At 38.8% G+C, this 55,911-nt stretch carries 64 protein-coding genes, 1 other RNA gene and 1 pseudogene (1 of these 66 cut by a window edge); 43 read left to right on the forward strand and 23 right to left on the reverse strand.

The annotated features are described in order from the left end of the window. Window positions 1-49: 49 nt before the first annotated feature. The 3 genes from DV417_RS05570 to DV417_RS05580 all read right to left on the reverse strand — a co-directional run bounded on the left by DV417_RS05570 (window position 50) and on the right by DV417_RS05580 (window position 3,806). Window positions 50-481 (reverse strand): hypothetical protein, encoded by a 432-nt coding sequence (locus DV417_RS05570; protein ID WP_118811420.1) that lies wholly within the window; start codon window positions 479-481, stop codon window positions 50-52. An 8-nt stretch (window positions 482-489) separates the two neighbouring features. Then, entirely contained in the window at window positions 490-1,047 is a 558-nt protein-coding gene (locus tag DV417_RS05575) for a hypothetical protein (RefSeq protein ID WP_118879020.1), read from the reverse strand. A 101-nt stretch (window positions 1,048-1,148) separates the two neighbouring features. After that, window positions 1,149-3,806, reverse strand: coding sequence for a tape measure protein (locus tag DV417_RS05580; protein ID WP_118879021.1), 2,658 nt, complete (start codon window positions 3,804-3,806; stop codon window positions 1,149-1,151). A gap of 73 nt (window positions 3,807-3,879) precedes the next feature. On the opposite strand from DV417_RS05580, the gene DV417_RS05585 reads away from it, so the two are divergent. Beyond that, entirely contained in the window at window positions 3,880-4,227 is a 348-nt protein-coding gene (locus tag DV417_RS05585; RefSeq protein ID WP_118879022.1) for a hypothetical protein, read from the forward strand. Here the strand turns inward: DV417_RS05585 and DV417_RS05590 are convergent, their stop codons facing one another. The 12 genes from DV417_RS05590 to DV417_RS05645 form a co-directional block, all read right to left on the reverse strand. Next, entirely contained in the window at window positions 4,228-4,689 is a 462-nt protein-coding gene (locus DV417_RS05590; protein WP_118879023.1) for a phage virion morphogenesis protein, read from the reverse strand. Continuing rightward, window positions 4,689-5,159, reverse strand: coding sequence for a phage tail protein (locus tag DV417_RS05595; protein ID WP_118811416.1), 471 nt, complete (start codon window positions 5,157-5,159; stop codon window positions 4,689-4,691). The genes DV417_RS05590 and DV417_RS05595 overlap by 1 nt, the downstream gene beginning before the upstream one ends. Further along, window positions 5,156-5,371 (reverse strand): TraR/DksA family transcriptional regulator, encoded by a 216-nt coding sequence (locus DV417_RS05600; RefSeq protein WP_005633796.1) that lies wholly within the window; start codon window positions 5,369-5,371, stop codon window positions 5,156-5,158. Before DV417_RS05600 ends, DV417_RS05595 begins: the two co-directional genes overlap by 4 nt. Then, entirely contained in the window at window positions 5,368-5,631 is a 264-nt protein-coding gene (gene lysC / locus DV417_RS09565; RefSeq protein WP_005672206.1) for an Rz1-like lysis system protein LysC, read from the reverse strand. Before lysC ends, DV417_RS05600 begins: the two co-directional genes overlap by 4 nt. Next, a complete protein-coding gene (locus DV417_RS05610) occupies window positions 5,546-5,896 on the reverse strand; it encodes a chemotaxis protein (RefSeq protein WP_114908576.1) in 351 nt (116 codons plus the stop codon). Before DV417_RS05610 ends, lysC begins: the two co-directional genes overlap by 86 nt. Then, window positions 5,881-6,399: a lysozyme gene (locus tag DV417_RS05615; protein ID WP_005633800.1), complete on the reverse strand. Its 519-nt coding sequence runs from the start codon at window positions 6,397-6,399 to the stop codon at window positions 5,881-5,883. Before DV417_RS05615 ends, DV417_RS05610 begins: the two co-directional genes overlap by 16 nt. Next, complete coding sequence (locus tag DV417_RS05620) at window positions 6,392-6,613, reverse strand: phage holin (protein WP_005633803.1); 222 nt, start codon at window positions 6,611-6,613, stop codon at window positions 6,392-6,394. Before DV417_RS05620 ends, DV417_RS05615 begins: the two co-directional genes overlap by 8 nt. Window position 6,614: 1 nt before the next feature. After that, window positions 6,615-6,824, reverse strand: a complete 210-nt coding sequence (locus DV417_RS05625) for a tail protein X (protein WP_005668467.1) — start codon at window positions 6,822-6,824, stop codon at window positions 6,615-6,617. Continuing rightward, window positions 6,824-7,330 carry a head completion/stabilization protein gene (locus tag DV417_RS05630; protein WP_114908577.1) on the reverse strand — a complete coding sequence of 169 codons (507 nt, stop codon included), beginning with the start codon at window positions 7,328-7,330 and terminating at the stop codon, window positions 6,824-6,826. The genes DV417_RS05625 and DV417_RS05630 overlap by 1 nt, the downstream gene beginning before the upstream one ends. A 124-nt stretch (window positions 7,331-7,454) precedes the next feature. After that, on the reverse strand, window positions 7,455-8,117 hold the full coding sequence (locus DV417_RS05635) for a phage terminase small subunit (RefSeq protein ID WP_118879024.1): 663 nt from the start codon (window positions 8,115-8,117) through the stop codon (window positions 7,455-7,457). Further along, entirely contained in the window at window positions 8,117-9,148 is a 1,032-nt protein-coding gene (locus DV417_RS05640) for a phage major capsid protein, P2 family (RefSeq protein ID WP_114908579.1), read from the reverse strand. The genes DV417_RS05635 and DV417_RS05640 overlap by 1 nt, the downstream gene beginning before the upstream one ends. Window positions 9,149-9,158: 10 nt before the next feature. Next, window positions 9,159-9,986 (reverse strand): GPO family capsid scaffolding protein, encoded by an 828-nt coding sequence (locus DV417_RS05645; protein WP_118879025.1) that lies wholly within the window; start codon window positions 9,984-9,986, stop codon window positions 9,159-9,161. Between the two features lie 164 nt (window positions 9,987-10,150). Between DV417_RS05645 and DV417_RS05650 the strand changes: the two genes are divergently transcribed. Both DV417_RS05650 and DV417_RS05655 read left to right on the forward strand, forming a co-directional pair. Beyond that, window positions 10,151-11,932, forward strand: a complete 1,782-nt coding sequence (locus tag DV417_RS05650; protein WP_118879026.1) for a terminase large subunit domain-containing protein — start codon at window positions 10,151-10,153, stop codon at window positions 11,930-11,932. A 9-nt stretch (window positions 11,933-11,941) separates the two neighbouring features. Beyond that, complete coding sequence (locus DV417_RS05655; RefSeq protein WP_118879027.1) at window positions 11,942-12,952, forward strand: phage portal protein; 1,011 nt, start codon at window positions 11,942-11,944, stop codon at window positions 12,950-12,952. Between the two features lie 568 nt (window positions 12,953-13,520). On the opposite strand, the gene DV417_RS05660 is transcribed toward DV417_RS05655, so the two are convergent. After that, on the reverse strand, window positions 13,521-13,925 hold the full coding sequence (locus tag DV417_RS05660; protein WP_118879028.1) for a Z-ring associated ZapG family protein: 405 nt from the start codon (window positions 13,923-13,925) through the stop codon (window positions 13,521-13,523). A 29-nt stretch (window positions 13,926-13,954) separates the two neighbouring features. Then, entirely contained in the window at window positions 13,955-14,305 is a 351-nt protein-coding gene (locus DV417_RS05665; RefSeq protein ID WP_118879029.1) for a RidA family protein, read from the reverse strand. A gap of 111 nt (window positions 14,306-14,416) precedes the next feature. On the opposite strand from DV417_RS05665, the gene DV417_RS05670 reads away from it, so the two are divergent. Together DV417_RS05670 and DV417_RS05675 are read left to right on the forward strand one after the other, a co-directional pair. Then, on the forward strand, window positions 14,417-15,133 hold the full coding sequence (locus DV417_RS05670; RefSeq protein WP_065249631.1) for a YwiC-like family protein: 717 nt from the start codon (window positions 14,417-14,419) through the stop codon (window positions 15,131-15,133). Next, the gene (locus tag DV417_RS05675; protein ID WP_192878553.1) at window positions 15,134-15,676 is read left to right on the forward strand and encodes a tetratricopeptide repeat protein; all 543 of its coding nucleotides are present in this window, start codon (window positions 15,134-15,136) and stop codon (window positions 15,674-15,676) included. 13 nt (window positions 15,677-15,689) lie between these two features. Here DV417_RS05675 and DV417_RS05680 read toward each other — a convergent pair whose 3' ends face one another. Beyond that, the gene (locus tag DV417_RS05680) at window positions 15,690-16,097 is read right to left on the reverse strand and encodes a Cd(II)/Pb(II)-responsive transcriptional regulator (protein ID WP_005633867.1); all 408 of its coding nucleotides are present in this window, start codon (window positions 16,095-16,097) and stop codon (window positions 15,690-15,692) included. Between the two features lie 89 nt (window positions 16,098-16,186). Here DV417_RS05680 and DV417_RS05685 point away from each other — a divergent pair, with 89 nt between their 5' ends. From DV417_RS05685 to hypE, 8 genes are all read left to right on the forward strand, one after another. Continuing rightward, window positions 16,187-16,870: a DUF4198 domain-containing protein gene (locus tag DV417_RS05685; RefSeq protein WP_118879030.1), complete on the forward strand. Its 684-nt coding sequence runs from the start codon at window positions 16,187-16,189 to the stop codon at window positions 16,868-16,870. Window positions 16,871-16,882: 12 nt separating this feature from the next. Next, on the forward strand, window positions 16,883-17,368 hold the full coding sequence (locus DV417_RS05690; RefSeq protein WP_005642909.1) for a hypothetical protein: 486 nt from the start codon (window positions 16,883-16,885) through the stop codon (window positions 17,366-17,368). Next, window positions 17,368-17,988, forward strand: coding sequence for a cobalt transporter CbiM (cbiM, locus tag DV417_RS05695; RefSeq protein WP_118879031.1), 621 nt, complete (start codon window positions 17,368-17,370; stop codon window positions 17,986-17,988). Before DV417_RS05690 ends, cbiM begins: the two co-directional genes overlap by 1 nt. Continuing rightward, window positions 17,988-18,620 (forward strand): energy-coupling factor transporter transmembrane component T family protein, encoded by a 633-nt coding sequence (locus tag DV417_RS05700; RefSeq protein ID WP_118879032.1) that lies wholly within the window; start codon window positions 17,988-17,990, stop codon window positions 18,618-18,620. Before cbiM ends, DV417_RS05700 begins: the two co-directional genes overlap by 1 nt. Window position 18,621: 1 nt before the next feature. After that, window positions 18,622-19,239: an energy-coupling factor ABC transporter ATP-binding protein gene (locus tag DV417_RS05705; RefSeq protein WP_118879033.1), complete on the forward strand. Its 618-nt coding sequence runs from the start codon at window positions 18,622-18,624 to the stop codon at window positions 19,237-19,239. A gap of 147 nt (window positions 19,240-19,386) precedes the next feature. Continuing rightward, window positions 19,387-20,196, forward strand: a complete 810-nt coding sequence (gene hypB, locus DV417_RS05710; RefSeq protein WP_005645020.1) for a hydrogenase nickel incorporation protein HypB — start codon at window positions 19,387-19,389, stop codon at window positions 20,194-20,196. A 3-nt stretch (window positions 20,197-20,199) separates the two neighbouring features. Beyond that, complete coding sequence (gene hypD / locus DV417_RS05715) at window positions 20,200-21,312, forward strand: hydrogenase formation protein HypD (protein WP_118879034.1); 1,113 nt, start codon at window positions 20,200-20,202, stop codon at window positions 21,310-21,312. Between the two features lies 1 nt (window position 21,313). Next, window positions 21,314-22,327 (forward strand): hydrogenase expression/formation protein HypE, encoded by a 1,014-nt coding sequence (gene hypE, locus DV417_RS05720; RefSeq protein WP_118879035.1) that lies wholly within the window; start codon window positions 21,314-21,316, stop codon window positions 22,325-22,327. A 216-nt stretch (window positions 22,328-22,543) separates the two neighbouring features. On the opposite strand, the gene DV417_RS05730 is transcribed toward hypE, so the two are convergent. Next, a complete protein-coding gene (locus DV417_RS05730; RefSeq protein WP_005638006.1) occupies window positions 22,544-22,924 on the reverse strand; it encodes a pyrimidine dimer DNA glycosylase/endonuclease V in 381 nt (126 codons plus the stop codon). A gap of 163 nt (window positions 22,925-23,087) precedes the next feature. Then, window positions 23,088-23,453: a transfer-messenger RNA gene (gene ssrA, locus DV417_RS05735) on the reverse strand. Between the two features lie 175 nt (window positions 23,454-23,628). Between ssrA and dinB the strand changes: the two genes are divergently transcribed. The 25 genes and pseudogenes from dinB (at window position 23,629) to aroG (ending at window position 46,726) form a co-directional block, all read left to right on the forward strand. Further along, window positions 23,629-24,696, forward strand: coding sequence for a DNA polymerase IV (gene dinB, locus DV417_RS05740; RefSeq protein WP_118879036.1), 1,068 nt, complete (start codon window positions 23,629-23,631; stop codon window positions 24,694-24,696). A 32-nt stretch (window positions 24,697-24,728) separates the two neighbouring features. After that, complete coding sequence (locus tag DV417_RS05745; RefSeq protein WP_118879037.1) at window positions 24,729-25,265, forward strand: elongation factor P hydroxylase; 537 nt, start codon at window positions 24,729-24,731, stop codon at window positions 25,263-25,265. Between the two features lie 201 nt (window positions 25,266-25,466). Further along, window positions 25,467-26,336 carry a tetratricopeptide repeat protein gene (locus DV417_RS05750; protein ID WP_118879038.1) on the forward strand — a complete coding sequence of 290 codons (870 nt, stop codon included), beginning with the start codon at window positions 25,467-25,469 and terminating at the stop codon, window positions 26,334-26,336. Continuing rightward, window positions 26,336-27,547 carry an MBL fold metallo-hydrolase gene (locus DV417_RS05755; RefSeq protein ID WP_118879039.1) on the forward strand — a complete coding sequence of 404 codons (1,212 nt, stop codon included), beginning with the start codon at window positions 26,336-26,338 and terminating at the stop codon, window positions 27,545-27,547. Before DV417_RS05750 ends, DV417_RS05755 begins: the two co-directional genes overlap by 1 nt. Before the next feature lie 12 nt (window positions 27,548-27,559). Beyond that, on the forward strand, window positions 27,560-28,327 hold the full coding sequence (locus DV417_RS05760) for a tetratricopeptide repeat protein (RefSeq protein ID WP_118879040.1): 768 nt from the start codon (window positions 27,560-27,562) through the stop codon (window positions 28,325-28,327). A gap of 36 nt (window positions 28,328-28,363) precedes the next feature. Beyond that, complete coding sequence (locus tag DV417_RS05765) at window positions 28,364-29,425, forward strand: tetratricopeptide repeat protein (protein WP_239990478.1); 1,062 nt, start codon at window positions 28,364-28,366, stop codon at window positions 29,423-29,425. Between the two features lie 109 nt (window positions 29,426-29,534). Beyond that, entirely contained in the window at window positions 29,535-30,617 is a 1,083-nt protein-coding gene (gene prfA / locus DV417_RS05770) for a peptide chain release factor 1 (protein ID WP_032803489.1), read from the forward strand. Window positions 30,618-30,669: 52 nt separating this feature from the next. Then, on the forward strand, window positions 30,670-31,110 hold the full coding sequence (locus DV417_RS05775; RefSeq protein ID WP_065264703.1) for an RDD family protein: 441 nt from the start codon (window positions 30,670-30,672) through the stop codon (window positions 31,108-31,110). Further along, the gene (gene prmC / locus DV417_RS05780) at window positions 31,110-31,988 is read left to right on the forward strand and encodes a peptide chain release factor N(5)-glutamine methyltransferase (protein WP_118879042.1); all 879 of its coding nucleotides are present in this window, start codon (window positions 31,110-31,112) and stop codon (window positions 31,986-31,988) included. Before DV417_RS05775 ends, prmC begins: the two co-directional genes overlap by 1 nt. After that, entirely contained in the window at window positions 31,988-32,791 is an 804-nt protein-coding gene (locus tag DV417_RS05785) for a SirB1 family protein (RefSeq protein WP_118879043.1), read from the forward strand. The genes prmC and DV417_RS05785 overlap by 1 nt, the downstream gene beginning before the upstream one ends. Window positions 32,792-32,805: 14 nt before the next feature. Next, window positions 32,806-33,660: a 3-deoxy-8-phosphooctulonate synthase gene (gene kdsA / locus DV417_RS05790; RefSeq protein WP_118879044.1), complete on the forward strand. Its 855-nt coding sequence runs from the start codon at window positions 32,806-32,808 to the stop codon at window positions 33,658-33,660. Between the two features lie 87 nt (window positions 33,661-33,747). After that, complete coding sequence (locus DV417_RS05795) at window positions 33,748-34,122, forward strand: transposase (protein WP_118879045.1); 375 nt, start codon at window positions 33,748-33,750, stop codon at window positions 34,120-34,122. A 183-nt stretch (window positions 34,123-34,305) separates the two neighbouring features. Next, window positions 34,306-34,446 (forward strand): annotated as a pseudogene (locus tag DV417_RS05805) (IS3 family transposase); the annotation flags it as partial. A 120-nt stretch (window positions 34,447-34,566) separates the two neighbouring features. Continuing rightward, window positions 34,567-36,522 (forward strand): site-specific recombinase, encoded by a 1,956-nt coding sequence (locus DV417_RS05810; protein WP_118879047.1) that lies wholly within the window; start codon window positions 34,567-34,569, stop codon window positions 36,520-36,522. 28 nt (window positions 36,523-36,550) lie between these two features. Further along, window positions 36,551-36,682 (forward strand): IS3 family transposase, encoded by a 132-nt coding sequence (locus tag DV417_RS05815; RefSeq protein ID WP_081277638.1) that lies wholly within the window; start codon window positions 36,551-36,553, stop codon window positions 36,680-36,682. A 54-nt stretch (window positions 36,683-36,736) separates the two neighbouring features. Next, window positions 36,737-37,684 carry a 2-hydroxyacid dehydrogenase gene (locus tag DV417_RS05820; RefSeq protein WP_118879048.1) on the forward strand — a complete coding sequence of 316 codons (948 nt, stop codon included), beginning with the start codon at window positions 36,737-36,739 and terminating at the stop codon, window positions 37,682-37,684. After that, window positions 37,684-38,865 carry a lipoprotein-releasing ABC transporter permease subunit gene (locus DV417_RS05825; protein ID WP_118879049.1) on the forward strand — a complete coding sequence of 394 codons (1,182 nt, stop codon included), beginning with the start codon at window positions 37,684-37,686 and terminating at the stop codon, window positions 38,863-38,865. The genes DV417_RS05820 and DV417_RS05825 overlap by 1 nt, the downstream gene beginning before the upstream one ends. A gap of 21 nt (window positions 38,866-38,886) precedes the next feature. Continuing rightward, a complete protein-coding gene (gene bioA / locus DV417_RS05830) occupies window positions 38,887-40,176 on the forward strand; it encodes an adenosylmethionine--8-amino-7-oxononanoate transaminase (protein WP_192878555.1) in 1,290 nt (429 codons plus the stop codon). Window positions 40,177-40,184: 8 nt separating this feature from the next. Next, a complete protein-coding gene (bioF, locus tag DV417_RS05835) occupies window positions 40,185-41,327 on the forward strand; it encodes an 8-amino-7-oxononanoate synthase (protein ID WP_118805376.1) in 1,143 nt (380 codons plus the stop codon). A 9-nt stretch (window positions 41,328-41,336) separates the two neighbouring features. Then, window positions 41,337-41,984, forward strand: coding sequence for a DUF452 family protein (locus tag DV417_RS05840; RefSeq protein WP_118805377.1), 648 nt, complete (start codon window positions 41,337-41,339; stop codon window positions 41,982-41,984). Beyond that, window positions 41,972-42,751, forward strand: a complete 780-nt coding sequence (gene bioC / locus DV417_RS05845; RefSeq protein WP_118805378.1) for a malonyl-ACP O-methyltransferase BioC — start codon at window positions 41,972-41,974, stop codon at window positions 42,749-42,751. Before DV417_RS05840 ends, bioC begins: the two co-directional genes overlap by 13 nt. A 12-nt stretch (window positions 42,752-42,763) precedes the next feature. Further along, a complete protein-coding gene (gene bioD, locus DV417_RS05850) occupies window positions 42,764-43,405 on the forward strand; it encodes a dethiobiotin synthase (RefSeq protein WP_118805379.1) in 642 nt (213 codons plus the stop codon). A gap of 81 nt (window positions 43,406-43,486) precedes the next feature. Beyond that, window positions 43,487-44,170, forward strand: coding sequence for a lipoprotein-releasing ABC transporter ATP-binding protein LolD (gene lolD / locus DV417_RS05855; protein ID WP_118805380.1), 684 nt, complete (start codon window positions 43,487-43,489; stop codon window positions 44,168-44,170). Then, on the forward strand, window positions 44,170-45,420 hold the full coding sequence (gene lolE, locus DV417_RS05860; RefSeq protein WP_118879050.1) for a lipoprotein-releasing ABC transporter permease subunit LolE: 1,251 nt from the start codon (window positions 44,170-44,172) through the stop codon (window positions 45,418-45,420). Before lolD ends, lolE begins: the two co-directional genes overlap by 1 nt. Window positions 45,421-45,637: 217 nt before the next feature. Next, window positions 45,638-46,726, forward strand: coding sequence for a 3-deoxy-7-phosphoheptulonate synthase AroG (gene aroG / locus DV417_RS05865; protein WP_118879051.1), 1,089 nt, complete (start codon window positions 45,638-45,640; stop codon window positions 46,724-46,726). A gap of 69 nt (window positions 46,727-46,795) precedes the next feature. Here the strand turns inward: aroG and DV417_RS05870 are convergent, their stop codons facing one another. Further along, window positions 46,796-47,236: a LexA family protein gene (locus DV417_RS05870; protein ID WP_118879052.1), complete on the reverse strand. Its 441-nt coding sequence runs from the start codon at window positions 47,234-47,236 to the stop codon at window positions 46,796-46,798. Between the two features lie 287 nt (window positions 47,237-47,523). On the opposite strand from DV417_RS05870, the gene sstT reads away from it, so the two are divergent. The 3 genes from sstT to DV417_RS05885 all read left to right on the forward strand — a co-directional run bounded on the left by sstT (window position 47,524) and on the right by DV417_RS05885 (window position 50,051). Then, complete coding sequence (sstT, locus tag DV417_RS05875; RefSeq protein ID WP_118776714.1) at window positions 47,524-48,768, forward strand: serine/threonine transporter SstT; 1,245 nt, start codon at window positions 47,524-47,526, stop codon at window positions 48,766-48,768. Between the two features lie 120 nt (window positions 48,769-48,888). Next, window positions 48,889-49,497, forward strand: coding sequence for an NAD(P)H-dependent oxidoreductase (locus DV417_RS05880; RefSeq protein WP_118879053.1), 609 nt, complete (start codon window positions 48,889-48,891; stop codon window positions 49,495-49,497). Next, window positions 49,497-50,051, forward strand: coding sequence for a TorD/DmsD family molecular chaperone (locus DV417_RS05885; RefSeq protein ID WP_118879054.1), 555 nt, complete (start codon window positions 49,497-49,499; stop codon window positions 50,049-50,051). Before DV417_RS05880 ends, DV417_RS05885 begins: the two co-directional genes overlap by 1 nt. A 47-nt stretch (window positions 50,052-50,098) precedes the next feature. Here DV417_RS05885 and DV417_RS05890 read toward each other — a convergent pair whose 3' ends face one another. Continuing rightward, on the reverse strand, window positions 50,099-50,653 hold the full coding sequence (locus DV417_RS05890) for an NAD(P)H nitroreductase (RefSeq protein WP_118879055.1): 555 nt from the start codon (window positions 50,651-50,653) through the stop codon (window positions 50,099-50,101). A 97-nt stretch (window positions 50,654-50,750) separates the two neighbouring features. On the opposite strand from DV417_RS05890, the gene sppA reads away from it, so the two are divergent. After that, entirely contained in the window at window positions 50,751-52,598 is a 1,848-nt protein-coding gene (gene sppA, locus DV417_RS05895; RefSeq protein WP_118879056.1) for a signal peptide peptidase SppA, read from the forward strand. A 2-nt stretch (window positions 52,599-52,600) separates the two neighbouring features. Here sppA and mnmC read toward each other — a convergent pair whose 3' ends face one another. Next, a complete protein-coding gene (gene mnmC / locus DV417_RS05900) occupies window positions 52,601-54,613 on the reverse strand; it encodes a bifunctional tRNA (5-methylaminomethyl-2-thiouridine)(34)-methyltransferase MnmC2/FAD-dependent 5-carboxymethylaminomethyl-2-thiouridine(34) oxidoreductase MnmC1 (protein WP_118879057.1) in 2,013 nt (670 codons plus the stop codon). Window positions 54,614-54,762: 149 nt separating this feature from the next. On the opposite strand from mnmC, the gene fabB reads away from it, so the two are divergent. After that, window positions 54,763-55,911, forward strand: partial view of a beta-ketoacyl-ACP synthase I gene (fabB, locus tag DV417_RS05905; protein ID WP_005633515.1) — the 5' portion only. It continues 72 nt past the right edge of the window; the window shows 1,149 of its 1,221 coding nt (coding positions 1-1,149); it begins with the start codon at window positions 54,763-54,765; its stop codon lies off the right edge, out of view.

Below are 55,911 nucleotides of genomic sequence, written 5' to 3' on the forward strand. Positions count from 1 at the left end.
GGGAGTATGTGGAATAGTAGGTAACAAAAAAGCAAGTCAGGCTACTTGCTTATTCTGTTCGATCAATGATTGGATTTGGAGTATCCCATGCACGAGGGAATGGCTCATGTTGTGGTGAGAACGCTATAATCACAATATGTTCATCTGATATTTTTTGGTAATGAATTACAGGTCCAGATGTTTCTCCGTTCAAATTCATTTTTAGGTCGCTCATTGGGCAATAGCTAGTGCCATTATCATAAGGCCCGCAATGATAATGCCAAATATTATTTTCTTGATAAACTTCGGTATTTGGAATGTCATTGAGATTGTCATCAATCCAAGATGGTTTATTTTTACCTCTTAATTGTTTTCCTTGTTCAATGGATTGCATAAAATCAAAGATGAGCTTCAATTCTTTATCTGACATCGCTTGAATATCTTTAAAAAAGGGCGTGTTTAAACGCCCTTCTTTGAATTGTTTCGATAACTCAATCTTCATTTGTTATCCTACATCATCACTGCTTTTTTGAAATCATCAAAAGAATGTGACGATTTGTAGGTATACCCTGCATCTTCAGATTTGTGATAAATGCGTGATAAAACCACTTCATCTGATTGTTGTTTGTATTTTTCTGATTTCATCATATTGCAAAGTGTATGCATTTTATTGCTGAATGATTGTAGTGTTGTTGATAATTCTGGAGATTTATTGTTAGCTATAATATTGTGAACTAAACCATCATATTTGTTAATTTTATTTTCCAGTCTTAGAACATCATTTAAATCAATATAACTTAATGATTCGGCCGTAATTGACGCAATAACAAAGTCAGTGATAGCAGAAACAGCTTTCACCATATCAATAATCTTTTCTATATCTTGTTGATTGAGCGATTTGTTTTCATCCGCTTTAACACTGAAAATATTTACTGTGTGTGTTGAGTGACGAACAGGATGATTCATTGCCAATGGCGCAATAAATAACGCAGACATTGCTGCGACTTTTAATTGCTTAAAAATTGGCGCAAAACTTTCAAAAATAGGATTTAATGATAGATTTGTCATAAGTCACCAAAGAATAAAACTTTGCGAAGTTTACAATTTTTTAAAGAAATATAAAACTATTTTCTGCAATGTGCAACTAAAAAAGGGCTTGCGCCCTTTTATTATGATCTATCCCACATTGAACTTCTTGCTCTTGCTTGGCGTTGGTTTTCGATGCGTTGTATTTCTTTTGCCACTTGTTGTGCAATGGCTCGTTCGTCCATGCCTTGTGCGGCATTGATGGTGATATTTACGCTCATTGGTTGGCTGGATTGCGTCACCACTGGACGAGCAGAAATGGGTGCACGAGTATCCACTTGCACAGGGGCGGCAGTTGCAACGCTGATCCCCAATCCGCCCGCAATCAGTGCTTGTTTACCGTAATTAAGGGCGTTGAGTGTATTGACGCCAAGTCGAGATGTGGCTTCTTTGGTCATCACGTATTCGCCACCGTGGAATATACCTTTTGGTTCAAACTTACCGCCATTTCCTGCATAGCCGCCTGACCATTTGTTAATATTTGGCACGTTGTTTTCTGCATTGTTTGTGACATTTGCAATATTTTGTTTTGTTTGTTCAATTTGTTTTTCTGTATCTTTAGAAAAGCCGAGTTTTTCTTTGATCCAATCCACAGTACTGCTAATGGCTTGTTGTACATTTTTAAAACTTTCGAGTACGCCATCTTTTAGTTTGTTCATCATATTAGAACCGAAGTTTTTTGCTGTATCGGTAATGCCTTCCCATTTTTCACGGAAAAACTCCCCAACTGAATTTGTGATTTCTCCCACTTTGGCACTTAATACGTTCCATTTTTCTGTAACAGAATTAACAATGTTTTGCCAAATTTGCCCCGCTTGTTCACTTAACCAGTTCCAGCCCTCAATGAGTTTTGCTTTCACTTCATCCCAATTTTGCCAAAGATACACTAATGCACCAATAATTAAGGCAATCACAGCTAGAATTGGATTGGCTAACATAGCTTTCCCTATACCCAAAATGGCAGTTATAGCAACTTTCCCAACCCATAAAAACGTTGAACCCAATACTTGGAGCACTGGTGCAACTAAAGACAAGGTGAAAAGCAAAGGTGCGAGAGCCATCAATGCCACACCAGCTATAGCGGTAAACTTAACTATTGTAGCGATTGCACCTTTGTTTTGGGATGCAAATTGAGCCAACCATTTGACTGCCTCAAATACGGTTTGACCAAAATCCCACAATCCTTGAATCACTTCATTGATAACTGTGCCAATATCTTTCGCCCATTTTTTTAACTCGCCATTCTGTTCAAGTTCATCAAATTTCTTTAAAAGAAATTGCAGTTTATCTTTAATCCAATCAAATGCGCCATTCTCCATGATTTTCATTTGGAAACTTGCCCATACGTCATCAAGTTTTGCCCAAATACCTAAAAGCGTTTTTGATTGTTTTTCCATTGCGCCAGAATATTTTTCATTCCAAATACGTTTGAGCGTTTCTTCAATTTGTTTTCGGTTGTTTTTATCGACACGTGCAGATTGTTGTTTGCCATTTTTATCCGTATAAGTATATTCGATAAATTTTGTTCCTTTTATTGCACTACCTTTAATCCCAAATTCTTTCAAGCGTTCATTTTCACCTGTTACGGCATCGGCAATTGCCTCTACTGCTTGCATAACTGGTTTTCCCATTGCAGAAGCTGTATCGCCTAATGTTTGCAGTAATCCGTTTGTAGGATCCATGCCGTAAGCGCGCAAACGTACAAAGGCTTCCATTGCTTCATCAAGATTGGCTGGAGTATCTACAGCAAATTTTTTCACCCAATCAAAACTTTTCTTGGCTTTTTCTGAACTGCCTTCTGTTACCTCTAAAACAGACTGAAATTGCTCAAATTTACCAGCAACTTGCGCCATTTCTACGACACCTCGACCCATTGATATGATCGGTTGCATTATTTGTTGTCCGCCAATAGATGCTTGTACCCCTACGCCTGCAATGTTTCGTCCAGTATTTAATGCAGATGATATTGGAGCTTTAATACGAGCAAATCTTGCTTGTGCTCGTTCAACTAAAGCAAGCATACGCTGATGTTTTGCTAATTTATTATTTGCTTTTTCAATATCTGCCGATAGTTGTTTTTCACTTTGCGCAAAGTGCTTGGTGCTAAATCCTGCTTTGTGTAGTTGTTCTTGTATTTTTTTTAGTTGTTCTACATGGGGTTTATATTCTTTATTGATCTTGTTAATTGTTTCTTTCTCGCCATCAAGGGCTTTTGTTGTGCTTTTTACGGCTTGTTCAGTAGCTTTGCGTTCTGACTTTAACTTTTTAATCTGTTCGTTTGAATCTTTTATTGCCTTCTTTTGTGTTTCAATTTGTCGGGCAATACTGGAACGTGCATCATTAAAGCTTTTAAACCCCATGCCTTTGGCAAGAGGAATAGACATATTGTTATAAACCGATTTTAAGCGTATGACTTCTTCTTTGTGTTTATTGAGTTGTTGTGTCGCATTGCCTAGTTTCCCTGTAATGCTGTTAAATTTAGCCGTATTTGAATCCACTGCACTTTGTAATTGTTTGCTGTTTGCTTTTGCAGTATCTAGTGCTTTGGCATAGCTATTTGTTTCGTTACGCAGTGCTTTAAATTTTTCAGCTAAATTTTTAGTTTTATCCAATCCGCTTAATGCTTTTTGAGCATGTTTCACTTTTTCAGCTAATGCTTCCGCTCTACCTGCTATCGCCTTAATTGGTGCGGTTGCTTTATCTACTGAATTTAGGATAATTTGAATTTGTAAATTATTCATTTTTTCGCCTTATTTTTATTGACAAATAAACGTATGATTGCTAATAATCAAGAAAAGAGAATAAGGAGCGGATATGAAAAACAAAAGAACATCTCGCACGTTGATCATGCTAAACATTGCTATGTGGAGTCTTGTGATTATTTCCACCTGTTTACATTATCAATTTAATCCTTTTTCATTTATCTGGTTTGATGTTATCGCACCAGTTGGTCATTTTTTTGCAGTCGTTTTTTCTGCTTTATCTAGTTTTACTGTATCAATGTATGAACTTTTTAAACCGGAAACATTTTGGGGCTGGGTATGGTTTGTAGTGTTTGTTGTGCCAATCATTTGTTTGCCTCTTTATGTGGTTTTATTGGTATTGTTTGCTGGTAAACTTTCACACCATGATACGGTGATTCCACCTTCTTATTTAAAGTAATTAGCTTTTGCTAATTTGTTCTATCACCAATTCATTCAGCATTGATAAATCCTGTTCTGAAATGCCCAATAGTTCCCGTTGGGCATATCTCACTTTAAAATCCTTCTCTTTTGATGGTCGTGCCGTTAAACCGTATTGATGCACTGCAGCAATGGCGGCACTTGAGCCATTAAAACCCACTGAAACTTCGTTCCCATTTGACCGCACTTTTAAATGTCGGGCTGTGCGGAGTTTGGCGAACATGGCTTTGCGTTTGATTCGTCCTTTCTTTTTTCTAAATTCTTTACGTGGTTTTCTAGGTTCAAAGGCAGAACCATCGGGATTTTGTTGGCGTGCAATTCGGTTCGATTGGCTTTTTCGCAAAGCTTGCCCGATTTTTCGCCCAAGCTGTCTGCGCGCCTGTGGAGAAAGATTGGCAATAAGTGTGGTCAATTTTGCCTGAATTTCTTCTACTGTAGCCATTAGACGATATCACCCTCAAAAATTGGCGAATCCCAGTTTTCCAAATAGACTTTTACTCGGGTTGGTTCATCCCATACTGGTTCTTTTGCGTAATGGATCTGCACGTTATTCCCATCTTTTTTCGACACAACACGTTCAGTAAGTTGGATTTCGAAACTAATATCTGCGGTGTTGTTATTGTTGTAATCCACCTGGAATTTAAATGCGTTCTCTCGAATTTGTGGATTTTCTAATATTTCAGGTTGATTTGTGCGGAGATAAGCCATCATTGGCACAATCAAGGTGGCAATATCGCCTGCATAATCAGTCACTACAACATTGAGTGTATAACGATATTCAAAACTAAATGATGCGGCACCCGTTGCGACGATTTGCCCACCGTCCACATAAAGTTGTAGATGGTCGGGATTTTTTACAAAATCGGGGTGACTTTGTTCAAGGATTTTGCGCAGTTGGTTGGGCTTTTTCATTTTCGAAAATTCCGTTGTTGCATTTCAAATCTTTGTTGGCAAGTCACGCAACGTGTTACGCCCTGAATCATTTGTCTGCGCTTTTCGGGGATGGGGGCATCACAATCTTCACAATAAAGGCGACTTACTGCTTTAAAAGTGCGGTGTTTTTTGAGGGCAATTTCACGTTGCATTTCTTCGAGCTGTTGTGCTCGGTCGAATTGATCTGTCATGGCTGTTCCTTTTTATTAAATTCATCCATGCATTTTTTTAAACTTGAGTTTTCAATGATGCATAAATCAAGGTGGTGCTGTGTCTGTAAATAGGCTTCGGCTAATTCGCCGTTGGTGCGAATTTGTGGCGAATAGGCACTGCACTCCGTTGTTTGCGGACAAAGAATCGGTGATTTAATGACTTCCTGTTGAGTTGAGCACGCGTTTAACATCATCAGGCAAAGGGCGGTCAGCCCAATCTTGGTTTGATTTAAGTACATTTTTTAAATCCTGTGTTTGTTGATTTTGATTTGCTTTGAGGTTGTTTACGGCTTGAATAAGCTGTGCTTGCTGTTCGGCAAAATTTTGAACGCTATGATTTAACTCAATGTAAGAGTTTTGCCATTTCAGTTTTAGCTGTTCTTCTTTAAGCATTTCTTTTCGCCAATAATTCGCCTCAAATCCCAGAAAAATAATGAGGAGTACAAGCAGAATTGGCCCGATAAGTAAAATGCCTCGTTCTTTTTCGGTTAAGAAATTAAACATAGGTTTTTCTCCTTTTGACGGCGTTCAATTAATCCTTTTAGCGGTTTTCCTGCAGCGTAAATCCAACGCTCAAATTGACTGCACATGGCCTTGCTGTAGCCTTGGCGTGCCATTTTAAAAAGTGAGCTATTTTTTAATTTGCCACATCCTACGTTAAAGGTGATAGACACTAAGGCATCAAATGCACCTTGTGGCATGGTTTGACCGTTGGCATATTGATTCACGCATTTTTCTGATTGTTTAATGCCTTTTACGTATAATTCGGCAATTTCTTGCAAGGTGTAAATTTTATTGCGGTCGATTTTTTCAACAGCATCGGTTATGCCTATGCCGACAGTTAAAACATCGGCAGGGCATTGATAGGGCTTTTTCATGCAACCTTCTGCATTGCCAATCAGTAACAAGCCTTTTTCGGATGTTCGAATTTCATTCCCATGAGTGGCAATCACCAGTCCAACAACGGCAGATATGGCGCAGATGTATTTGGCGGAACGTTTAATCATGATGATGGATCCGTTGTTCGAGTTCTTTTTCTTTTAATTCAAAATCTTTTTTCTTGTAATACCAATTCACAAGAAAGGTGGCGACACCAATCACAATACCTGTAACCGATGCGACATCAGCCCAATTTACATTTGAGAACATATCGGCAATGCGTCCAATCAAAAAGGCGAATATTCCTGATATGTAAGATGCTTTTGATGGTGTGTCGTGCATATCAGCTCCAAAGTTGAATTGTGTCATTTGCTACACTGATTTTTTCTGTATCGGCATCTGGCAATATGACTGGGGTACCAATGGGAATAATGGGCTTATCCATTAAATGCGGATTGAGTTCGCATGTTATTTCGAGCAAGCCTTCACTTCGTCCAAAATGTCGATAAAGAATGGCGTCTAAATTGTCATTTTGTTGTGCGTAAACTTGCATTAGATTAACTCCGCATCGACGCGTTTTCTGCCCAATATGTCGCTAATCGCAAAGCGAGCATCACGGCGTAATTCATCAATGCTGTCTTTGAGTTGCGCCATTTTCTTTTCGCCATCGTTAGTGCTGTCGTAGCTTGCATAGCGTTCATAAAGGTTTGCCAGTGCCAAGCAACTTACCGCACGTTTATAGCGATAAATCAGCACGCTTTCGCCATTGATATAGGGGGCAGAGATCTGTTCTAAACTGTCGCGTTTGCTTTGCGTTTTAAACGTGGAGAGTTCCGCATTGACGCTTGCCATGCCCTCAATCAAGGCATCTTGTAAACGTTGTGTGGTAATGGTGCCGTCTGCACGGTATTGATTACGAAATTGAGCAAGTGACATATCGGGGAAGAAACCATCATTACTGATAATGTCATCTAAGGTATCGTAATCATTTAACTGTTGCTGTACTTTGCCCATTTCATAATCGGGGGCAAGTTTGACTGATATTGCGCCGTCGCTCATTGATTTACCCTTATAAAAAAAGTCGGGTGAGGATTAAATTAAGTACGGCCAATAAATCCGTCAGAATTTGACCGCACTTTTAATCCGCCCGACGGCTGCGTGGTTTGCTCTTTACCAAAACCGATTATTCATCGGCTTTGTTTAATTGCTTACGTAATTTTTTAATATCGCCTTTCACGCCAATTTTCTGATCTAAACCCAAAGCACGTTCTAAATATGCCAGTGCTTGTTCAGGGTGCTTTTCAACCAATAACAAGCCCAATTCACGCAATAATCGCGCACGGCTTTCATCAGGCATATCGCAATCAGCGGTGATGCGTTGGACTTGCTCTAAGTAAGCCACTTCAAACGGTTTATTGGCGGCTTGTGCGGCTTTGGCTTGGTCGGCAAATTCTTCTGCCAACAAAGTGCCAAGTGTTCGGGTAAATGGCTCTGGCAAGCGTAAATCATGAAATACGGCATAATCGGCAATTTGTAACGCAAGGTGATATTCGCCACAGTCAATCGCCCACACGCACCATGTCATCAAGACGTTATCTTGTTTACCACTTCCGACCGATAACGCCCCTTCAATCCATGGTAGATAGTCAGGCAAAATTTGCTTTTTAAATGCGGCTTTGCGTTCCGTCGATTGGATGTTTTTTAAATCCTTTCGATGGCGAGCAAGAATACGGCACATTTTGTCATATTCCGTAAAGTCGCTTAGATCTTCGGTTTCCGCTGCGTGAGCCACAGCAGCGGAAATGGTACGAAGATGAATTTGTGCGGGTGAAAGGCGTTCAGCCATTATTCTTTATCTTCAAACGTGATGTTTTCGATTAATGCCGCGCAACCATATTCTTCGACTTTGTAGTCGATGTTTTGCGACAAGTAATCTTCTACACGGTTGCGTTTCGGATTGTTCTTAATGAAACGGCGCATTGACCCTTCCTGAATGTAGATGGATAAATTATCCAATCGGGTGATCAGGATTGAGTTTTTCGGGAAGAATGGGACGCGAATCGCTTTTAAACCACCAATTTGTTTTTGTGAGATGATCACTTGGCTTGCAAGGTCATCCGTCGGTTTTAAATCCGTGTTAACGATGTTGAAGTATTTATCGTTTAAGATTTCACGACCGCAGATAACCACCAATTCGGTGTCATCGGCGTAAACTTCATCAATTAAGGTGTTGACGGCATCAAGCACTAAGGCATCAATGTTTTCATAGCCGTGGTTTTTGGCTTGACCTTTACCCACTTTGATTTTGTTCTCAGTATTTGCACCGTTCATTACATGTGTTGGCATATCGTCACGTAATTGTTGTAGCCAACCTTTTTTCACGTCTTGCAGTTTCGGATTTGAAGACAAATCGGAGGTTTCACTGCGACTTGTGCCGTTTAGCCCCATCATAATGAGGTTTAAGGCGATGGTTTTTTGCGTTAAATTCGCCAATTTTTTCTGGAAGTCAGGGTGTTTCGCCCATTGGTCGAGTTTTGCCCATGGAATATGCGTGTCGAAATTGACTTGTTCGCATTTATATTTGCGACCGGTCATTTTGGAAACGTCTTTGGTTTCGCGCTCTTTGGTGTTGGTGTCTGTGGTGCTTGCAATCGCGGAAGCCACTTCAAGACCGACTAATTCCGCTTCCATTAACGGATCACGAACAACATTAATCCATTGTAAGAAGTTCGAACTTAACATCACTTTTTCAATCAGTTTTTGTTCTACGCTTGGGGTGACGGTAAATGTTTCTGCCACATCATTACTTGTTACACCGTTTAATTCGGCGACACGTGCCACATAGGCATTAAATTTCTGTTTAGTTTCGTTGCGCATGGTTGTTCCTTTAGCAATCGGTTAAAAATTCGGATTTACCTTCACCGGCAACGATTGGACGTTTGCCGAAGTCGGCGGACGGTGCTTTTTCAAGCGTGGTGAATTTGGCTTGAATGCTTTCATTGGTGGCTTTGACTTCTGTTAATTCGGTTTGCTGTTTTGCTAAATCAGCAGAAAGTGCGGTCAATTTTTCCAATGTTTCTTTGGTTTGTTCCGCTAAAAGCTCAATGGCTTGCGTTTGGTCGGCAAAGCGTTCATCGTCGGTTTTTTCTTTGTCGGCAAATAATGCGCGGATTTTGGCAAAGACAGACAGCCCTTTTTCTTTCACTTCTTCAAACTCTAATTCGGTTTCAATTGCGGCAGTGAAAAGGTTTTCGGCTTTTTCTTTACGGTTGTTGAGAGGATTTGCGCTTGCACCGGCAGAAAATACCAACATTTCGGTGCCAAGGCTTGCTGGATTATCAGTTACAGCTAAACCAACTAAGTAAGCTTCACCAGTGTCGGCAAAATTCGGATCGCACTCAATAGAGGTGTAGATTTTTTGACGGTCTTTATTCAGTTTGATTAAATCGTCTGTTGGGTCGATTTGAGCCAGTAACTGCAATTTACCTTCAGCATTTTCTTCCGTTTTTAAACCAACCACATCACCATAGCATTTTGAGTGCGGATCATCGTTCCACATATAACGCCATTTAATGTGTTCAAGATTAACGCGTGCACCGTATTTTTTAGGGTCATAATTTGCCGCCATTTGTTCAATCCAAGTGCGATTGATTGTGCGACCGTCTGTAGTTGCCCCTTCCGTTGCGACTACAAACCATTTTGAAGTTTTTGCCATTGCTTATCCTTTGTTTGATTTGATTCAAAGATTGCCATTATTCTGAAAGGTTTAATTTTGGTGGTCTATGAGTTGCTTTTGTTGTATGCCGATTCACAGAGTAAGCGGAAAGACTAACATTCGCCCCCTTTCTATTATGCGGTTGTAAATAGAAAGGATTAGGAATGGACGAACAAGTTATTAATCAACCTTCCCCCGAAGTGACGGCGGAAATCAAACGTAAAGCACAGCAGATGTATTTCAGTGGTTATAAAATCGCTGAAATATCTCGTCAGCTTGATATTCCTGCATCAACGATTGCCAGTTGGAAAGACAGAGAAAAATGGGATGATATTGCGCCTGTCGGTCGGGTTGAATTGGCATTAGAGACAAGATTGAATATGCTCATCGCAAAAGAAGAAAAGAGCGGTTCAGATTACAAAGAAATTGATTTGCTCGGGCGACAAATGGAACGCATGGCGAGAGTGAAAAAATATTCTTTCGGCGATGGCAATGAAGTGGATTTAAATCCTAAACTGGCGAACCGCAACAAGGGCGACCGCAAGAAAGCCGAACCCAATGCCATTGATCAGGAACAAGAAGAATTGCTGATTAATGGCTTTCTTGATGGAATGTTTAATTATCAGCGAATTTGGCACAAGGCGAAAGAACACCGAATCAGAAATATTTTAAAAAGCCGACAAATCGGGGCAACTTACTATTTTGCCCACGAAGCCTTTATTGATGCCTTGACGACGGGGCACAATCAAATTTTCTTATCAGCCAGTAAAAAACAAGCCTTACAGTTTCGCTCGTACATTGTGAATTACGCCAAGCAAACGGCAGATGTAGATTTAAAAGGTGAAACCATCAAACTTCCAAATGGGGCAGAATTGATTTTCCTTGGCACGAACTCCGCTACGGCTCAATCCTACCACGGCAATTTATATTTTGATGAAGTGTTTTGGGTGCCTAAATTTGATGTGATGCGAAAAGTGGCATCAGGTATGGCGGCGCAAAAAATGTATCGCCAAACCTATTTTTCAACGCCGACCACGATTGCACATCCTGCTTATGCGTTTTTCTCTGGAAAAGCATTTAATAAAAATCGGGCCAAGGCGGACAAAGTTGAAATTGACATTTCGCACGAGAATTTAAAAAGCGGAAAACTTTGTGCCGACCGTCAATGGAAGCAGATTGTAAGTATTTATGATGCAATGGAAGGTGGGTGCAACCTATTCAATATTGACGATTTGATCGCAGAAAACAGCAAAGAAGAATTTGAACAGTTGTTTTTGTGCCAATTTGCCGATGACAACAGTTCTGCTTTCAAGTTTTCGGACCTGCAACTTTGCCAAGTGGATAGCTTAGAAGAATGGCACGATTACAAGCCATTTTATCAACGACCTTTTGGCAATAGAGAAGTTTGGTTAGGTTATGACCCTGCTTTTACTGGCGACCGTGCAGCCTTAGTGATTGTTGCACCGCCGAAAGTGGAAGGGGGCGATTATCGCGTTTTACATAAACAAACTTTTCACGGTATGGATTACGAAACACAAGCAAGCCGCATTAAACAGTTTTGTGATGATTACAATGTGACTCGTATCGTGATTGATAAAACGGGTATGGGGTCGGGCGTTTATCAGGAAGTGAGAAAGTTTTATCCAATGGCGCAGGGCCTAGAGTATAACGCCGATCTTAAAAATGAAATGGTGTTAAAAACACAAAACTTAATTCAGAAACGTCGCCTTAAATTTGATAGTGGTGATAATGATATCGTGAGTAGTTTTATGACGGTGAAAAAACGCATTACTGGCACAGGGAAAATTACTTATATTTCGGATCGTTCGGAAGATGCAAGCCACGGCGATTTATCATGGGCAATTATGAACTGCATTTTAAATGTGCCTTATGGTTTAGGCGGCGATGTATCAAGCAACAAATCAACAATATTTACCTTTGAATAGGATAACCCAATGAGCAAAAACACAAAAAAATCTACCGCACTTTCTACTGGAAATCAAGCACAGGCATTTAGCTTTGGTGAACCTATTCCAGTGCTTGACCGTGCAGAAGTACTGAATTATTTCGAAAGCGTGTTGATGTATGAAAAATATTACAATCCGCCAATTAATTTAAGTTACTTAGCTAAAGCCTTAAATGCCTCAGCCCATCACAACAGTGCGATCACGGTGAAGAAAAACATTTTACTTTCAACGTGCAAAACAACCGCGCTGTTATCCAGAACACAACTTGAAAAACTGGTTCAGGATTATTTGGTATTTGGCAATGCGTTCATTGAAGTCGTGAAAAATGCATTCGGTGATGTGATTGCACTTAGATCGCCTTTAGCAAAATATATGCGTGTTGGTATTGATGAAGGTCAATTCTTCCAAATCGTGACTGGCTATGAAGAATATGAATTTAAAAAAGGTTCCGTGCTGCAACTTATCAATCCTGACATTAACCAAGAGATTTACGGCGTGCCGGAATATTTGGCCGCACTTCAATCTGCTTTTTTAAATGAAAGTGCCACATTGTTCCGCCGTAAATATTATCTGAATGGCGCGCATGCGGGTTCGATTATTTACATGACCGACCCAACACAGAACCAAGACGATATTGAAGCAATCAAAACGCAAATCAGACAAACCAAGGGCACTGGCAACTTTAAAAATTTATTTGTATATATCCCAAATGGGAAGAAAGATGGGATGCAAGTTATTCCGCTGTCTGATGCTATTGCCAAAGATGATTTCTTAAATATTAAGAATGCAAGCCGTGATGATGTGTTAGCCGCGCACCGTGTGCCACCGCAACTGATGGGAATTGTGCCTAACAATACTGGAGGCTTTGGTGACGTTGAAAAGGCAACGCGAGTGTTTTTTATTAATGAGATAATCCCATTGCAAGAACGATTGAAAGAGATTAATAGTTGGGTAGGGGAAGAAGTGATCACGTTCTCCGATTACAAATTGCTAAATTAGATCCTTTCAAAAATAAACAGCCCGCAGAAATGCGGGTTTTTTATTGCCAAAAGAGCTGTTTTTGTCCTGTATAGTATTAGCACTACCCCAGTGTATTATATCAAATCAATCAATATGATAAATCTTAAATCCTTATTTCAGCCCGATTTTTCGCCCAATTTTACGTATTAAAAATCGCAGTCAAACCCTCGCCACGCCCGCACACTAAAGATGTCGATTTCAACGCAGATTTAGATCCTTTCCAAAGCCTTTTCAGTAATAGCGCCCTTTAGATCCTTTATTTCAGATCTTTTAACGCAAACAAACGCAGAAAAATGAAAAAATTTACCTATTTTTATTGATGTAAATCAAATAAACATCATATTTTTGAAATTGCACAGATTTGTGCTAATTATTTGATCTTTATAAGGATAAGAAACTAGCTAGTCGCACCATCTAACCCTTTCATAACCCCGCGAAACTAATCGCGGGGTTTTGTTTTATCTAGGTTTTATGAGTGATATAAGAGAACAATAAATTATTTCTATATAAAACGGCTAAAAACATTTCTATTTTTAGCCGCACTTTTTTAATTTTCTTCTTTCTTTTCTTTAAACAAACCCGATGCACCCTCGGAATAATCTCTTGGTTGTTCATTTTGAGATTTATCTGTTGCAGTAATTAACTGTTGGGTGAATAAACCTTTGTGATCTTTTTCGCCCAGTAAATTATTGGAAGAGGTTGCGTAGTGGCGATAAAGTTTTTGATAATCGTTAATTAAGGTTTTGAATAATTCAGCACTTTCTGCAAAATGTTTTTCGATTTGCGCCTTTTGTGTATCAAGTTGGGTTTTAACTGTTTTTAATTCAGCTTCTGTTTTAGCTTGATGTTTCACGGATCCTTTGGTTAAACGCACAATAATGTAACCAATAAATAATCCAACAATAAAAGCGATACCAATTGCTACCCAAATTTCATTTGTCCAATTTTCCATAATATTCTCCTGTTTATTTGGCTTAAAAACTAACAAGTTGCAATAATAACAATTTCAACTTTCCAATGAGGATCCGCTAATTTAGCTTCGACTGTCGCTCGACTTGGTGGGCTAACATGATCGACCCATTCATCCCAAGCTTGATTTAATTGTGCATAATCTTGCATGTCTGCCAAGAAAATTTGCGCAGTTAAAATATTGCTTTTATTGGAGCCAATTTCTGCTAACAATTTATCAATTAAACCTAATACTTCTTTGGTTTGTTCGTAGGCATTTTGCTCGATGGTTAGCTCTGGAACTTGCCCTGCAAAATAGGCGAGGTTGTTATGAATTGAAATTTCACTTAAACGTGAGCTGGGTAAAATGCGTTGAATTGTCATAGGGTTCTCCTTTGGCGTGTTTTCTTCTATTCTAAATAGCGTTTACCACTTTGTAAAATCCTCTTTACTAGGCTAGAATACACGATAATTATTCTCAATTATTTAATCATTATGAAACTACTTATCTCTAATCAGCATGGCGCTATTGTTATGGCATTGGTGCCTTTTATTTACGGCATGTTACTTGCCAATCCTGTATGGGCGCACGTATTTTTATTATTAGGATGGTTTTCGCTTTATTTGATGACTTATCCTTTTTTGAATTTATTTAAAGGTAAAAATCTTGAGTTATACAAAAAATGGTCTGTGATTTATTTTGCTGCTGCTGTGATTTTTGCGATTCCTGCGTTAATTTATAATTGGCAAGTGCTGTATTTTATGTTTGCCATGCTACCGTTTGTCGCGGTAAACATTTATTTCACCAAGAAAAAAGATGAGCGTAACTTATGGAATGACTTGGCGGGGATCTTAATTTTTGCTCTAGCTGGAATGGGATCTTATTACTTTTCTGACCGCACTTTTGATGAAAAAATACTTTGGGTGGCGATTTATCCAACATTATTTTTTATTGGAACAACACTTTATGTGAAATCCATGATGCGTGAGCGAAAAAATCCACGTTATTTTTGGGCGTCAGTGATTTTTCACTTATTATGTGTGCTGATTTTTGTTGTTTCACAACAATTTATTTTAGCATTAGCTTTTGTTCCCGGATTAGTGCGAGCGGTTTATCTGCCCACTAAAAAGCTTTCTGTTATGCAAGTTGGACTAACAGAATTTGCGATTACTGCTGTGTTTTTTATTTTACTTTTAACAGCAACTTTATAAATGAAACTGAAGTTATTTTTTCATACAGTATTACTTTTTTGTAGCTTGCCTATTTGTGCAATGAAAACCGTTGATATTACAGCGAGTTCGAAAATGGATGATCAAGCAAGAATGAATTTGGCACAAGACTTTGTCAATAAACAGCAATGGATGTCTGTTTTCGATATCATGTATCCGATGGCGTTAGAAGGAAATATCACCGCTCAAAGCAACCTAGGTATGTTATATAATCTTGGGCGTGGCACGGTGAGAGACTACGAAAAGGCTTATTGGTGGTTTAGCGAAGCGGCAGAGAAGGGCAGCGTGAAAGGGCTAAATAACCTTGGCGTTATGTATCTGCGTGGCGATTACGTCAAACAAAATACAGAGCAAGCCATTAAGCTTTTTGAACGTACAGCTCGAGCTAAAGATACGGATGCCATGATGATGTTAAGTAATATTTATCGCTCACAAAACCAATCTGAAAAATCATTGGAATGGCTGAAGAAAGCCGCTGAATTAGGCAATAAGGAAGCAAAACAGCGTTTATCTAGTCAGCCATAATCTAAAAGTGCGGTTATTTTAATCGCACAAATTTCACGCCACTATGTTGCAATAGCAATTTCATTGGATCTTCATCATTTGAGACTGTTTTTTCACGTAATTCAATTAATTTCATCCGCAAATGGGCGAGTTCATGAATTCGTGTGGCCACCTCTTTAATATGTTTGTCTAACACACGATTTATTTCTTCTGCTTGTTGTTTTGAGGCATTTTCTAAATTCAGTAGGCTTTTTATTTCACTTAATGAAATATCTAAATTTCGGCAGTTACAAATAAATGATAAACGTTGCAAGTGTTCTTCATTATATTGTCGAAAATTGCCTGAAGTGCGTTTTGGGGGGGGGATTAAACCTTGTTGTTCATAATAACGAATGGTTTCTACGGTACAGCCTAGGGCTTTAGCAAGTGCTCCAATTTTCATTAATCACCTTAAAAAATAACTTGACTCTAAAGTTACTTCATATTTTATCATGCGTTCAGATTTTCTTAAACAAACAAGGAGCATCCAAAATGGAATTAAAAAAAATCGTAGTGGGATTAACCGCACTTTTAGGTATGTCTGTTGCTAACGCTCACAATGTTTGGCTTGAACCTGCTTCAGCTAAAGGTGAATACGTGGTGAAATTTGGACATGAACAAACTGAAACCTATCCAGAATCTAAACTTAAATCTATCCAAGCCTTAAATGCGCAAGGAAAATTAACTGCCGTTGATTACCAATTCAGAAATGGCGAAGCCTATCTTATGCCTAAATCAGATTTAGTATTCGTTCATTTTGATAATGGTGTATGGTCAAAATTACCAAGCGGTAAATACGTTGAAAAAACAAAACGTGAAGAACCAACGGCAGAATTTAGTACCAATCCTGTTAAATTTGGTAAAGCGATTTTGAAATGGGATGCTGAATCTTTCAAATCTCATCAACAAGCTTATGAATTGGTTCCTCAAGAAAAAGCACAAGCGAACAAACCACTTTCTATCCTTGTGTTACATAATGGTAAACCGGTTCAAGGGATTAAAGTGGGCGTGAGTGAAGATGCACCGTTCAATTTAACGAATGAAAAAGGTATCGCTCAATTTACGCCAACTAAAGGCTTCAACAAAGTATGGGCAGAGTTTGAGGAAAAAGTAACAAATAATGCGGATTACGATCGTCGCTCTATAGAATATATGTTAACTTTTGATGCGCAATAATATGGATTTGGGATGAAGAAAATTGTTTTTTTAACCGCACTTTTTGCGGCTTGCTATCTCCCGAATGCTTATGCCCACGCGCTTTATGTGTTTGCCCAATATGATGGGCAAACACTCTCTGGCAAATCCTATTATTCTGATATGACCCCAGCAGCTGAAACTTATTTAGAAGTTTTCCGTTCTGGTGTTGCTGATCCCGTTTTAACTGGAAAAACTGACCGCCAAGGCGCATTTAAGCTTTCTATTGCTGATGTGCCACATACAACCTTAAAAGTTGTAGTGGAAGGCGATGAAGGACACCGTGCGTCAGTGGTTGCTGCTCATACATCTGCCGAAAATCAAAGCGGTGCAGATTTAATGCTTCTTCGTGAAGATATTGCGCATCTAAAAGATAAAATTTATTTGCATGATATTTTAGGCGGAATCGGTTATATCGTTGGTATTGCTGGACTCATTGCTTTACGTAATGCGCGTAAAATTAAACAAGGACGTATTTAATGCATTTATCTGAAGGCGTGTTACATACGCCTATTTTATTAGCTGGCGCAGTGCTTGCTGTTGCCGGCATTGCTGTAGGGTTACGTCGTTTAGAATCAGAACGTTTACCGCTTACCGCACTTTTTGCTGCTGCATTTTTTGTGGCAGGAACCATTCATGTGCCCGTCGGAATTGGTAGCGTGCATTTAATTTTAAATGGCATGGCTGGTTTATTCCTAGGGTGGGCTGTATTTCCTGCATTCCTCATCGCACTTTTATTGCAAGTCATCTTCTTTTCTTTTGGCGGATTTGCAGTGTTAGGCGTCAATCTTTGTGTGATGGCGACGCCAGCGGTGATCGCTCATTATCTTTTCCGTTCTCGTTTACAACCTCACATGGCTTTAAAAGATCGCTTATTAATCGGTATTGGATCTGGCGTAATTGGCGTTGGCGGGGCAGGCGCACTTGCCTCTTTTGTGCTGATGTTAGATGGTGGAAAAAGTTATCTGAATCTTGTTTGGCTCTTGCTAGTCTCTCATATTCCGGTATTTATTTTGGATAGTATTATCAGCGTAGGGGTGATTACCTTGATTGGTAAAATGTATCCTGAAGTCATGAATCGTACCGAGAATGTTTCTTAATGAAAATTCATCGCTTATTTCAACCGCACTTTAGGTTGATTTATCTGTTTATCTGGGGGCTAATCATTAGTGGATTGAGTGATCTCACTTGGCTTATCCCCCTTAATGTGCTTGCAGTTTCTCTCTTTTTTATTTCACTGCAGTTCAGTCAAAAATCTTTTTTGCCCTATCTTAAACGTTGGTTTGCTTTAATCATTTTTATTGCTTTAATGTGGGCGACATTAAGTTGGAAAATTGGAGAAAATGGCATTGAACTCAATTTTCAAGGCATAGAATTAGCAGAAAAGTTAAGTTTACGGACTCATTTATTGTTGATTTCGCTTTGGCTTTTTTTGTGGAATATTAATGATGCGGTGCTTGTTCAAGCCATTGGTAAATTGCCTTTGCCGGAAAAATTAATTCAACTGTTTGTGCTGACCGTACGTTACATTGCACTGCTTGGAGAATTGCGTCAAAAAATGGATATTGCTATGAGAGCTCGTGGATTCCGTCCTGGTCTTAATCGCCGAACCCTTTATGTGACGGCTCAAAGTGTCGCTTTATTATTGATTCATGCTCTGCTGAAGGCCGAAACGGCGCAAATGGCTTTAAAATGTCGTGGTTTTCAGTTTGGCAAAAAGAGAGAAAAATAACATGTTAGCTGTAAATAATCTTTGTATAGAACGTAATGGTAGAGCGATTATTCAAGATTTGAGTTTTACCTTGGAAGGTCAAAAACGCCTTTTCGTACAAGGGGAAATTGGATCAGGAAAAACGACATTACTTCTTGCTTTGTTGGGATTTGTTCCCGTAACTAAAGGTGAAATTCAATTATTTGGCCAAGTTTGTCGTGAAGAAAAAGATTTCGCACCCTTTCGTGGCACGATTGGTATTTGTTTTCAAAATGCCGATGATCAACTTTTTGGCCCAACAGTATTGGATGATATTGCCTTTGGACCATTAAACCAAAATGAGCCTAGAGATCAGGCGTATCATATTGCAGAGCAGCAATTAGAACGTCTTGGTATCACACGTTTAAAAGATCGTATGGTGCATACCTTATCTGGTGGTGAGAAAAATTTCACCGCACTTGCGGGTGTTTTAGCGATGCAGCCAAAAATTTTATTATTAGATGAACCCACCAATGGATTAGATCGAAAAAATACTGAAAAATTGACCGCACTTTTACGTGAACTTTCCTTACCCATTTTGATTTCGTCCCATCATCATGGATTTATTAACGAATTAGCCACAGAAATTATCAGTTTATGATCTTCATCAAAAAGCCGAATTTTGATTGTGCTATGCTTGTTGCAAATTTGTTGACAAAGCTAAGGGCTTTGAGTGTTTTAAACATCATTTCTGTTGAAAGTCAGTTTGAAACCTCAGCCCAAATAAGCACATTAAAACGGAGGATTTATGTGTACAACCTGTGGCTGCGGACATCCAGAGCAAGTCCGTATTGGTGAATTGCCTCATACACATGATGATCAAGGAAGTCATCAATCAGGTACGCCAAACTTTTCACATTCAACATTTCATTTCAATAAACCAGTCGATGCAGACGATACTCAAAAACGTTTGTTAAAAATTGAACAAGATGTTCTCGGAAAAAATAATCAACTCGCGGATCACAACCGAGCATTCTTTGCCAAACAACATATTTTAGCTTTAAATCTTGTATCGAGTCCGGGTTCTGGCAAAACCACCTTGTTAACGACGACGCTAAATGCCCTCAAAAATGACCGCACTTGTTATGTAATCGAAGGCGATCAACAAACTGAAAATGATGCAGATCGTATTCGTGCTACTGGCGTGCCAGCTATTCAAGTAAATACAGGCAAAGGTTGTCATTTAGATGCACAAATGATTAGCGAAGCTATGGTGAAATTAAGACCACAAGCTGACAGCATTATGTTTATCGAAAATGTGGGAAATTTAGTTTGTCCATCTGAATTTGATCTTGGTGAAAAAGCGAAAGTGGTGATTTTATCTGTGACAGAAGGCGAAGATAAACCGCTTAAATACCCTCACATGTTTGCCGCATCAAGTTTAATGATTTTAAATAAAGTGGATTTATTACCTTATTTGAAATTTGATGTAGAACAATGCATTGCCAATGCAAAACGTGTGAATCCAAATATTGAAGTGATTCAACTTTCCGCTACCACTGAACAAGGTCTCAGTGAGTGGTTAAATTGGCTAGAACAACAACGTAAACAAGGATAATCGATGCGATTTGTTGATGAATTTCGCGATCCTGAACTTGCCCGTAGTTTAGTGGCGCAACTTGAAAAATTGATGGAAAAAATGCCGCACTTTACGGCGCTGAATCCATTGTATTTAATGGAAGTATGTGGCGGGCATACCCATACGATTTTTAAATTTGGATTGGATCGGCTATTACCAAAAAGTATCGAATTTATTCATGGCCCAGGTTGTCCTGTCTGTGTGCTTCCGATGGGGCGTATTGATGTCTGTATTGAAATTGCACTAAAACCTGATGTCATTTTCTGTACTTTTGGAGATGCAATGCGAGTGAAAGGTCGCCAAGGTTCGCTGTTAGAAGCAAAAGCGAAAGGCGCAGATGTTCGCATTGTGTATTCACCTTTGGATGCATTGAATATTGCACAAAATAATCCGAATAAAAAAGTCATCTTTTTTTCCTTAGGATTTGAAACCACAATGCCGAGCACGGCAGTGACGCTTCAACAAGCCAAAAAACTAGGAACAAAAAATTTCTGGATTGTTTGCCAAAACATCACGATTATTCCAACGTTACATAGCTTGCTGGCACAAGATCAAGTCAAAATTGATGGTTTTCTTGCGCCAGGGCATGTGAGTATGGTGATTGGTTCATCGCCTTATCAAGGGATTGTCGATAAATATCACAAACCTTTTGTGATTACCGGTTTTGAACCTTTAGATATTTTGCAGGCGATCGTGATGTTAGTGCAGCAATTTGTTGATGGCCGTTGTGAAATTGAAAATCAATATAAACGCATTGTTGATGATCACGGAAATGCTTTAGCCCAACGTTCAATGCAAGAAGTGTTCCAGCTTAAAGCAAGCAGTGAATGGCGTGGCTTGGGGGAAATTGAACAATCAGGCGTGGAATTGACGGATGCTTATCGTGAATTTGATGCCGAAATTTATTTCCAAAGCCAAGCACAACAGGTGGCGGATGATCCTAATTCTCGTTGTGGTGATGTCTTGACTGGGCGTTGTAAACCATCTGATTGCCCATTATTTGGCACAGGTTGTAATCCTGATAATGCTTATGGCGCATTAATGGTTTCTTCCGAAGGCGCATGTGCAGCCTATTATCAATATCGGAGAGAATAAAATGAGCGAATTTATCACTATGGCGCACGGTAATGGCGGTGCTGCCATGCAGAAATTGATCCAAGATTATTTTGTTGAAGCCTTTGCGAATCCTATTTTGGCGCAAGGGGAAGATCAGGCAAGAATTCCATTAACGGAATTAGCAAAGCAAGGCAAAACACTGTCATTTAGCACGGATAGTTTTGTGATTGATCCCATTTTTTTCCCTGGTGGTAACATCGGGAAATTAGCGGTGTGCGGTACGGCAAATGATGTGGCTGTGTGCGGTGCGATACCAAAATATTTATCTTGTGGTTTTATTTTGGAAGAAGGATTGCCACTTGCGGATCTTAAAGCAATTATTCAATCAATGGCTGAAACCGCAAAAGCGGCAGGTATTCAAGTTGTTACTGGCGATACAAAAGTGGTACAAAAAGGTGCAGTGGATAAGATTTTTATCAATACCAGTGGAATTGGTGTTATTCCTCAAAATTTGGATTGGGGCGTTCATAAAATTCAAGCAGGCGATAAAATCATTGTGAGTGGCACCATTGGGGATCATGGCGCAACAATCTTAAATTTACGTGAAAAACTGGGTATCCAAACGGATCTTTATAGTGATTGCGCCGTGCTGTATCCATTGATTGAAAATTTACGTGAAGTAGATGGCGTAAAAGCGGTTCGAGATGCGACCCGTGGTGGTGTCAATGCTGTTTTGCACGAATTTGCACAGGCGCAACAGCTAGGCATTAATATTGATGAACAAGCCTTACCAATTCGCCAAGAAGTGCGCGGAATTTGTGAATTACTTGGTCTTGAAGCATTAAACTTCGCGAATGAAGGGAAATTGGTTATTGTTGCCTCCGCTGAAAAAACACCAGAAATTTTGACCGTACTTCGTCGTCATCCATTAGGTGAAAATGCGGCTGTGATTGGTGAAGTGACAACCGATAAAAAAGTGCGTTTAGTGGGCATTTTTGGACAAAGTCGATTATTAGATTTACCAACCAATGAACCATTGCCAAGAATTTGTTAATGATTAGATAAAATCAATACTTTAGAAAAATTAAATAGGTGAAGTGATTTCTGAACTTAGCAAAAATACCCTAGAACAGCTAGAGTAGTTTATCGATCACTGGCAATTTCTCTCAAATGGTACAGAGGGCTACCACACTATCGAGACTACAATGGTCGGTGTAGATGCTGATTATATTTCATCCAAAACAATGGCATATAAAGCCCTTTATTGGCTTTATTTTCTTGCGGTAAATCGAGCCTTTACAGGCATACGTAATGCAATTCGCTCACGGTTTAATGCTAAAGCATTTTCTGTGGGCAAATAATTTTGCCAAAGATTAGGATCATCAGGTAGCTCCTCTGCCCAAAAATACTGTACATTGAAACCGCGAGCAAGACACTCTTCATGCAATAAGTCGTAACGTTGCTTTAAAAACGCAAGTTTATTAAAGAAAAATCGTACGTGTCCTTCGCCTAATTTATAATCTTCAGGCTGCCCTTTTAAACTAAATTTTCCTTTCGCAACCGCATTTGGAATCCGTGTTAGCTCGCGATGTTCCGCTAATAGATGCTGATCGCAAAGTTCAGCAGGAGGAACAAGGTTAATTCTGGTCATAAAATCTCTCTTTATTATTTCATATCCCATCGAGTAATGAATATGACTAATTCCACCAATAATGTGCTAGGTAATAATAAGGTAACGGTTACTAAAACTAAGGTGAGTAGAAAAACTAAATTATTGCTTTTATTGAAAGCTTAGAAGAGGAAAAATAAAGGGGTGGTGGAGCTGGGGGGAGTTGAACCCCCGTCCGAAATTACTCTACCTTCAGCACTACACGTTTAGTCTCGTCTTTAATTTCACTTAAGCATGCGGACAGACACGCTAAACTTAAGCTAGTTTGATTCAATTTAGTGCTTCGATCCTCAAACGGTGGCTTCCACACGATCTCGTTTTGGTTTGACTCCGCGTTATCCCCGTCTTACGAGCGGAAGCTGGGGCGCGAAGGCTAAATGCAGGTTATTAAGCTGCTAAAGCGTATTGTTCGTCGTTTGCGACTATTTTTTTGCGGTTTATTTACGAGGCCTACCGCACCTCGACGTGCACCTTGGGCTTCGCTAATCCCGTCGAATCCAGAATCAGCCCCAAAAATTTTTCATAGTCTAGCAAAAAAAGAAAAGTAGGGAAAGTCGAGATTGATTGAATTGCTTCGTTAAAGGGCATTTATAAAAGATTAAATTGCTAGGTTATTAAATTTAATGTATATTTAAACAGTTGTTTACTTGATTAATATTAGAAAATATTTAACCGCACTTTTTTTTATGCTACAAGATAAAAAAATTATTCACATTGATATGGATTGTTTTTACGCATCAATTGAGATTCGTGAAAATCCTAATTTGCAGGGAAAGCCTGTTGCTGTAGGTGGTTCTTCTCGTCAACGTGGTGTATTAACAACTTGTAATTATGAGGCGAGAAAATTTGGTTTGCATAGTGCAATGTCAACCGCTCAAGCCATAAAAAAGTGTCCTAATCTCATTCTTGTGCCCGTGAATATGGCGTTGTATAAACAAGTTTCGGCACAAATTCATCAAATCTTCCAGCGTTACACTGATATTATTGAACCACTTTCTTTAGATGAAGCTTATTTAGATGTCACACACTGCCAAAAATGTTTTGGCTCAGCGACTTGGATCGCACAAGAAATTCGCCAAGCCATTTTTGATGAGTTGAATTTAACTGCCTCGGCAGGTGTGGCGCCTTTAAAATTCCTTGCCAAAATTGCCTCGGATATGAATAAACCTAATGGGCTATTTGTGATTAAGCCGAATGAAGTCAGTGAATTTATTAAAACCTTATCTTTAAATAAAATTCCTGGTGTGGGTAAAGTAACATCACAACGATTACTCGATATGGGATTAGAAACTTGCGCTGACATTCAAAATTTTGATCAAATTGTCTTATTAAATGAATTTGGTAAAGCGGGTAAACGTATTTGGGATTTTAGTCATGGAATTGATGATCGTGAAGTACAAGCCCATCGTGAACGTAAATCAGTTGGCGTAGAACAGACGTTGATTGAAAACATTCACACAATTGAGCAAGCTTCAGCCTTATTGAATAATCTTTATCAAGAGCTAATTCGTCGCCTTGAACGTGTTAGCCGTAATATACCGTTATCTTCATTTCGTAAAATTGGCGTAAAGCTTAAATTTGAAGATTTTCAAGTAACTACTTTGGAGAAAACAGGTTTGCCACTTTCTTTGGAGAGTTTTCAACAATTACTTCCTCAAATTTTTATGCGAGCAAAAGGGCGATCGATTCGTTTAATTGGGCTACATGTCAATTTACCCGAAGAAAATAAACAAGAACAAATGAGTCTCTGGTGATATAATCTCGCGGTTTTTTAGGAGTCGATACAATGGAACATAAATTAGAAGATATTATTGCAATTTTTAATCAATGTTTTGAAGAGGAATACAACACTCGCTTAGTCAAAGGCGGTGAAGAACCCATTTATTTACCTGCAAATGATGACGTGCCTTATAACGCGATTTATTTTGCTAGAGGTTTTTATAGCAGTGCATTGCACGAAATTGCCCATTGGTTAGTGGCAGGCAAAGAACGCCGTAAACTAGAAGATTTTGGTTATTGGTATGAGCCAGATGGACGTTCAGAAGAACGCCAGCGTGATTTTGAAAAAGTGGAAGTTAAACCTCAAGCATTAGAATGGATTTTGGCGACAGCAGCAGGTTTCCGTTATTTTGCCAGTGCGGATAATTTGAATGGCAATCCGGGCGATACACAGCCTTTTAAACAAGCCGTGTATGAGCAAGTGAAAACGTATGTAGAAAAAGGCTTACCAAAACGAGCTGAAACGTTACGAAAGGCGTTAGTGGCATTTTATGGCACAGAAGATGAAATTAATTTGGCGAAGTTTGATGTCGCGCGTATTTAATAGCGAAAAGTGAGCAAGATTGCTCACTTTTTTCAGTCTTAATCCCCCTAATTCCCCTCTAATCAAATAGTTCAATTTTTAATCATTTTACACCCAGTATACTGGGTGTTTTACTCTCTTTACAGAGAGTAAAACAAAACATAATGCCAAACAAAAAACATTTGGTGGTTTCAATTATTGATTAATAAATGGACGATTTCTATGCGATTCACAAAAACACTTTTTACCACCGCACTTTTCGGTGCTTCTGTATTTTCTTCCCAATCCACTGCTTGGGCAATGGAACAAAGCCAAATTATTCAAGTTGGGCAGCTATATAAGCAAAAAGACTTCAAAGCGATATTGGCAATTATTCAACCCTTGGCTGAGCAAGATGCGATCGCTCAAGCTCTTTTGGGAGAGATGTATGAAAAGGGACTTGGCGTAAAACAAGATGATGTTGAAGCCGTGAAATGGTATCGCAAAGCGGCGGAGCAGGGAGAGGCAAATGCTCAAGCTAATTTGGGAGTGATGTATGACAACGGGCGAGGCGTCAAACAAAATGATGTTGAAGCCGTGAAATGGTATCGCAAAGCGGCGGAGCAGGGAGAGGCAAATGCTCAATTTAATTTGGGCAATATGTATTACAGCGGGCGTGGCGTCAAACAAGATGATGTTGAAGCCGTGAAATGGTATCGCAAAGCGGCGGAGCAGGAGGATGTAAAGGCTCAATTTAATCTGGGCTTTATGTATGGAAAAGGACAAGGCGTAAAACAAGATTATTTTGAAGCGGTGAAATGGTATCGTAAAGCAGCGGAGCAGGGCGATTCAGGTGCTCAATTGAATTTGGGCTTTATGTATGGAAAAGGACAAGGCGTAAAACAAGATTATTTTGAAGCGGGGAAATGGTTTCGCCAAGCGGCGGAGCAGGGGCATGCAGGTGCTCAATTGAATTTAGGCGTGATGTATTACCAAGGACATGGCGTAAGACAAGATAAAGGGCAAGCCAAAGAATGGTTTGGTAAGGCTTGTGATAATGGAGAAAAAATGGGGTGTGAATATTACGGTAAGCTAAATAGAGGGGAGCTCTAATGCCAACTTTACAATGCGAATTTTGGAATGTGGGGCAGGGATTATTTTCAAGTGGGCGTATTCAAATGGGAGACGCTCTGGCTTTTCATTGGGTTTATGATTGTGGCACAAGTTCAAGCCAGCAACTTATTCAAAATGCCGTGCAAAAATATAACCAGCAAGAAAACAATGTTGATATTGATTTATTATTACTTTCGCATTTTGATAAAGATCATATTAGTGGTGTAAAGGAACTACTCAAAAATGGGCGAAAAATAAAACGCTGGGTTGTGCCTTATTATCCTTTATGGCAACGTTTAGTAATTGCTTCGTTTTTAGAGATTCAGCCAGATGATGAGGAATGGGCGTTTTATCAGAACCCTATTCAATATTTTAAAACTTATTTTGCTGAAGAATTAAAAACAACAAAATTTCTCTTATTACCTGAAAAAGAAATTGAGAGTGAAATTTCGATAAATCTTGAACCAAGTAATTCTGATGATGTACTTTCTTTTGAAACTACTGAAAAATTATCAAATGAATTTGATAAGTCAGAACAAAATTTACATTGGCTTGATCCTAATAAAGCCCTTTTATTTAGAAAAGGCGAAGAGCAGTTTGAATTTGTTTTATATAATGTGCCATTTCATTTGCTTGCAAAAGTGCCAACAAATTTGACCGCTTTTCAAAAGCAGGTTAAACAAATTATTCAATCTCATCGGTCTAATTCCACAGACCCAACTCCAGCCTTAAAAACACTCTACTCTCTCGCATTTGGAAATGGAAGTAAAAACAAAAATATCATTTCTCAATATTTATATATTCGAAATATAAAACTCCCTTCTTTTTGGGGAATAGGAAATAATCATATTTTTGATGTTTCGACAGACAATGAAAATGAAATAGCGGTTATTCCAAAGGATAAAACAAAAAATGCCATTTTATACACCGGCGATGCGTTTTTAAATGATTTGCCATTATTAACCGATTTAACGCAATCATTAGGTGCGGAGAGAATGGCGAGAATTTATTGCTTGCAAGTTCCCCATCACGGTTCAAAGCATAATTGGCAACAAGGATTAGCGAAGATATTGTCGCCTTGTATTAGTGTATTTTCAGCCGATAGCCAACGAAGAAAAGGGCATCCACATGGAGAAGTACTTAAAGATTTTGCAATTTATACGCCAATTTTAGTGAATAAAACTAAAAGATTATCCATTCATTCAATTTAATAGGAAATTAAAATGAAACTCACAAAAACACTTCTTACCACCGCACTTTTCGGTGCTTCTGTATTTTCTTTTCAACCCACTGCTTGGGCGGATACGCCTGCGCAACAATTCCAACAAGGTCTTGAAGCAACGATGAGAGGCGACTATCAAACCGCCTTTAAACTTTGGTTACCTATGGCGGAGCAGGGATATGCAGGTGCTCAATTTAATTTGGGTGTGATGTATGAAAATGGAGATGGGATAAAACAAGATGATTTTGAAGCGGTGAAATGGTATCGCAAAGCGGCGGAGCAGGGATATGCAGGTGCTCAATTTAATTTGGGTGTGATGTATGCCAATGGACGTGGAGTAAAACAAGATGATTTTGAAGCGGTGAAATGGTATCGCAAAGCGGCGGAGCAAGGATATGCAAAGGCTCAATTTAATTTGGGCTGGATGTATGAAAAAGGGCGAGGCGTAAAACAAGATGATTTTGAAGCGGTGAAATGGTATCGCAAAGCGGCAGAGCAAGGGCATGCAAATGCTCAGGCTAATTTAGGTTCGGCTTATAGTGCAGGGCGTGGCGTAAGACAAGATGTTGCCTCAGCCGTGAAGTGGTTTAAGAAAGCAGCGGAAAATGGTAGTCAAAATGGGCAGTTTAAATTAGGTCTGTCGTATCTTATTGGACGAGGTATTCAGAAAGATAGAATTCTCGCTAAAGAATGGCTTGGTAAGGCTTGTGATAATGGCGATCAACAAGGTTGTGAGTTTTACGGTAAGTTGAATAGAGGGGAGATGTAATACCACGTTTACAGCTCATATTGGCGAGTAAAAATTGTGTTTTATTTAATTATAAGTCTAATAAGGATAAAAATAATGAAGAAAAAATTAACCTTAGCTGTTTTATTATTGGCAGTAATTGGTGGCGGAGCGGTGTATTTTACCCAATATTACCCAGAACAGGCAGAAATTAGAAAGTTGGGAGATTTATTAGAGCGCATACAGCATTATAATGATGTAAAGGCTGCTAAAGAATTAGAAAAATTCCCTGCTGAGCGTTTGCGTGTGTTAGCAGAAAAAGGTTATCCAGTTGCACAATTTCAGTTGGCTAAAATCTATGAAAGTAATGATCAAGAAGAATTTGCTAAAAAATGGTATGAGAAAGCGGCAGCACAAAATTATGCTGAAGCTTATATTCAATTATCTGTTTTAGATGAGCAAAGAAAAGATGAATATCTTGAAAAAGCCGCTCAATTAGGGAGTTATAATGCGAAAGATTCCCAGGCACTCCGCTTGGTTGCTAAAGGAGATAATTTAAGTGCAATAATGTTATTGACCCAAAACGCTGAAGCAGGATTTCCAGCGTCTCAAGCACATTTAGGAAATGCCTATTTTTATGGTGATGGTGTGCAACAAGATTGGCAGAAAGCATTTTATTGGTATAGTGAAGCTTACAAAAATATAAAAATAAATAGTTCATCTGATTTTTTTCTACTATTACTTGGACGTGTAGATTTTGATATTTACCAAAATCTAGCCACGCTTTATTTATTAGGTTTAGTTAGTCCAAAGAATGAGGAAATGGTTGAAGAACTACTGAATAGATGTAATGAACATTCGACTTGTAAAGAGAAAAAAATTAACGATATAACCGATTTAAAACTGAATATTATTAGTCGTAATGATTTACCAAAACAACCTGAGCTTCAAGAAAAAATCGAAGCGATTAAAGAAGAATTGGTGTTAAGTAAAGATCCGAAAGTGTTAATTAAGCTAGGCGAGTTGGAAAAAGATAAATCCAAAGCCAAAAAATACTTTGGCGATGCTTGCGATTTACGCAGTCAAGAAGGCTGTGATAAATACCGAGAACTCAATCAAAAAGAAGAGACTAATAAATAGTGGGTAAACCATAAACAAAGCGTCTGAGATTCTTAATTTCCTTTTCGCTGTCAATTTCCCCTAAAATCGGCTAGAATACGCCGATTTTATTTTCGGTGACTTACAAATGATGAAAGATTCCATTATTGCAAAATTAGAAAGTTTAAAAGAACGTTATGAAGAGCTAGAAGCCTTATTGGGCGATGTTTCTGTAATTAGTGATCAGGATAAATTCCGAGCGTATTCCAAAGAATATTCTCAACTTGAAGAAGTGGTGAAATGTTTTAATCGTTGGACGCAATTAAATCAAAATATTGAAGAAGCTGAAATATTGCTCGATGATCCTGAAATGAAAGAAATGGCGCAAATGGAAATCGAAGAATCCAAAGCGGAAATTGAAGAAGTGGAACAACAACTTCAAATTCTTTTACTGCCGAAAGATCCTAATGATGAATATAACTGCTATTTAGAAATCCGTGCGGGAACAGGCGGTGATGAAGCGGGTATTTTTGCGGGTGATTTATTCCGTATGTACAGCCGTTATGCGGAAAGTAAACGCTGGCGTGTAGAAATGCTAAGTGCTAACGAAAGTGAGCAAGGCGGTTATAAAGAGGTGATTGTTAAAGTCACTGGCGAAGGTGTGTATGGTCAGTTGAAGTTTGAATCTGGCGGTCATCGTGTGCAACGTGTACCAAAAACTGAATCGCAAGGGCGTATCCACACTTCTGCTTGTACCGTCGCGGTAATGCCAGAATTGCCTGAATCTGAAATGCCGGAAATTAATCCAGCCGATTTACGTATTGATACTTATCGCTCATCAGGCGCGGGTGGCCAGCATGTAAATACAACGGATTCTGCGGTGCGTATTACACACATTCCAACTGGCATTGTGGTGGAATGTCAGGATGAGCGTTCACAGCACAAAAATAAAGCGAAAGCAATGTCGGTATTAGCGTCACGTATTGTTCAAGCAGAGCAAGAACGCCAAGCTGCAGAACAAACAGATATGCGCCGTAACTTATTAGGTTCGGGCGATCGTTCTGATAAAATTCGTACATATAATTATCCGCAAGGTCGAGTTACAGATCACCGTATCAATCTCACTATTTACCGTTTGGATGAAGTGATGAATGGTAAAATTGATGAACTGATTCAGCCGATTATTACCGAATATCAAGCGGATCAGTTGGCTGCATTGTCTGAACAGAATTAATGATAGGGACATCTGATTTCAGATGTCCTTTTTAACTTTACAGGGAAATAAAATGATCATTGAAAATCAAAAAGATGCTGAATTTTCTTCTGCTTTCAAACCTTCTCAACCTGCTCAAGCGAGCCGTTTTAAACGTTGGCTTGCTAGCATGATTAATGGACTTGTGCTTTGGGTGATGGTTGGTCTCGGTTTTGCATTGGGGGATTTTGCTGGTGTTGTGGGAACGATTGTATATGCTGGTTTTCAGTTATATTTCATGAAAACTTATGGTCAAACAATGGCAAAACGCTGGTTAGGCTTGCGTGTATTTAATTATCATACCAATCAGCCTGTTGAATTTGGTAAATACATCGGCCGTGAGATTATTGATATTTTATTGGCGTGGACGAGTTTCTTATTGATTATTAGCGGTATTGTTGCACTTGTGCGCGATGATCGCCGTTCTTTAACTGATTTATTGGCTGGCACGATTGTGTTAAAAGACGAAAAATAATGAATTATAAAGAATGGCTGGCACAAGCGATTGCGGATTTGGCACAAAAAAATCCCACTGAAAATAGTAAAATTGATGCGCTTGTGCTTCTTCAACATGCTACTGGCAAATCGCGTACGCAAATCCTTGCTTTTGATGATACCGAGATTGATGAAAAAGTGCGGTTAAAATTGACCGCATTTTTAGATCGTCGTCTAAAAGGTGAACCTATCGCTTATATTCTTGGAGAAAAAGAATTTTGGTCGTTGCCATTAAATGTCTCAAAAGGCACATTGATTCCAAGACCAGATACCGAAATTTTAGTGGAAAAGGCATTACAAATTGCTTTGGAAAAACTGGAAAAAAATCCACCGCACTTTCGTATTCTTGATCTTGGCACAGGCACAGGCGCTATCGCGTTAGCATTAGCCTCGGAGCTTTCCTCTATTTGTCAAAAACAGCAGATTTCATTAGAAATCATTGGTGCTGATCTTATGCCTGATGTTGTGGTGTTAGCTCAATCTAATGCAGAAAGAAATAAGTTAAATGTGCAATTTTTGCAGAGCCGTTGGTTTGAAAATATAACAGGGCAGTTTGATCTTATTGCCAGCAATCCGCCTTATATTGATGCTCAAGATGAACATTTACGTCAAGGCGATGTGCGTTTTGAACCGCTTTCTGCATTAGTTGCCAATGATGCCGGTTATGCTGATTTACGTCATATTATTGAATTAGCGCCGAGTTATTTGAATTCTAATGGCGCATTATTGCTTGAACACGGATGGCAACAAGGCGAAAAAGTGCGGCCAATTTTCCAAGAAAATCATTGGGAAATGGTTGAAACCGTGCGTGATTATGGCGACAATGAGCGCGTCACTTTAGGTTTTTGGAAGAAGTAATGAAATATTATCGACGTGCGTTATACGATCAATTTGTGCATTTTTATAATACCATCTCAGATGATGGATCATCAGAAGCACAAATTCGGGGAAAAATTGGCGGGTTTGTACGTCGAGCGCGTAAAGAAATTTCGCCAGATTGGCCGAAAGAAGAGCAAATTCATCAGTTATTACAGCTATTTTATGGTGATTGGGGCTTTCATTGCGATTCAGAAGAGTATTTCTACGCGCGTAATTTGTATTTGCCTTATGTGTTAGAGCACCGCCAAGGAATGCCAGTGACGCTTGGAGCAATTTTGCTTTATTTAGCCGAGGTATTAGATTTGCCGATTTACCCAGTAAATTTCCCAACACAGCTCATTTTACGTGCCGAAGTAAGAGATGAAGTGGCTTTTATTGATCCTTGGGATGGCACTTATATATCGCAAGAAAAGTTACAGCAACTTTATGAAGGGGCATTTGGCTTTGGTGTGCAAATTCAACCCGAAGAACTCGATAGAGCCGATCTTTCCTTGCTTTATTCTCGTTTTGAGCAACTGGCGAAGAATGCACTCATCCGAGAAGAACATAACGACATGGCATACCGTTATATTGAGAATTTATTGATTGGTAATGATGAAGATCCTTATCACATCCGTGATCGCGGTTTAGTTTTAGCTCAGATGGGCGCTTACCCTTCGGCATTAAAAGATTTAGAATTTTTTGTGGAACGTTGTCCGGAAGACCCAACTGCGGCTTTAATCCGAACTCAACTTTTAGAACTTAAGGGTGAGATTGATAAAGATCCTTTTCCCCTCCATTGATTTAAGGAAAATTTATGCAAAATAAAATTGTAAAAATTGGCAATATTGATGTTGCAAATGACAAACCTTTCGTGCTTTTTGGTGGAATGAACGTACTTGAAAGCCGTGATATGGCAATGCAAGTCTGCGAAGCTTACGTGAAAGTGACGGAGAAACTTGGCGTGCCTTATGTGTTTAAAGCTTCTTTTGACAAAGCGAATCGTTCATCTATTCATTCTTACCGTGGCCCAGGTATGGAAGAAGGATTAAAAATTTTCCAAGAATTAAAAGATACGTTCGGTGTAAAAATTATTACCGATGTACACGAAATCTATCAATGTCAGCCCGTTGCAGATGTTGTCGATATTATTCAACTTCCAGCCTTTTTGGCTCGTCAAACAGATCTCGTTGAAGCGATGGCGAAAACAGGTGCAGTGATTAATGTGAAAAAACCACAATTTTTAAGCCCAGGTCAAATGGGGAATATCGTGGAAAAAATCGAGGAATGTGGTAACGATAAAATCATTCTTTGTGATCGTGGAACAAACTTTGGGTATGATAATTTAATTGTGGATATGCTTGGCTTTAGTGTTATGAAAAAAGCATCTAAGGGTAGCCCAGTTATTTTTGATGTAACCCATTCACTTCAATGCCGTGATCCATTTGGATCTGCATCAGGTGGTCGTCGCGCACAAGTAACCGAACTCGCGCGTTCAGGTTTAGCTGTAGGAATTGCAGGTTTATTCTTAGAAGCGCATCCAAATCCAAATCAAGCGAAATGTGATGGCCCTTCTGCCTTGCCTCTTTCTGCTCTTGAAGGTTTTGTATCTCAAATGAAAGCGATTGATGATTTAGTAAAATCTTTCCCAGAATTGGATACTTCTATCTAAGAAAATATTTAAGCAAAAGTGCGGTTAATTTTGACCGCACTTTGATCTGCACCCCAAAACCTGGACACCTATTTTGAGGTGCAGATTATGTCCTACTCTTATCAATTTCGTTTGAAAATTATCAAACTTGTCACCGAACAGGATTATGGTATCCGTGAGGTGGCTAAACTTCATAAAATTTCCCACACTCTCGTCATTTATTGGCTAAAAGCATTTCGGGAAAGAGGGCTTGATGGCGTAAAATCGCCTTATACAAACCTTCAAACACCGAAAATAGTGAAGCCAAAGATAAAAAAGAAAGACATTGAAATTCTAGAAACCACAGACTTTTCCCCTAAAGCGTTTAAAAAGTTGCAGCGAGAACTTGCCTTGGCTCGTGCGGAGATTGCTTACCTAAAGGAGTTGGAGGCGCTCGACCGTCAAAAACAACGACAGAAAAAAGAAAAATTATTGAAAGATTGAAGCCAAACCACGCGTTAAATGATTTACTTCGAGTGGCTAAAATTCCTCGCCAAGCTTTTACTATAAAGAGATTAAGCGAAACTATCACGAAGCTAAAGAAGCTATTTTATCGCCGTATAAAAAGAACAAAAACCGAGATGGTTATCGCCCCATGACGCTTAAATTACGCCAAAAGGTAAAGCGGTGCAAAGTATGAGTCGCCGAGGAAATTGCTACGATAATGCGGTGATTGAAAGTTTTTTTGCGATACTAAAATCAGAGTGTTTTCACTCACGGACTTATCATTCAATTGCTGAATTACAGGCTGAAATTGAAGAATATTTAAGTTAACTAACCTGTCCAACTTTTTGGGGGGCAGATCGCTTTTTCCGTTAATTTTTACTTTATCCAACAGCGCTGTATAATGTCACGCTTTTGAATATAAACGATATGAGGGGGAAGCTCATGATTAAAATCGATACCTTACCGCAATTTTTGCGTAACAAAGTGGCGGAAAACGATGCCTTTGGTCTCGTGGAGGGCTTGTGCCAATTATTACGTAGCAGCCCCACAGAAAAAATTTCTCCTACCTTGCATTTGTTTAAGTTTATCTTAAAGAAAGATAAAGAATTAGGATGTTCTGTTTCGAAATTATTATGTGGTTGGTTATGTGGTTTACGCCTTTACCCCTTGTTTATTAGTAGCGGTATTCTTACACGTGGCGGTTTTGGACAGGAGATGAAAACGCGTATTTATGAGCGTTTTAACCCCTCTTTTAAAGATATTAATGATTTACGTGATATTTTTTATTTATTATTTAGCGATAAAAATGATGCACGCTGGATTGATGCCGTTCCTTTAAAAACGTGGCGAGGCGTATTTGGCGTCTTAACCCGTTGTACAGAACAAAAAGATCGTGAGCGTTTAAAAAATCATATTGAAAGTGAAGGGCTATTTGCCATTGAGATGCTTTCAATTTGGATTGCTGCTGAAGATATGGATCCTGAGCTGATGCGAATGGAGCCCTCTCTGTTGAACGCAGATTCCCCTTTTGTGGCATTACACCATGAAGTGGTGAATTGGTTACAGGCGCGCCGCCAATCAACCGTTTTTGATGATAGCCATTTACAGGTAATGTTTAGCCAATGTAAAAAATTGGTTGAGCGTTTGCAAAAACGTGGAGCAGTGGTGGGTTCTTCTTTAAATACGGCTTATTTATTGGAGCGTCTTTCTCAGACCTTAGAACGATTAGAAACCTTAATGGCGATTTTTGTTTCAAATCGCTATTTACCACGCCGAATATTGTTATTAACTGGCTGTTTTGCCCGCACAGCAGCAGAAAAACATAGCATTACCCGATTATGGAAACAAAGCTCTAGATTAATTTCACGTAGCATTACCCAAAATGCGGGCGATCACGGCGAGCATTACATTACTCGAGATAAAAAAGAGTATTGGGCAATGTTTTATTCTGCGGCAGGTGGTGGTGTATTAATTGCACTGATGGCGCTATTTAAAATCTATCTAGGCAGCATTATTGATGACAAAGTCTGGAAAGGGCTTGCCGAAGGCTTAAATTACGGCTTAGGTTTTATGGTGATCTTTATGTTGCATTTTACGGTAGCGACGAAACAGCCTGCCATGACTGCAGCCCGTTTTGCTGAGGCTGTTGAGAAAACGCCTCAAGGTAAAAGCGTCAATATGAAATTAGCTCAATTATTAGTGGATGTATTTCGCTCTCAAAGTATTGCGGTGCTAGGTAATGTCCTCATTGCGATGGGCTTAGCCGCATTGATTGCGTTTGGTTACCAATATAAAACAGGTGAGCCATTGATGAATGCTGATCAAATTGCTTATCAGTTGCATAGCATTGATCCTTTTGCGGGAACCTTATGGTTTGCAGCCATTGCGGGGGTGTGGTTATTCTGCTCAGGGATTATTTCAGGCTATTTTGATAACCGCAGCAATTATTTGAATATGCGTATGCGTTTAACGCAACATCCGTTATTGAAAAAATTAATGTCTGAGAAATCTCGCGTTAAATTTGCTAATTATATGCATGAGAATTATGGCTCGCTTATCGGTAACCTTTGCTTTGGTATGCTGCTTGGTATTACGGGTGTGGTAGGTTACTTAACGCACCTTCCGTTAGATATTCGTCATGTGGCATTTTCATCTGCGAATGTAGGCTATATTGCTGTGAGCGGACAATTTACCTATTCATTGCTTTTACAATGCATTGGTTTTGTATTGTTGATTGGTTTAGTTAATTTAATTGTCAGTTTTTCATTAACGCTTTGGGTTGCACTGCGTTCTTTGAATGCGGAAATTGATAGCTGGTGGCCAATTTTGTATGAAGTTTGTCAAATTGTGAAAAAACGTCCATTAAGCTTATTTCTTCCTGTTCAATTAGATAAATAATCGGCTTAAGTGATCTGCACCCCACTCTCTGACTTATCACTCAATCGCTGAATTACAGGCTGAAATTGAAGAATATTTAGTGTATTACAATCAAAAACGAATTAAACTTGCTTTCAAAGGATTGAGCCCAGTGCAATACCGAGCTCAATATTTAAGTTAACTAATCTGTCCAACTTTTGGGGGGCAGATCACTTTGTATATAAAAGTAGAAATGATGAATATCGTCTTTTTAGATAGTACGGCTATCCCTAAACATATCCCTATTCCTCGTCCAAGTTTTGCGCATACTTGGACTGAATATGAGCATACTTCTTCTGCCGAAACGATTGAACGAGCGAAAGATGCTGATATTGTTATTACGAGCAAAGTCATTTTTGATAGAGAAACTTTAAAACAATTACCTAAGTTAAAGTTGATTGCGATTACTGCAACCGGTACAAATAATGTTGATCTTGTGGCAGCAGAAGAAATGGGCATCGCCGTGCGCAATGTGACAGGTTATTCCAGTACGACAGTACCAGAACATGTCATGGGATTAATTTTCGCTTTAAAACACAGTTTGGCCGGTTGGTTACGCGATCAAATGGAAGAAAAATGGTCAGAAAGTAAACAATTTTGTTATTTTGATTACCCAATTACAGATGTGCGCGGTTCAACATTAGGCGTATTTGGTAAAGGTTGCTTAGGGACAGAAGTGGGGCGTTTGGCTAATGCCGTGGGAATGAAAGTGCTTTATGCAGAACATAAAGATGCCACTGTTTGCCGTGAAGGTTATACGCCCTTTGATGAAGTCCTAAAACAAGCGGATATTGTGACGTTGCATTGCCCATTAACCGAAACAACAAAGAATTTAATGAATGCAGAAACCTTATCTAAAATGAAAAAAGGTGCATTTTTGATTAATACAGGGCGTGGACCTTTGATTGATGAACTTGCATTAGTTGATGCGTTAAAAACGGGGCATTTAGGCGGAGCGGCTTTGGATGTAATGGTAAAAGAGCCACCAGAAAAAGATAATCCGTTAATTTTAGCTGCAAAAACGATGCCTAATTTAATTATCACCCCGCATATTGCTTGGGCGAGCGATAGTGCAGTGACAACATTAGTTGGCAAAGTAATGCAAAACATCGAAGAATTTGTACAACAATTAAATCAAAAATAATGAATTTTCCTATTTCTCTTTATATTGCGCTACGTTATTGGCGTGCGAAAAGTGCGGATCGTTTTGGGCGATTAGTGACTAATCTTGCAAGCCTGGGGATTGTGCTAGGTGTGATGGCATTGATCATCGTGCTTTCTGTGATGAATGGGTTAGAAGGTTATCAAAAACAACAAGTGCTATCTTCCATTCCTCATGCGATTGTGAGTGAAGAACAGCCCATTTCTACAGAAAAAACATTAGAAAATTTACCGCACTTTATCCAAAAAGCGGTGCCGATCAATACAACAAATGTGATTTACCAAACGACAAAAGGCGTGAGTGCAGGACAAATCATTGGTATTCAATCATTTTCTGATGATCCTTTGGTTGAATCTTTTGATCAGGTTAAATTTAATGAAATTTTGCCTAGTGGGGAATTTAAACTGGTCATTGGTGATCAACTGGCGCAAAAATTGGGCGTGAATGTTGGGGATAAAATCCGTTTGATGATTACGGAAAATAGCCAATATACACCATTCGGTCGGGTGCCAATGCAGCGTTTATTTACGGTTAGCGATATTTATTATGATTATGGCGAAGCATCGGGTTATGAAGCCTTTGCTAATATTACAGATATTGGTCGCTTAATGCGTATTCAGCCTCAGCAAGCGCAGGGTTATCGTTTATTTTTGAATGATCCGTTCCAAATTACAGAACTCCCACAACATTTCTTAACACAAAAAATCACGGATTGGCGTGTCCAAAAAGGTGAATTTTTCCAAGCGGTGAGAATGGAAAAAAATATGATGGGATTGTTGATTAGTTTGATCATTGTCGTGGCGATTTCCAATATCGTGACTTCATTAAGTTTGATGGTGGTGGATAAACAAGGGGAAATTGCGATCTTGCAAACTCAGGGCTTAACAAAATCCCAAGTGCGTTCAGTGTTTATTTACCAAGGATTACTGGTGGGATTTGTTGGCACATTGCTCGGTGCTATTTTAGGTGTTTTAGTCACCTTGAACTTAACAGACATTGTAAGTGCGGTAAATCCACAAGGTGTTTTTTTACCGACAGAATTATCCTTTGTTCAAATGATTTTTGTCATTGGATTTTCCTTGTTGCTTTCTTTACTTTCTACCCTTTATCCCGCTTATCGAGCTGCGAAAGTAGAACCTGCCGCTGCCTTGCGATACGAATAGGTTTTTAATGGTAAATGAATGATGGATGAACAATCACTTTTAGCTTTTGATACACAACATATTTGGCATCCTTATTCTTCAGTTTCTTCTGATATGCCCCTTTATGCGGTAGAACGTGCAGATGGCGTGATGATAACCTTAAAAGATGGTCGTCGTTTGATTGATGGTATGTCTTCTTGGTGGGCGGCGTTGCATGGTTATAACCATCCTCGTTTAAATGCGGCTGCACAGAATCAGTTGGCAAAAATGAGCCATATTATGTTTGGTGGTTTTACCCATGAACCAGCGGTGGAATTAGCTCAATTATTGGTACAAATTTTGCCAAATGGATTAGATAAGATCTTTTTTGCTGATAGTGGTTCTGTCGCAGTGGAAGTGGCGATGAAAATGGCTATTCAATATCAGCACGCTAAAGGGGAAGTACAACGGCAAAAATTCGCCACCATCCGTTCTGGTTATCATGGTGATACTTGGAATGCGATGTCGGTGTGTGATCCAACCACAGGGATGCATCATTTATTTCATCATAGCCTGCCCGTACAATATTTTCTTCCTCAACCTAATATTTCATTTAATGAATCTTGGAATGATGGTGCGATTGAACCTTTAGCTGATTTACTTAAGAAAAAAGGGAGCGAAATCGCCGCACTTATTTTAGAGCCTGTCGTGCAAGGTGCGGGCGGTATGTATTTTTATTCGCCAACTTATTTAGTGAAAGCGCAAGCGCTTTGTAAACAATATGGTGTATTGCTAATTTTTGATGAAATTGCCACGGGTTTTGGCCGCACAGGGAAATTATTTGCTGCTGAGCATGCTGAGATTTCGCCAGATATTATGTGTATCGGTAAAGCCTTAACAGGTGGTTATTTAACTTTATCGGCAACCATTACGACCACTGAAATTGCGCAAATTATTTGTCGCGGTGAGGCTAAATGCTTTATGCACGGACCCACTTTTATGGCAAACCCGTTGGCCTGTGCAGTTGCGGCAGAATCTATCCGTTTATTATTGGAAAGCCCTTGGCAGCAAAATATTCAGCGAATTGAGTCTTCCTTAAAACAACAGCTTTCGCCTTTAGCTGAAAAAGATTACGTCAAAGAAGTTCGCGTATTAGGGGCGATAGGAGTGGTTGAAATGAAAAGTGCGGTAAATATGAAAACTTTAGTCCCACGTTTTGTGGAACAAGGTGTTTGGATTCGACCTTTCGGTAAACTGGTTTATGTGATGCCACCATTTGTGATTAAAGATGATGAACTTCAGAAATTAACGGAAGGCATGATTCTGGCTTTAACTCAGGAATATGAACATTAGGATAAAAAATGGATGCTTTCAAACAGCAACTGGAACAGCTTAGCGCAAAAAATCAATATCGTTCAATTCCTGACTTAGTTCATCAAGGACGATATATTATGCGAGAAAATCGCAAAATGCTGAATATGTCATCTAATGATTATTTAGGTTTGGCATCAAATGAAAATTTGCACCAGTCCTTTTTACAGCGATATGGCGATAATTTCCCTTCTTTTACCAGTTCTTCGTCTCGTTTATTAACGGGAAATTTTCCTGTTTATACCGATCTTGAACAGCTTATTGCTCAACGTTTCCAACGAGAAAGCGCTTTATTATTTAACAGTGGCTATCACGCCAATCTTGGTATTTTACCGGCATTGACGACAACAAAAAGTTTAATTTTGGCAGATAAATTAGTGCATGCCAGCATGATTGATGGCATTCGTTTAAGCCAATGTGAGTTCTTTCGTTATCGTCATAATGATTATGAACATCTAAAGAGTCTGCTCGAAAAAAATGCCGGAAAATTTGACCGCACTTTTATTGTGACGGAATCGGTTTTTAGTATGGATGGCGATGTAGCTGATTTGAACTATCTTGTTCAATTAAAAAAACAGTTTTCCAATACTTATCTTTATGTGGATGAAGCTCATGCAATAGGCGTTTACGGTAAAAACGGATTAGGTATTGCCGAACGAGCTAATGTGATAGCTGATATAGATTTATTGGTTGGCACTTTTGGAAAAGCCTTAGCTTCAATGGGTGCTTATGTCGTCTGTGATCAAATATTAAAAGAGTGTTTGATTAATCAAATGCGCCCATTAATTTTTTCAACCGCACTTCCGCCGTTTAATGTGGCTTGGACTCATTTTATTTTTGAAAGATTGCCACAATTTTCAAAAGAAAGAACGCATCTTGAGCAGTTAAGTGCATTTTTACGCCAAGAAGTGGAGCATAGAACGCAAATAATGCCAAGCCAAACTTGCATCGTTCCTTATATTTTAGGCGAGAACGATGCAACCCTTGCTAAGGCGAAAGATCTGCAAGAGCAAGGTTATTATTGCTTGCCGATTAGACCTCCGACAGTACCAAAAGGTACATCCAGAATACGATTGTCTTTAACGGCAGATATGACAATGGATGAAGTAAAACAGTTTGTGGCATGCTTATAAGGAAATAATGTGAAAACGAAATTTTATGATCATCAAGGGGAGCATTTAATAGTTTATTTTGCTGGCTGGGGAACACCTCTTGATGCGGTGGCTCATTTGATTTTGCCAACAGATCATGATTTATTAATTTGCTACGATTATCAAGATTTGAAGTTAGATTTTGATTTTTCAGCCTATCAGCAAATTCGTGTAGTGGCATGGTCAATGGGAGTTTGGGTGGCAGAGCGAGTATTACAAGGAATCACCTTACAATCAGCAACAGCAGTGAATGGCACAGGTTTACCTTGTGATGATAGCTTCGGTATTCCCTACGCTATTTTTAAAGGTACGCTAGAAAATCTCGCAGAAAATACTCGTTCAAAGTTTGAACGTAGAATCTGTGGTGACAAAGTATCTTTTGAATGTTATCAACAATTTTCTGCACGACCATTTAACGAAATTCATCAAGAACTCACCGCACTTTTTGCGATGATTCAGCAGGATAAACGCACAGATCTTATTCACTGGACAAATGCATGGGTTAGTTCTCGCGATAAAATTTTTATGCCAGCTAATCAGCACCAATATTGGGCATCGCGTTGTGCGGTTCAGGAAATAGAGGGGGAGCATTATGTGTTTTCAAGATTTACCCACTGGTCGGCATTATGGAATCATTAACTTCCGTAGATAAATCACGCATTCAACACGCCTTCCAGAAAGCCTTAAATAGCTATGATGAACATGCGTTAATTCAACAAAAAATGAATATTAAGTTAATGATGCATTTGCAAGACTATTTACTAAATGGGTCACTAAATAGCGTTTTGGAACTCGGTTGCGGGTCTGGTATGTTGAGTTCATTGTTGCAAAAACAGATTTCAGCGAATTATTGGTTATTTAATGATTTGTGCGATGTGCACTCTCTACTCGCTGAAAAGCTGATTCAACCCTTTGATTTTTATTGTGGTGATGCAGAGAACTTTCCTTTTCAACAACAATTTGATTTGATTGCAAGTGCATCAGCTGTACAGTGGTTCCATCATCCTGTTAATTTTATTTCCCATTGTAAAACAGGATTGAAACCTAATGGTTTATTGGCGATGACGACCTTTGGTGAAGATAATTTAAAAGAGATTCGCCAAATGACGAATGTGGGGTTAAGTTATCCGAATTTATCTCAATGGAAAAATTGGTTAGCCAATGATTTTGAGCTTTTATGGTGTGACGATTTTAATGTAATGCTAGACTTTGATACGCCATTGGATGTACTCAAACATCTGAAATATACAGGTGTAACAGCGACTAACCAGAAAAATTGGACAAGAAAAAATCTCAACAAATTTATTGATGATTACTTACAGGCTTTTAGTTTGCCATCGGGTAAAGTGCGGTTAACTTATCATCCATTGTTTTTTATCGCACGTTATTCTCGTACTGGAAATTAGTAAGGCGTATTTATGGGCAAGGTTATTTTTGTATCGGGCATTGATACCGATGTAGGTAAAACGGTTGCAACAGGCATTTATGCTAAAAAGTTGATGGTGCAAGGCTTTTCCGTTATTACACAAAAAATGATTCAAACAGGCTGTAAAAATATCGCTGATGATTTGCTTGTACATCGAAAGATTCAAGGGATTGATTTGACGGAAGAAGATTTACAAGGCGACACCTGCCCTTATCTTTTTGAATATCCTTGTTCTCCTCATTTAGCGGCAAAGCTCGAAGGGCGAGAAATTAATGAAAAAATGATTGAAAGATCCACCGCACTTTTGGCAGAAAAATATGATTATGTATTGTTGGAGGGGGCGGGAGGACTAATGGTGCCTTATTGTGACAATGCGACGACGTTAGATTATATCCAGTCAAACAATTACCCTTTGATTTTAGTGACATCGGGAAAATTAGGTAGTATTAACCACACATTATTAAGTTTGGAGGCTTGTCGTTCTCATGGTGTGTCAGTGCTAAGCGTAATGTATAACGGTTATCCAGAATACGATCCTATCATTAGTCAAGAGACGCAAGGTTATTTAAAGGGGTATCTTAAAAAATATTTTCCTGAGACGGGATTTGAATGCTTTGAGCGCATTGAAATTTAAGCTCAGGAAAAAGTGTGATAGACTCGCGCAAGTTTTTAATGAGATGATTTGCTGCTAAAGTGCGGTTAAAACGAGTAAAAAATGAATAACTATTTATTAAAATGCGAAAATATCAATAAATTTTATCAGGAAGGTGAAAATCAAACGCAAGTATTAAAAGGCGTTTCTTTTTCTATGGAACCTGCAGAGTTGGTTGCGATTGTGGGAAGTTCAGGTTCAGGAAAAAGTACGTTATTGCATACTTTAGGGGGACTTGATCAGCCAAGTAGTGGGGAAGTGTTTATTAATGGACGATCCTTGCAAAAAGCATCGGCTAATGAATTAGCTGCTTTGCGTAATCGTTATTTAGGATTTGTGTATCAATTCCATCATTTAATGGCAGATTTTACCGCACTTGAAAATGTGATGATGCCGATGTTGATTGCTCATCAAAATAAAACAGAAGCGAAAGATCGTGCTGAAAAAATGCTAAGTGCGGTGGGCTTAAGCCATAGAATTACGCATCGTCCATCAGCGCTTTCTGGAGGGGAACGTCAGCGTGTGGCGATTGCGCGGGCTTTAGTGAATAATCCATCGTTAGTTTTGGCGGATGAGCCAACTGGAAATCTCGATCACAAGACCACAGAAAGCATTTTTGAACTCATTCAACAACTTAACCAAGAGCAAAATATCGCTTTTTTATTAGTCACTCACGATATGGGACTTGCTGAAAAACTATCTCGTCGCTTAGTCATGCAAGATGGTATTTTGAAGGAAGGTGCATAATGAATACGCCTTTTTTCATTAGTTGGCGTTATCAACGTGGCAAGCAGAAAAATCCTTTAGTTGCGTTAATTGCAAAATTTTCTGCAATTGGCATTGCGCTGGGTGTTGCTGTTTTAATTGTTGGTTTAAGTGCGATGAATGGTTTTGAGCGTGAGCTTAATCAACGAATTCTTGCTGTGGTTCCTCATGCAGAGATTTTATCTGCACCGAATGCAACGGATCCAACCATTCACCATTGGCTAAATTTGGAAAAACGCTTACAACAAAATGCCCAAATTAAAGGTATTTCCCCTTTTGTTAGTTTTACTGCATTGGTAGAAAATGGCTCAAAACTGAAAGTGGTTCAGGTGAAGGGCGTTGAAAAACAAGCAGAAGATCGAGTGAGCTCTCTTGGTAATTTCGTACAAGAGCAAGGGTGGGATAAATTTGGGAAAGAAGGTGGATTAGTCTTGGGTTCAGGTATTGCTAGAGAACTCGATGTAAAATCAGGTGATTGGGTTACCTTACTTATTTCTCAGCAAAATGGCGATGAACAACTTGCTCAACCCACTCGTGAACGCGTGCAAGTCACTGCAATCTTACGTTTAGATGGGCAACTTGATTACAGTTATGCCTTATTGCCGCTTGCTCAAGCACAAGAATTTTTAACTTATAAACCTGATCAAATAACAGGTGTTGAATTGAAATTAGATGATCCTTTTTCTGTGAAAAATTTGGATTTATCTATGCTTAATGATTATCCGCAGATGCTTTATATTCAAAACTGGATTGGTAAATTTGGTTATATGTATCGCGATATTCAACTTATTCGAACCGTGATGTACATCGCAATGGTGCTTGTGATTGGTGTGGCGTGTTTTAATATTGTTTCTACGCTGATTATGGCAGTAAAAGATAAGCAAGGCGATATAGCCATTATGCGTACGCTTGGAGCGAATAACGCTTTCATCAAACGTATTTTTATTTGGTATGGCTTACAGGCAGGAATGAAAGGTTGTTTAATTGGAATTGTGTTAGGCATTATACTTGCATTAAATTTGACAACCTTTATTCAAGGCATTGAATGGGTTATCGGTAAGAAATTGTTATCAGGCGATGTGTATTTTGTCGATTTTTTGCCAAGCGAGTTACATTGGTTGGATGTTTTGATGGTTTTAGCTGCCGCGCTTGTATTGAGTTTAATTGCTAGTCTTTATCCAGCAAGTAGGGCCGCTAAATTACAACCAGCCCAAGTATTAAGTAGCTATTAATTTTGTGAATATCGCATGAAAGTGCGGTATTTTTTTGTCTTTTATTCACTTAATATTTCACTTTATTCGGCTTGCAAGCATGCGTTAAAGATAGTTTAATAAGAAACTTGTAGGTTTTATTCTTAAAAAATGAAATGAACTAGTTTACTAGTACAAAAAATAGGTGTAGATTACCTACATAATTAAAACACAACATTTGAAAGTTTGAGAGTGATATATGGCTAAAGAGAAAATTGAAATTGTCGTGGCAAACGATGATACGCGAATTGAAAAAGTCGATCAGGTGTTACCACCCATTGCCTTGTTAGAAAAATACCCAGCTAGTGAACATGCAGCGGCATTAGTGAAGCAAACTCGTCATGAGGCGCATAATATTATTCATGGTAAAGATGATCGTTTATTAGTGATTATTGGTCCTTGCTCTATTCATGATCCTAAAGCGGCAATTGAGTATGCAAACCGTTTAAAACCATTACGTGAAAAATATAAAGATAGCCTTGAAATTATTATGCGTGTGTATTTTGAGAAACCACGTACAACTGTGGGTTGGAAAGGTTTAATTAACGATCCGTATTTAAATGATACTTATCGTTTAAATGATGGTTTACGCATAGCACGAAAATTACTTTCTGATATTAATGATTTAGGTGTGCCATCTGCTGGTGAATTTTTAGATATGATCACGCCACAATATGTTGCAGATTTTATGAGTTGGGGCGCAATTGGTGCGCGTACGACTGAATCACAGGTTCACCGTGAGTTAGCCTCTGGTTTGTCTTGTGCTGTTGGGTTTAAAAATGCAACTAATGGTGGTGTGAAAGTTGCTTTAGATGCAATTGGCGCAGCGGAAGCCCCTCATTATTTCTTATCTGTCACTAAATTTGGCCACTCTGCAATTGTTTCAACTAAGGGAAATGAAGATTGCCATATTATTCTACGTGGCGGAGATAAAGGACCAAACTTCAATGCTGAAGATGTGGCAAAAGTGTGTGCGGACATTGAGAAATCTGGCCGAATCCCTCATGTAATGATTGATTTTAGCCATGCAAATAGCTGTAAACAATACAAAAAACAAATGGATGTTTGCCAAGATGTGTGTCATCAAATCGAATCTGGTTCTAAACAAATCTTTGGTGTAATGGTGGAAAGCCATTTAGTGGAAGGTCGTCAAGATTTAGTTGATGGCAAAGCACAGACTTATGGACAAAGTATTACGGATGCGTGCATTGGATGGGAAGATTCTGAAAGATTATTGAAACAACTTTCTGATGCAGTTATTGCGAGACGTAAAGTGACGAATAATTAATTGAAATATAATCTAGATACTAGATAGAAGTGCGGTTGATTTTCACCGCACTTTTTTATTCGCCTTTAACTACGCAGCCCATTTCATTTTATCGCGACGTTTCATTTGATGAATCGTATTGGTTACGGTGCCGACAATAGGTAAATTCGACCAATCTTTTATATTTATATTTGGTGTAGTGGAATCCAATGCCATGAAAAGGTAATTGCCGCTATGCGCCATAAATTCATAGACATGAAATTCGTTATTTTCTTCTAGCACAACAAGATCACCTGAATAAAGATTGTCATTTTTTTCAACGACTAGCATATCTCCACTTTCAATTCCCCAAGCTAACATGTTTGGGTTGGTTACATGAATAAAACAGGTTTGCTTTGGACGCTTAATGCAATAAAGATTTAAGTCTAGTTTTTTATTGAATTTAAGGCTGTCATCCATATCACTGAAAAAAGGGAGTGGATTATAAGAAAAATCCATTTCATATTGTGCAGTCAAAGTTTGGTTGTTCATTCTCTTATCTCCTGTTAAATAATATGGATAAATAACCTTTTACCTTGTTTTTTTGTACAGTTGAATTTTACTGGTGTTTCATACAGGATGTCAATAGGTTAAATAAAAAATTTTTTTATAAGTATGTTTTTAGAAAATATCTAACAAATTTAGAAAAAAGTTCACTTGTTGGATAAAAAATAACAAAAAATATTTTCTTTCGATAAGAATTTACGCTATCTTTAATTCCCTTGTAGGTGGATTGGTAACAATCTGAAGTTAAATTTATTAAAAAGAAAGATAAAAGTATGAACACATCTCGTTTATTTCGTCTGTTATTCCAGGGCAATTTAGTAAAAAGAATTGCAACTGGTTTAGTTCTAGGGATCATTATTGCGCTTGTTGGACCTGCACTTGAGGGTGCTTTAGGTTTTAATATTGCGGAAAAAGTAGGCGTTTTAGGTACCATCTTTGTTAAAGCATTGCGTGCTGTTGCGCCAATTTTGATTTTCTTCCTTGTTATGGCTGCGCTTGCAAACCGTAAGATTGGTACGAAAAGCAATATGAAAGAAATTATTGTGCTTTACCTTTTAGGTACATTCTTGGCTGCATTTGTTGCTGTTATTGCTGGTTTCGTATTCCCAACGGAAGTGGTACTTGCAACCAAAGAAGATGCAAGCTCAGCGCCGCAAGCTGTTGGCCAAGTTTTATTTACCCTTATCTTAAACGTGGTAGATAATCCATTAAATGCGATTTTCAAAGCAAACTTTATTGGTGTATTAGCATGGTCTATCGGTTTAGGTTTAGCCTTACGTCATGCATCTGATGCAACTAAAAATGTATTATCTGATTTTGCAGAAGGCGTATCAAAAATTGTTCACGTCATTATTTCTTTTGCGCCATTTGGTGTATTCGGTTTAGTTGCTGAAACCTTATCTGATAAAGGTTTAGTCGCATTAGGCGGTTATGTGCAATTACTTGCTGTATTAATCGGTACAATGTTATTCACTGCTTTTGTTATTAACCCGGCATTAGTTTATTGGAAAATTCGTCGTAATCCGTACCCATTAGTATGGACTTGTGTACGCGAAAGTGGTGTAACTGCATTCTTCACACGTAGTTCTGCGGCAAATATCCCAGTGAATATTGAATTAGCAAAACGTTTAAACCTTGATGAAGAAACTTATTCTGTTTCTATTCCATTGGGTGCGAACATCAATATGGCGGGTGCTGCAATCACGATCACAATTTTAACGTTAGCTGCAGTACACACATTAGGTGTGGAAGTATCTTTTGTTAGTGCGATTTTATTAAGTATCGTGGCTTCTCTTTGTGCTTGCGGTGCATCTGGTGTAGCAGGTGGCTCATTATTATTAATCCCATTAGCATGTAGCTTGTTTGGTATTTCTGATGATGTAGCAGCACAAATGATCGGTGTTGGTTTCATTATCGGTATTTTACAAGACTCAACTGAAACGGCATTAAACTCATCAACTGACGTATTATTTACTGCAGCAGTATGTATGGAAGAAGAACGTAAAAACGCAGCATAATTATGATGCAAATAAGAGAGCGGGCTATGCCCGCTTTTTTTATGTGATTTTATATGCAAAGTGCGGTCTATTTTGATAGACTTCTGCCACGTTTTATTTCCCTATAAATAGGCAAGAAAAATGAATCACTTAATTATTTTTGCTCATCCTAATTCAGCGCGTAGTTTTGGGCGAGCGATTGCCAATCGTATTGAGCAAATTAGTCAAGAAAATGGTGTAAATGTATTTTTTCGTGATCTTTATGAAATGAATTTCAATCCAATTTTATCTCATGAAGAATTGCAGAATACTAACAAAGGTATTATTCCAGAAGATATTCAGCAAGAGCATGATTTTATCCTTCAAGCGGATTTAATTACGTTGGTTTATCCCCTTTGGTGGATGGGCTTTCCAGCAATATTGAAAGGCTATTTAGATCGCGTATTAAGTCATGGCTTTGCCTATAAAACGGAAAACGGCGAATCAGTGGGATTGCTCAAAAATAAGCAAATGCAGCAATTTATTACTATTGGCAGTAATCTTGATAAATATAAAGAATTTGGTGTGGATAAATCTCTCAATCATTGTTTAATTAATGGATTATTTAATTACTGTGGCATTGAAAATGTTGAGTTTGAATTATTCGGTGATATTCATTTAATTGATGATGAGGCGCGTAAAGCAATGATTGAACTTGCCGCTCAAAAAACAAAAGAAAAATTGACCGCACTTTTAAAGGAAAAAGCGTAATGTCTGAAAAACAAATTAATAATTTTTCATTAATTAGTCGATTATTCGGTAATCTTTTTTATCGTTCTCCTACCGATGACGTACTTGCAGGCGCGTTTGCTTGGTTACAACAAAAAGGTTTGAGTCAAGTTTGGGCGTTAGATACTGATAAAGAAAGTGAATTTGCGCTGAATAGCTTACAAGCTAAAATTGATCTTGATTTATTGAACCAAGAGTATCAAAAATTATTTGCTACCAATGGTAAAGTTATGGCCTCTATTTCAACTTATGGCATTGATGTTGAAGAATTTATGAATTTTCGCCTTGTGCGCAATATGCCTGAGGTGGAAAGTGCGGATCATTTTGCTTTATTATTGCTTACCGCCTCTTGGCTTGAAGATAATTCGGATTCTTTAGTGGCTCAACAAGAATTGTTTGAAACCTTTTTATTACCTTGTGCAGCGAAGTTTTTAACTCAAGTAGAAAATCAAGCAACGTTGCCTTTTTATCGTGCATTGGCCCTTCTTACACGAGAAATATTGGCGGCAATGGCGGATGAATTGGAGGAAGAGTAGAGCAATATCTTGCTTTCCTCTAAGTCTTGAGGAAAGCAAGAAATATTTTATAGATAGGTTACAAAATCTTTAGTATCGATAACTCGGCATTCACGTTCGGCTTTTTCCATGCCTGTGCCAATCATGACTAACGCAATCACACGATCTTGTTCACGACATTCGAAAGCTTCTCGTAATGCAGTGCCATTAACCCATTTCCCTGAAATCCAAACGTTATCAAATCCTTGTGCTTGTGCTGCCAGTTGTAATCCATAAGTTGCACAACCTGCACTCAACATTTGTTCCCATCCTGGTACTTTTGCGATTGTAGGATCAACTTTTGCTACAACACCGATTACCATTGGGGCTCGATGGGCTAAATTTTCAGCTTTTTTTAATCGCTCTTCACCAAGATCAAATTCAATAACCGCAGCTTTAAGCAGCTTTTCCAATTTATTAAGTCCTTCATTTTCCATGACTACAAAGTGATAGGGTTTTAACTTGCCATGATCAGGTGCATGCATTGCTGCTTGGAGAATAAGTTCAAGTTGTTCAGTATTAGGCGCAGGTGCGGTCAATTTTTTGTTTGATTTTCTTGTTGTTAAAAGAGTTAACGCATCCATTTTATTATCCCCTATAAGTAAAAGTTAGGTAGATTATAGCATAGTTTTTGACAAGGCTTTGTGATACGCTAGCGTAAATTTTTTAAAGGTAATTTGTATGTTTCGAGTATTGAAATTATGTTGGAAAGCGCTGTGTTTCATTCGTGATCTTGTGATGAATGTTGTGTTTTTAGGTTTTGTACTATTGCTAGTGGCGATTATTAGCTTTTCAAGCGGTGGAAAAAAATCTGCAACATTAACGGGGGAAGGCGCATTATTACTTAATTTAGATGGCTATCTAGCCGATAACCGCGATGAAACACTTCGTTGGCAAGATGCATTAAGCGAATTGAATGGCGAGAACGTCCCTAGAAAAATTTCGACATTTGATGTGGTATTTGCCATTAAACAAGCGGAAGATGATCCTAAAATTAAAGGATTAGTGCTCGATCTTAATTATTTTGAGGGGGCAGATTTACCCGCATTAGATTTTATTGGTGGCGCTATCAGTCATTTTAAAGATGCAGGAAAACCAGTGATTGCTTATGCGGATAATTATTCCCAAGGACAATATTATTTAGCAAGCTTTGCTGATGAAATTTATCTAAATTCAATTGGGAGTGTGGATATTCACGGTTTATCGCAAGAGAATTTGTATTTCAAAGAAATGCTCGACAAATTAGCCGTTACACCACATATTTTCCGCGTAGGAACTTATAAATCCGCGGTAGAACCATTTTTACGCAACGATATGTCGGCTGAGGCAAAAGCGAATATGCAGCGTTGGTTAGGTGAAATGTGGAACAATTATGTTTTATCAGTCAGCGAAAATCGCAAGATTAAGAAAGATAATGTTTTGCCGAATGCGAAACAATATTTATCGGATCTTAAAGCATTAAAAGGCAATAATACGACATATGCACAACAACGTGGATTAGTAACCGATGTTGTAACTCGTTTGGATTTAGATAAAAAACTCACCGCACTTTTTGGTAAAGGGAGTGACGGGAAAGCGAATCTCATTGAACTTGATGATTATTTGACTCAACTGCCTGATCGTTTAGAACATTACAATGTACCGAATAAAATTGCAGTCGTGAATGTTGAGGGAACGATTATTGATGGTGAAAGTGATGAAGAAAGTGCAGGTGGTGATACCATTGCACGAATTCTCCGTAAAGCTTATGATGATAATTCAGTAAAAGCCGTTGTTTTACGAGTCAACTCACCGGGCGGTAGTGCTTTTGCTTCTGAAATTATTCGTCAAGAAACAGAAAACTTACAGAAAATAGGTAAGCCTGTCATCGTATCTATGGGAGCAATGGCTGCGTCTGGCGGTTATTGGATCTCATCCACTGCGGATTATATTATTGCCGATGCAAATACAATTACTGGTTCTATCGGTATTTTTGCGATGTTTCCGACTTTTGAAAATAGCATTAGGAAAATTGGGGTGAATGCTGATGGTATTTCAACCACTGAATTAGCTAATACATCAGCCTTTTCTCCATTAGCAAAATCTGTGCAAGATATTTATCAAACAGAAATTGAGCATGGTTATGATAGATTTTTAGAAATTGTCAGCAAAGGTCGCCAACTTTCTAAAACACAAGTGGATAAACTTGCTCAAGGTCAGGTTTGGTTAGGCAGTGATGCATTCCAAAATGGTTTAGTGGATGAGATAGGTTCTTTTAATGAAGCGGTCAATAAAGCAGAGCAATTAGTGAATCAACGCCAAGATACTGCTGTACAAGATTTTAGCGTGGAATGGTTTACAGATGATAACGTTAGTTTAATTAGCACTTTATTGCGCGATACTAAAAAAGGTACGCAAGAGCAGTTAGTTAAATGGCTTGGTCTGCCAGCTCCAATTCAAAAATTACAAAAAGAATTGAATGTATTAACCAAATTTAATGATCCTAAAGGTCAATATTTGTATTGTTTGAATTGTGGAAGAGTAAAGTAAAATTATTCCACGACGCTTCCTTTCAACCACTTTCTCACCCAAGCTCGGTTAGCTGAAAGGTTATGTAATATAGCTTCGCTTATTGGTAATGGCTCGCCATAAAGGATTGAAGCTAAGGTTTCCCCTAAGAGTGGAGCGGAGGTGAGACCTCGAGAACCTAAGGCGGCTGTTAAGAAAAGATTCTGAAAATTGGCCGCACTTTGAATAGGTTGTTTACGGCGACGGAGGTTGAATAAATTGTAATAATCTGCTTGTTGCCGTTCAAAATGGGGTACGTTTCCAATCATTGGGGTAAGATCTCTTACGGAGCAGCGGATGCCTACACGAGCGAGATTATCTGATGTATCCACATCTTGCGTCCACGGTTGGGCGATATTTTGTTGGAGTTTTTGTTGATTTTCTTGTTGTTCTTGTTCGCTAAAGTGGCGATTAACGTTATCACGAACATGGCTTGCGCCAATGCAATGTGAGATTTTTAATTGATCGGCTGGGGTGAGATAGCCATCATAACAAAGCACAGATTTCAGTTTGATTAAGTTTTCTGATGTTGGAATTTGGCTGACTTGCCCGCGGATAGGGTAGAGCGGTAGCTTTTCTGTTTGAACAAAATCAGTAATTTTATATCCGTTCGCAAGAATGACGACTTCATGGCAGGATTTTTGACCTTGCGTATTTTCTAGTGTCCAACCTTTTTCTTGTTGAGAAAGTGCGGTAATTTTTTGTGAGGTTTTAATGACGACACCCTGCTTTTCAAGAAATGAAAAGGCATTTTGAACAAATTGTCTTGGTGCAAGCCAAGCCCCTTGCTCAATCCAACCGCCTTCGCAATTAAGCGGTAATCCCACTTTTTCACTAAGTTGTTCAGCATTTAGCATTTGGAAGATTTCGTTCGGCAAACCAAGCTGAGAAATCTTTGTTAATTTAACCGCACTTTTTTCGTTGTAAGCACATAGTGCCACGCCACAAAATTCGTGTTCAAACTCGATGTTTTGTGCGATTGCCCAGTTAAGTAATTGGCGACCGTAACTGAAAGCGTGCAGGTAAAAATCAATGGTGAGCGCATTATCATCGCTAAGTTGCGGATAAAATGCGCCTTGTTTATTGCCTGAGGCATTGAGTGCGAGCGCGTCATCTTCACAATAAATAGTGACTTTTGCTCCTCGTTTTACTAAGGAAATGGCAGAACAAAGAGAAGCAATACCACCGCCGATAATAGCGACATCTTGTTTTTCCATTTTCGCAGGCTGAGCAAGATACCAAGGTGTAGAAAGCGCGGTCGATTTTGATTGTATTTTTAGCCCACTTAAACATTCTCGTTTCTTGCCGAAGCCTTTACGTTTTGTCACGTTAAAGCCTGCGGATTCAAGTCCTTTTCTGACCGCACTTGCTGCGGTGAAGGTGGCAAAAGAACCATTGGGTTTCGTGAAACGAAACATCAGGTTATAGAGATCATCATTCCACATTTCAGGATTTTTGCTTGGCGCAAAGCCATCTAAAAACCAAGCATCAATACGTTCATTCATATAATCGCCAAGTTGTGGCAAGTTTTCTGATACATCACCAAACCATAAATCTAATGTTGTCTCTCCAAAATGGATACGATGGCAACCGAGAATCAATGAAGGCCAATAATGTTGCAAATGAACGCTTAAATCTTCAAACTGAGGATAGGCAAGATGCGCTTGCGAAAGTGCGGTAATTTTTAGCGGATATTTTTCAAAGGAAATAAAATTAAGGCGTTTTAAAGGATGATTCTCGTGTTGCTGGCGAAATTCACGGAACAATTTGGTTGCCGCAAAGAAATTTAATCCTGTACCAAATCCTGTTTCAGTGATGACAAAATTAGCCTCGTTGTGGCTTATCCAACGTACCCAAAGTTGATTACCTTGTAGAAAAACATAATCTGTTTCTGCTAATCCATTTTCGTTAGAAAAATAGACATCATCGAATTGATCTGAGACGGGAATATGGTCTTGATTGAAGTGAATCTCAGCATGTTGGACGCTAAAGGTCATTTTTTTATTCCTTCCTTGCCTAATGAAATTTGCGTATAATAACGCGATTTTTTAAACTGGTCGAACAAATGAATTATTGCTTGAAATATTTTTATTTCGTAGTAATTTTGAGCCGTTATTTTTACATATAAAACAATAAGGAAGAAGCAATGAGAAGAGCTGTAATTACAGGCTTTGGGATTATTTCAAGTATCGGTAACAACAAAGAAGAAGTATTGGCTTCATTAAAAGCAGGGAAATCAGGTATTGAAGTTGTGCCTGAGTTTGTTGAAATGAATATGCGTAGCCATGTTGCCGGAACAATCAAATTAAACCCAAGCGAGCACATTGATCGTAAAGTGTTCCGTTTTATGGGTGATGCAGCGGCTTATGCTTATCTTTCTATGCGTGAAGCGATTGAGGATTCTGGTTTAACAGAAGATCAAGTTTCTAATGATCGTACCGGTTTAGTGATTGGTGCTGGTACGGGTTCTGCACATAATCAGTTAGTGGCTTGTGATGCGGTACGTGGTCCTCGTGGTGTAAAAGCGATTGGTCCTTATGCGGTAACGAAAACTATGGCATCGAGTGTTTCAGCTTGTTTAGCAACACCTTATAAAATTCGTGGTGTGAACTATTCAATTAGTTCTGCTTGTGCAACCTCTGCACATTGTATTGGTCATGCGGTTGAGTTAATTCAATTAGGCAAACAAGATGTCGTTTTTGCGGGTGGTGCAGAAGAATTATCTTGGGAATGTGCTACTGAGTTTGATGCGATGGGCGCGGTTTCAACTAAATATAATGAAACGCCAGAAAAAGCATCTCGTGCTTATGACGCAAACCGCGATGGTTTCGTTATTGCTGGTGGTGGTGCTGTTGTGGTAGTGGAAGAATTAGAACATGCACTTGCTCGCGGTGCAAAAATCTACGCTGAAATTGTAGGTTATGGCGCAACTTCTGATGGTTACGATATGGTGGCACCAAGTGGTGAAGGCGCAGAGCGTTGTATGAAACAAGCAATGGCAACTGTTGATACCCCAATTGATTACATCAATGTACATGGCACATCTACACCAGTAGGTGACGTGAAAGAATTAGGTGCAATCAAAAATGTGTTTGGTGACAAAATTCCAGCGATTTCTTCAACTAAATCAATGACCGGCCACTCTTTAGGAGCAGCGGGTGCACACGAAGCAATTTACACGTTATTAATGTTGGATAATGATTTTATTGCACCAAGTATTAATATCGAAACCTTAGATGAAGCTGCTGAAGGTTGCAATATCGTTACTGAGACGAAAGAAAATGCAGGATTACAA

The sequence above is a fragment of the Haemophilus haemolyticus genome, assembly GCF_003490935.1.
GTDB classification, from domain to species: domain Bacteria; phylum Pseudomonadota; class Gammaproteobacteria; order Enterobacterales; family Pasteurellaceae; genus Haemophilus; species Haemophilus haemolyticus_M.

Bases quoted from the DNA above. Each gene is read 5' to 3' on its own strand.
- DV417_RS05820 (WP_118879048.1), top strand. From the start codon at position 36,737: ATGAATATCGTCTTTTTAGATAGTACGGCTATCCCTAAACATATCCCT.
- prfA (WP_032803489.1), top strand. From the start codon at position 29,535: ATGAAAGATTCCATTATTGCAAAATTAGAAAGTTTAAAAGAACGTTAT.
- DV417_RS05620 (WP_005633803.1), bottom strand. From the start codon at position 6,613: ATGCACGACACACCATCAAAAGCATCTTACATATCAGGAATATTCGCC.
- DV417_RS05810 (WP_118879047.1), top strand. From the start codon at position 34,567: ATGATTAAAATCGATACCTTACCGCAATTTTTGCGTAACAAAGTGGCG.
- DV417_RS05680 (WP_005633867.1), bottom strand. From the start codon at position 16,097: ATGAAAATTGGAGCACTTGCTAAAGCCCTAGGCTGTACCGTAGAAACC.
- bioC (WP_118805378.1), top strand. From the start codon at position 41,972: ATGGAATCATTAACTTCCGTAGATAAATCACGCATTCAACACGCCTTC.
- lolE (WP_118879050.1), top strand. From the start codon at position 44,170: ATGAATACGCCTTTTTTCATTAGTTGGCGTTATCAACGTGGCAAGCAG.
- DV417_RS05870 (WP_118879052.1), bottom strand. From the start codon at position 47,236: ATGAACAACCAAACTTTGACTGCACAATATGAAATGGATTTTTCTTAT.
- DV417_RS05590 (WP_118879023.1), bottom strand. From the start codon at position 4,689: ATGGCTACAGTAGAAGAAATTCAGGCAAAATTGACCACACTTATTGCC.
- DV417_RS05760 (WP_118879040.1), top strand. From the start codon at position 27,560: ATGAAACTCACAAAAACACTTCTTACCACCGCACTTTTCGGTGCTTCT.
- kdsA (WP_118879044.1), top strand. From the start codon at position 32,806: ATGCAAAATAAAATTGTAAAAATTGGCAATATTGATGTTGCAAATGAC.
- DV417_RS05575 (WP_118879020.1), bottom strand. From the start codon at position 1,047: ATGACAAATCTATCATTAAATCCTATTTTTGAAAGTTTTGCGCCAATT.
- DV417_RS05685 (WP_118879030.1), top strand. From the start codon at position 16,187: ATGGAATTAAAAAAAATCGTAGTGGGATTAACCGCACTTTTAGGTATG.
- DV417_RS05600 (WP_005633796.1), bottom strand. From the start codon at position 5,371: ATGACAGATCAATTCGACCGAGCACAACAGCTCGAAGAAATGCAACGT.
- DV417_RS05610 (WP_114908576.1), bottom strand. From the start codon at position 5,896: ATGTTTAATTTCTTAACCGAAAAAGAACGAGGCATTTTACTTATCGGG.
- DV417_RS05660 (WP_118879028.1), bottom strand. From the start codon at position 13,925: ATGGAAAATTGGACAAATGAAATTTGGGTAGCAATTGGTATCGCTTTT.
- DV417_RS05635 (WP_118879024.1), bottom strand. From the start codon at position 8,117: ATGGCTGAACGCCTTTCACCCGCACAAATTCATCTTCGTACCATTTCC.
- DV417_RS05675 (WP_192878553.1), top strand. From the start codon at position 15,134: ATGAAACTGAAGTTATTTTTTCATACAGTATTACTTTTTTGTAGCTTG.
- DV417_RS05890 (WP_118879055.1), bottom strand. From the start codon at position 50,653: ATGGATGCGTTAACTCTTTTAACAACAAGAAAATCAAACAAAAAATTG.
- DV417_RS05630 (WP_114908577.1), bottom strand. From the start codon at position 7,330: ATGAGCGACGGCGCAATATCAGTCAAACTTGCCCCCGATTATGAAATG.
- DV417_RS05705 (WP_118879033.1), top strand. From the start codon at position 18,622: ATGTTAGCTGTAAATAATCTTTGTATAGAACGTAATGGTAGAGCGATT.
- prmC (WP_118879042.1), top strand. From the start codon at position 31,110: ATGAATTATAAAGAATGGCTGGCACAAGCGATTGCGGATTTGGCACAA.
- DV417_RS05785 (WP_118879043.1), top strand. From the start codon at position 31,988: ATGAAATATTATCGACGTGCGTTATACGATCAATTTGTGCATTTTTAT.
- lolD (WP_118805380.1), top strand. From the start codon at position 43,487: ATGAATAACTATTTATTAAAATGCGAAAATATCAATAAATTTTATCAG.
- DV417_RS05670 (WP_065249631.1), top strand. From the start codon at position 14,417: ATGAAACTACTTATCTCTAATCAGCATGGCGCTATTGTTATGGCATTG.
- DV417_RS05750 (WP_118879038.1), top strand. From the start codon at position 25,467: ATGCGATTCACAAAAACACTTTTTACCACCGCACTTTTCGGTGCTTCT.
- bioA (WP_192878555.1), top strand. From the start codon at position 38,887: ATGGATGAACAATCACTTTTAGCTTTTGATACACAACATATTTGGCAT.
- DV417_RS05665 (WP_118879029.1), bottom strand. From the start codon at position 14,305: ATGACAATTCAACGCATTTTACCCAGCTCACGTTTAAGTGAAATTTCA.
- DV417_RS05795 (WP_118879045.1), top strand. From the start codon at position 33,748: ATGTCCTACTCTTATCAATTTCGTTTGAAAATTATCAAACTTGTCACC.
- bioD (WP_118805379.1), top strand. From the start codon at position 42,764: ATGGGCAAGGTTATTTTTGTATCGGGCATTGATACCGATGTAGGTAAA.
- lysC (WP_005672206.1), bottom strand. From the start codon at position 5,631: ATGTACTTAAATCAAACCAAGATTGGGCTGACCGCCCTTTGCCTGATG.
- DV417_RS05615 (WP_005633800.1), bottom strand. From the start codon at position 6,399: ATGATTAAACGTTCCGCCAAATACATCTGCGCCATATCTGCCGTTGTT.
- DV417_RS05595 (WP_118811416.1), bottom strand. From the start codon at position 5,159: ATGAAAAAGCCCAACCAACTGCGCAAAATCCTTGAACAAAGTCACCCC.
- sstT (WP_118776714.1), top strand. From the start codon at position 47,524: ATGAACACATCTCGTTTATTTCGTCTGTTATTCCAGGGCAATTTAGTA.
- hypB (WP_005645020.1), top strand. From the start codon at position 19,387: ATGTGTACAACCTGTGGCTGCGGACATCCAGAGCAAGTCCGTATTGGT.
- DV417_RS05570 (WP_118811420.1), bottom strand. From the start codon at position 481: ATGAAGATTGAGTTATCGAAACAATTCAAAGAAGGGCGTTTAAACACG.
- DV417_RS05625 (WP_005668467.1), bottom strand. From the start codon at position 6,824: ATGCAAGTTTACGCACAACAAAATGACAATTTAGACGCCATTCTTTAT.
- DV417_RS05650 (WP_118879026.1), top strand. From the start codon at position 10,151: ATGGACGAACAAGTTATTAATCAACCTTCCCCCGAAGTGACGGCGGAA.
- sppA (WP_118879056.1), top strand. From the start codon at position 50,751: ATGTTTCGAGTATTGAAATTATGTTGGAAAGCGCTGTGTTTCATTCGT.
- DV417_RS05825 (WP_118879049.1), top strand. From the start codon at position 37,684: ATGAATTTTCCTATTTCTCTTTATATTGCGCTACGTTATTGGCGTGCG.
- hypE (WP_118879035.1), top strand. From the start codon at position 21,314: ATGAGCGAATTTATCACTATGGCGCACGGTAATGGCGGTGCTGCCATG.
- DV417_RS05585 (WP_118879022.1), top strand. From the start codon at position 3,880: ATGAAAAACAAAAGAACATCTCGCACGTTGATCATGCTAAACATTGCT.
- DV417_RS05755 (WP_118879039.1), top strand. From the start codon at position 26,336: ATGCCAACTTTACAATGCGAATTTTGGAATGTGGGGCAGGGATTATTT.
- DV417_RS05580 (WP_118879021.1), bottom strand. From the start codon at position 3,806: ATGAATAATTTACAAATTCAAATTATCCTAAATTCAGTAGATAAAGCA.
- cbiM (WP_118879031.1), top strand. From the start codon at position 17,368: ATGCATTTATCTGAAGGCGTGTTACATACGCCTATTTTATTAGCTGGC.
- DV417_RS05745 (WP_118879037.1), top strand. From the start codon at position 24,729: ATGGAACATAAATTAGAAGATATTATTGCAATTTTTAATCAATGTTTT.
- aroG (WP_118879051.1), top strand. From the start codon at position 45,638: ATGGCTAAAGAGAAAATTGAAATTGTCGTGGCAAACGATGATACGCGA.
- mnmC (WP_118879057.1), bottom strand. From the start codon at position 54,613: ATGACCTTTAGCGTCCAACATGCTGAGATTCACTTCAATCAAGACCAT.
- DV417_RS05645 (WP_118879025.1), bottom strand. From the start codon at position 9,986: ATGGCAAAAACTTCAAAATGGTTTGTAGTCGCAACGGAAGGGGCAACT.
- dinB (WP_118879036.1), top strand. From the start codon at position 23,629: ATGCTACAAGATAAAAAAATTATTCACATTGATATGGATTGTTTTTAC.
- bioF (WP_118805376.1), top strand. From the start codon at position 40,185: ATGGATGCTTTCAAACAGCAACTGGAACAGCTTAGCGCAAAAAATCAA.
- DV417_RS05700 (WP_118879032.1), top strand. From the start codon at position 17,988: ATGAAAATTCATCGCTTATTTCAACCGCACTTTAGGTTGATTTATCTG.
- DV417_RS05690 (WP_005642909.1), top strand. From the start codon at position 16,883: ATGAAGAAAATTGTTTTTTTAACCGCACTTTTTGCGGCTTGCTATCTC.
- DV417_RS05730 (WP_005638006.1), bottom strand. From the start codon at position 22,924: ATGACCAGAATTAACCTTGTTCCTCCTGCTGAACTTTGCGATCAGCAT.
- DV417_RS05775 (WP_065264703.1), top strand. From the start codon at position 30,670: ATGATCATTGAAAATCAAAAAGATGCTGAATTTTCTTCTGCTTTCAAA.
- DV417_RS05885 (WP_118879054.1), top strand. From the start codon at position 49,497: ATGTCTGAAAAACAAATTAATAATTTTTCATTAATTAGTCGATTATTC.
- DV417_RS05655 (WP_118879027.1), top strand. From the start codon at position 11,942: ATGAGCAAAAACACAAAAAAATCTACCGCACTTTCTACTGGAAATCAA.
- hypD (WP_118879034.1), top strand. From the start codon at position 20,200: ATGCGATTTGTTGATGAATTTCGCGATCCTGAACTTGCCCGTAGTTTA.
- DV417_RS05880 (WP_118879053.1), top strand. From the start codon at position 48,889: ATGAATCACTTAATTATTTTTGCTCATCCTAATTCAGCGCGTAGTTTT.
- DV417_RS05640 (WP_114908579.1), bottom strand. From the start codon at position 9,148: ATGCGCAACGAAACTAAACAGAAATTTAATGCCTATGTGGCACGTGTC.